At 33.3% G+C, this 42773-nt stretch carries 39 protein-coding genes, 1 pseudogene and 1 other annotated feature; of the genes and pseudogenes, 5 read left to right on the top strand and 35 right to left on the bottom strand.

Annotated features, from left to right (window positions below; translation table 11 throughout):
• Positions 1-1012: 1012 nt before the first annotated feature.
• On the bottom strand, positions 1013-1273 hold the full coding sequence (locus tag HMPREF3046_RS07640) for a hypothetical protein (RefSeq protein WP_070718295.1): 261 nt from the start codon (positions 1271-1273) through the stop codon (positions 1013-1015).
• 145 nt (positions 1274-1418) lie between these two features.
• Here HMPREF3046_RS07640 and HMPREF3046_RS11365 point away from each other — a divergent pair, with 145 nt between their 5' ends.
• Positions 1419-1595, top strand: a complete 177-nt coding sequence (locus HMPREF3046_RS11365) for a hypothetical protein (RefSeq protein WP_160312156.1) — start codon at positions 1419-1421, stop codon at positions 1593-1595.
• A gap of 619 nt (positions 1596-2214) precedes the next feature.
• The gene (locus tag HMPREF3046_RS07645) at positions 2215-2826 is read left to right on the top strand and encodes a CPBP family intramembrane glutamic endopeptidase (protein ID WP_070718297.1); all 612 of its coding nucleotides are present in this window, start codon (positions 2215-2217) and stop codon (positions 2824-2826) included.
• 716 nt (positions 2827-3542) lie between these two features.
• On the opposite strand, the gene HMPREF3046_RS11230 is transcribed toward HMPREF3046_RS07645, so the two are convergent.
• Positions 3543-3728, bottom strand: a complete 186-nt coding sequence (locus HMPREF3046_RS11230) for a hypothetical protein (RefSeq protein ID WP_141755530.1) — start codon at positions 3726-3728, stop codon at positions 3543-3545.
• 81 nt (positions 3729-3809) lie between these two features.
• Here HMPREF3046_RS11230 and HMPREF3046_RS07650 point away from each other — a divergent pair.
• A pseudogene (locus HMPREF3046_RS07650) lies at positions 3810-4025 on the top strand (tyrosine-type recombinase/integrase); the annotation flags it as partial.
• A gap of 96 nt (positions 4026-4121) precedes the next feature.
• On the opposite strand, the gene HMPREF3046_RS07655 reads toward HMPREF3046_RS07650, so the two are convergent.
• From HMPREF3046_RS07655 to HMPREF3046_RS07675, 5 genes are all read right to left on the bottom strand, one after another.
• Positions 4122-5201: a branched-chain amino acid aminotransferase gene (locus tag HMPREF3046_RS07655; RefSeq protein ID WP_070718302.1), complete on the bottom strand. Its 1080-nt coding sequence runs from the start codon at positions 5199-5201 to the stop codon at positions 4122-4124.
• Between the two features lie 174 nt (positions 5202-5375).
• The gene (locus HMPREF3046_RS07660; protein WP_070718308.1) at positions 5376-6332 is read right to left on the bottom strand and encodes an NAD-dependent epimerase/dehydratase family protein; all 957 of its coding nucleotides are present in this window, start codon (positions 6330-6332) and stop codon (positions 5376-5378) included.
• 258 nt (positions 6333-6590) lie between these two features.
• Positions 6591-7544, bottom strand: a complete 954-nt coding sequence (locus HMPREF3046_RS07665; protein WP_070718310.1) for an ornithine cyclodeaminase family protein — start codon at positions 7542-7544, stop codon at positions 6591-6593.
• Between the two features lie 312 nt (positions 7545-7856).
• A complete protein-coding gene (locus HMPREF3046_RS07670) occupies positions 7857-8276 on the bottom strand; it encodes an NUDIX hydrolase (RefSeq protein ID WP_064207444.1) in 420 nt (139 codons plus the stop codon).
• 4 nt (positions 8277-8280) lie between these two features.
• Positions 8281-8793: a GNAT family N-acetyltransferase gene (locus HMPREF3046_RS07675; RefSeq protein WP_064207443.1), complete on the bottom strand. Its 513-nt coding sequence runs from the start codon at positions 8791-8793 to the stop codon at positions 8281-8283.
• A gap of 479 nt (positions 8794-9272) precedes the next feature.
• Between HMPREF3046_RS07675 and HMPREF3046_RS07680 the strand changes: the two genes are divergently transcribed.
• Positions 9273-10439, top strand: a complete 1167-nt coding sequence (locus HMPREF3046_RS07680; RefSeq protein WP_070718313.1) for a M20 family metallopeptidase — start codon at positions 9273-9275, stop codon at positions 10437-10439.
• A gap of 182 nt (positions 10440-10621) precedes the next feature.
• On the opposite strand, the gene tuf is transcribed toward HMPREF3046_RS07680, so the two are convergent.
• The 28 genes from tuf to HMPREF3046_RS07815 form a co-directional block, all read right to left on the bottom strand.
• A complete protein-coding gene (gene tuf / locus HMPREF3046_RS07685) occupies positions 10622-11806 on the bottom strand; it encodes an elongation factor Tu (RefSeq protein WP_017175321.1) in 1185 nt (394 codons plus the stop codon).
• Positions 11807-12015: 209 nt separating this feature from the next.
• Positions 12016-14097 (bottom strand): elongation factor G, encoded by a 2082-nt coding sequence (gene fusA, locus HMPREF3046_RS07690; RefSeq protein ID WP_070718315.1) that lies wholly within the window; start codon positions 14095-14097, stop codon positions 12016-12018.
• A gap of 121 nt (positions 14098-14218) precedes the next feature.
• Positions 14219-14689, bottom strand: coding sequence for a 30S ribosomal protein S7 (rpsG, locus tag HMPREF3046_RS07695; RefSeq protein WP_001137495.1), 471 nt, complete (start codon positions 14687-14689; stop codon positions 14219-14221).
• 69 nt (positions 14690-14758) lie between these two features.
• The gene (rpsL, locus tag HMPREF3046_RS07700; protein ID WP_064207440.1) at positions 14759-15172 is read right to left on the bottom strand and encodes a 30S ribosomal protein S12; all 414 of its coding nucleotides are present in this window, start codon (positions 15170-15172) and stop codon (positions 14759-14761) included.
• 89 nt (positions 15173-15261) lie between these two features.
• Entirely contained in the window at positions 15262-15522 is a 261-nt protein-coding gene (locus HMPREF3046_RS07705; RefSeq protein ID WP_064207439.1) for a ribosomal L7Ae/L30e/S12e/Gadd45 family protein, read from the bottom strand.
• A gap of 147 nt (positions 15523-15669) precedes the next feature.
• Positions 15670-19263 carry a DNA-directed RNA polymerase subunit beta' gene (gene rpoC, locus HMPREF3046_RS07710; protein WP_175936996.1) on the bottom strand — a complete coding sequence of 1198 codons (3594 nt, stop codon included), beginning with the start codon at positions 19261-19263 and terminating at the stop codon, positions 15670-15672.
• Between the two features lie 189 nt (positions 19264-19452).
• Entirely contained in the window at positions 19453-23004 is a 3552-nt protein-coding gene (rpoB, locus tag HMPREF3046_RS07715; RefSeq protein WP_002449020.1) for a DNA-directed RNA polymerase subunit beta, read from the bottom strand.
• A gap of 203 nt (positions 23005-23207) precedes the next feature.
• A complete protein-coding gene (locus HMPREF3046_RS07720) occupies positions 23208-23816 on the bottom strand; it encodes a class I SAM-dependent methyltransferase (protein WP_050215260.1) in 609 nt (202 codons plus the stop codon).
• 173 nt (positions 23817-23989) lie between these two features.
• Positions 23990-24358 carry a 50S ribosomal protein L7/L12 gene (gene rplL, locus HMPREF3046_RS07725; RefSeq protein ID WP_002449041.1) on the bottom strand — a complete coding sequence of 123 codons (369 nt, stop codon included), beginning with the start codon at positions 24356-24358 and terminating at the stop codon, positions 23990-23992.
• A 39-nt stretch (positions 24359-24397) separates the two neighbouring features.
• On the bottom strand, positions 24398-24898 hold the full coding sequence (gene rplJ / locus HMPREF3046_RS07730; protein WP_002449049.1) for a 50S ribosomal protein L10: 501 nt from the start codon (positions 24896-24898) through the stop codon (positions 24398-24400).
• Positions 24899-24928: 30 nt separating this feature from the next.
• Positions 24929-25082: a sequence feature (ribosomal protein L10 leader region), on the bottom strand.
• A 125-nt stretch (positions 25083-25207) separates the two neighbouring features.
• The gene (gene rplA / locus HMPREF3046_RS07735; RefSeq protein WP_017175315.1) at positions 25208-25903 is read right to left on the bottom strand and encodes a 50S ribosomal protein L1; all 696 of its coding nucleotides are present in this window, start codon (positions 25901-25903) and stop codon (positions 25208-25210) included.
• A 206-nt stretch (positions 25904-26109) separates the two neighbouring features.
• Complete coding sequence (gene rplK, locus HMPREF3046_RS07740) at positions 26110-26532, bottom strand: 50S ribosomal protein L11 (RefSeq protein ID WP_064207435.1); 423 nt, start codon at positions 26530-26532, stop codon at positions 26110-26112.
• Between the two features lie 186 nt (positions 26533-26718).
• The gene (nusG, locus tag HMPREF3046_RS07745) at positions 26719-27267 is read right to left on the bottom strand and encodes a transcription termination/antitermination protein NusG (protein ID WP_002449028.1); all 549 of its coding nucleotides are present in this window, start codon (positions 27265-27267) and stop codon (positions 26719-26721) included.
• Positions 27268-27284: 17 nt separating this feature from the next.
• A complete protein-coding gene (secE, locus tag HMPREF3046_RS07750; RefSeq protein ID WP_002449032.1) occupies positions 27285-27485 on the bottom strand; it encodes a preprotein translocase subunit SecE in 201 nt (66 codons plus the stop codon).
• A gap of 43 nt (positions 27486-27528) precedes the next feature.
• A complete protein-coding gene (rpmG, locus tag HMPREF3046_RS11055) occupies positions 27529-27672 on the bottom strand; it encodes a 50S ribosomal protein L33 (protein WP_002449045.1) in 144 nt (47 codons plus the stop codon).
• Positions 27673-27752: 80 nt separating this feature from the next.
• Complete coding sequence (locus HMPREF3046_RS07755) at positions 27753-28343, bottom strand: sigma-70 family RNA polymerase sigma factor (RefSeq protein ID WP_070718318.1); 591 nt, start codon at positions 28341-28343, stop codon at positions 27753-27755.
• A 67-nt stretch (positions 28344-28410) separates the two neighbouring features.
• Positions 28411-28941 carry an NYN domain-containing protein gene (locus HMPREF3046_RS07760; RefSeq protein ID WP_002455753.1) on the bottom strand — a complete coding sequence of 177 codons (531 nt, stop codon included), beginning with the start codon at positions 28939-28941 and terminating at the stop codon, positions 28411-28413.
• Positions 28938-29687: a 23S rRNA (guanosine(2251)-2'-O)-methyltransferase RlmB gene (gene rlmB, locus HMPREF3046_RS07765; RefSeq protein ID WP_070718321.1), complete on the bottom strand. Its 750-nt coding sequence runs from the start codon at positions 29685-29687 to the stop codon at positions 28938-28940. Before rlmB ends, HMPREF3046_RS07760 begins: the two co-directional genes overlap by 4 nt.
• Positions 29688-29695: 8 nt before the next feature.
• Positions 29696-30082, bottom strand: a complete 387-nt coding sequence (locus HMPREF3046_RS07770; RefSeq protein WP_070718323.1) for a Mini-ribonuclease 3 — start codon at positions 30080-30082, stop codon at positions 29696-29698.
• 1 nt (position 30083) lies between these two features.
• Positions 30084-31484 (bottom strand): cysteine--tRNA ligase, encoded by a 1401-nt coding sequence (gene cysS / locus HMPREF3046_RS07775; RefSeq protein ID WP_002488400.1) that lies wholly within the window; start codon positions 31482-31484, stop codon positions 30084-30086.
• Positions 31468-32097 (bottom strand): serine O-acetyltransferase, encoded by a 630-nt coding sequence (gene cysE, locus HMPREF3046_RS07780; RefSeq protein WP_176746080.1) that lies wholly within the window; start codon positions 32095-32097, stop codon positions 31468-31470. The genes cysS and cysE overlap by 17 nt, the downstream gene beginning before the upstream one ends.
• Positions 32098-32480: 383 nt before the next feature.
• Complete coding sequence (gene gltX / locus HMPREF3046_RS07785) at positions 32481-33935, bottom strand: glutamate--tRNA ligase (RefSeq protein ID WP_070718329.1); 1455 nt, start codon at positions 33933-33935, stop codon at positions 32481-32483.
• A 279-nt stretch (positions 33936-34214) separates the two neighbouring features.
• Positions 34215-35285: a PIN/TRAM domain-containing protein gene (locus tag HMPREF3046_RS07790; protein WP_070718331.1), complete on the bottom strand. Its 1071-nt coding sequence runs from the start codon at positions 35283-35285 to the stop codon at positions 34215-34217.
• 22 nt (positions 35286-35307) lie between these two features.
• Positions 35308-36681 carry a DNA repair protein RadA gene (gene radA / locus HMPREF3046_RS07795; RefSeq protein ID WP_064207430.1) on the bottom strand — a complete coding sequence of 458 codons (1374 nt, stop codon included), beginning with the start codon at positions 36679-36681 and terminating at the stop codon, positions 35308-35310.
• A gap of 133 nt (positions 36682-36814) precedes the next feature.
• On the bottom strand, positions 36815-39286 hold the full coding sequence (locus tag HMPREF3046_RS07800) for an ATP-dependent Clp protease ATP-binding subunit (RefSeq protein ID WP_070718334.1): 2472 nt from the start codon (positions 39284-39286) through the stop codon (positions 36815-36817).
• A gap of 15 nt (positions 39287-39301) precedes the next feature.
• Positions 39302-40309 (bottom strand): protein arginine kinase, encoded by a 1008-nt coding sequence (locus HMPREF3046_RS07805; protein ID WP_064207448.1) that lies wholly within the window; start codon positions 40307-40309, stop codon positions 39302-39304.
• Entirely contained in the window at positions 40302-40865 is a 564-nt protein-coding gene (locus HMPREF3046_RS07810) for a UvrB/UvrC motif-containing protein (RefSeq protein ID WP_064207428.1), read from the bottom strand. Before HMPREF3046_RS07810 ends, HMPREF3046_RS07805 begins: the two co-directional genes overlap by 8 nt.
• 31 nt (positions 40866-40896) lie before the next feature.
• Positions 40897-41358 carry a CtsR family transcriptional regulator gene (locus HMPREF3046_RS07815; protein WP_002449017.1) on the bottom strand — a complete coding sequence of 154 codons (462 nt, stop codon included), beginning with the start codon at positions 41356-41358 and terminating at the stop codon, positions 40897-40899.
• A 153-nt stretch (positions 41359-41511) separates the two neighbouring features.
• On the opposite strand from HMPREF3046_RS07815, the gene HMPREF3046_RS07820 reads away from it, so the two are divergent.
• Entirely contained in the window at positions 41512-42726 is a 1215-nt protein-coding gene (locus HMPREF3046_RS07820; protein ID WP_064207427.1) for a NupC/NupG family nucleoside CNT transporter, read from the top strand.
• Positions 42727-42773: the final 47 nt, after the last annotated feature.

A 42773-nucleotide genomic window follows, 5' to 3' on the forward strand; every position in this document is an offset into this window, starting at 1 on the left:
GTTATTTATATTCCGGAACAATAACTCTCCAGTAATAAATATATTTTTTATGTATTTATGACTATTTATAAATATTGTTATATTAGGTTTACTTAGTGTTATCTTTACTTATATTTAGTATATATTTTTAAATAACGTATTCAAAATAAAAAACGCCACTCGTAAGTGACGTTTAAAACATATATTTAACTTGTCCGTGCGCTAACTCTTTAATACTTTTACCTTTATTCCATACATATACTTTTTTCAAACTTATTTAAAGTAAGATAAATATATAGCTACACTAACCATGATTAATGCAATTACTCCATGTAATATTAAATTTATCATTATCATTTTTCTATTCATATTTTCATTGCGGTTCATTCTTCTATAATTCATATTATACAAAAGTGTATTAATCACAGAATACATGAGTATAAACAATATCCCTAATAGAATAGCAACATATATATTCAATATGACTCACCTCAATAGTTTTTTAAGTCCATTTCACTGTATACTGTATTACTTATCTCAACGCAATATAATGCTTCTCTCAGCGTCTTAAAATGTAAAAAACGTCATCTTTAAGTGACGTTTTAAATGGCATATCCACATAGTTTACTCAAAAATCAAACGCTATTAGAATAATTTTAAGCGCTAAGATTAAAAAATGTAGTGACATTTATCAAAATTAAATTACTTTTAATAATTCATTAGATATTTTTGTACATATTATTAATCTATATTTCAGGATATAAACGATTAAAAATTATTACTTAATTACTAGATATGATTTTAATTTAGACTTCTAACTATATACTAACATTCTTTATTCGATTACTTGCACGATTAGTCTGATTTTCTTTATCAGAAAAAATAAATTTATTAAAGCGTCCGGAACATAAAGTTTCTGGATTCATTGTATTTGAGGTAGAAAATATACTTCATTGGACAACAAAGGTTAAGTATATAACTTATTTATATATTAAACATTACTTACCTAATTAAACTACGCAACCATAAGTAACTATTTATTCTCTTTTTTTCTTCTCTTACTTAATTTATATATCAAATAAATAACTACAACCGTAATCGTAAATAAGTCAAAAGACGATAAAAGTGATTTACCAAAAGATTGCTTTATCCAAAAGAAGCGAATTAGAAATAATAAAATTGATTGTATTATTAAAACAAAGAACATATTAATAACTGGTTTATCTTTAATGAAGTTATACACAATATAAGCCATACAAACAATAGTTATGATTAACATTAAAGTTTTTGCCATTGCTAATACTCCTTTTTAACTTTACATTAGCATATCAGTGTATTATTTGTATTTTAATAATTTCACTGCGCACATTTGCGCCACGAGATCACATTAGATAATATATTATAAAATTATAGATAATATTAAAAATTGAGGTGTATAAATGAAATATAGATTAATTGCAGTCGTAATATTCGCTATAATCGTTCTTATTGCTACTTTTTATATTCAACCTATGCTTAATACAGATAATCAATTAATTAACTTATTTTATATTGTATTTTTATTTGTTGTTGGTGCTATTTTAGGATATATAGGGCGTCGTTTAGATAATAAATAGCTGCGTTGCCATTTTGACTACGCAGAGAAGTCCCAAACGGCTTTTCTGAAGCACTAAACTAGTACTTCAGATTAGATAACCAACATGTCTGTTTTCCATTTATATTCTATTGATCGGACATTTTGGCTGTATTCGTCTTAATTTAGAGAACGAATATTTTCTTTTTCTAATGCACTAACTTAGTGCGTCAGCCTTTGTATTAATTAATAGGCTCATATTTGAGCCGATTAAAAGAAACGGTAATTAGTCCAACCGACCCACATTTGGATTGGTTAAACCACTTCCCTATTTTAAGGTACTGGTTATAAGCATACTTTTAAGTCCATTTGTTTTTGTATGAAATGTAAAATTTTGACAATTTATAAATAAAAAGACTGCACCCAAAGGATACAGTCAGTTTATTAAAGGATACTCGATCTGAGTAGTAAGTTTAGTAGCTGCATTTATTATCTTATAAAAGGCTCTAAATGTAAATAGAAAGCGCTTACTTTTGCGTTTTAAAAAATTTATATGTCGTATTTACATTTCTTTTTCATCTCTGTATTATTTCTATATAGTATCAAGACAAGAAGAAACTCGTTTCTCTCGTTTCAAAAAAACAAAAAAGAAAGGTGGAAATATGAAAAAGTTAGAAGATAAATCACAGATTACACTAATAATACAGTCACTAATTACTATCATCTTATTTTTTATCTGTGAAATGCTATTTTTTACATACCTAACTAAACCTATATTTTACCTAATAGCCATAATTTGTTTATTCCTAACTCTTGGATTATGTACTTTTTTTAAGTTTAATTTATTTTCCTTCAAAAGTTTAAAGAAAAAAGAATTAGCTATAATCATAATTAGCTTTCTAATTCTGGAAATATCAACATTTTTAATAACTAGCTTTGCTTCTATACCTGCTAACGAAAGTGGATTAAACGAAGCAGTTAATCATTCAAAATTCTTCATAGCAATAATTACATTAGGGATTTTTGGACCGATAATAGAAGAATGTATTTTTAGAGGAATTTTAATTAAAGTTATGTTTCAAAAAAAACAATGGCTAGGTGTAATAGTATCTATAATTTTATTTACGCTTTCTCATGGTCCAACAAACGTAACAGATTACATAATTTATAGTATCCCAGCAATCATTTATTCAATAAGTTACTATAAAACTCAAAGATTAGAGATACCGATCATAATTCATATATTAAATAATTTATTAGCAACTTTATATTAATATCGCTTTATTCCAATTGCTTTATTGACCTTGAGCCTCCGAACCCTTAACAAACCCAAAACTTGTCGAATGGTCAGCTTAATAGCTCACGCTATGCCGACATTCGTCTGTAAGTTTAGTTAAGGATTCTTCTCAACATCAATAAATTTTCTCGGCATAAATACATATTTTAATTATTAATTATTTCATAAATCAAAAGTAAAATTGACGATATTAAAAGTAATACGCTAGATAAAACCTCTAATTTTTTATCCTTTTTATCACTCACTGTATTTTTTATAAGCGCCACAATTGCAATTAATATTAAAAGCGTACAAAAAATATGAATAACCAAAAAGATGCCTCCCTTTTAGTAAAACTTATCACAAGAACTACTTAAATCTTAAAATACCCTTGTTTGCAATTTTAAGGTACTTTTTAGAGCGTTCAAGGGTATTTTATATATTTTTTTTTATACCCAAAACGATTTAATGGCTCTTAAAACACAAATGAGAGTCAAATTTAAAAATCAGAAAAACAAACCTTTACTCTAGATACTAACAAATTAAATTCTTATTTAATACTTAATATACAAAACGCGTAATTAATCTTTACACATAGTCTATAAGTATTTCTAAACGTCTGATTATAGCTTCACATTTACGTAATATACTTGTTTTACTTATGCTGAAGTAATCGGCTATATCTTTCTAATCGTAACAGTCAATCGTACACACCTAATATCTAAAGCGCATAATCTCTTTAGCTTCATTGTCCGCTTCATCTATTAATTGATTTAAATCATTAACTATATTACACAATCTCTCATACTTATTTTTCATACCTATGCTGTTTGTTTCACTGTTAGTATCATTTAATAATTCAAAGTGAGTAAACTTCATCTCTTTTCGATATTGCTCCATACATTCTATAATATATTTGAATATGCCGTTATGTTAAAAATATACTAAATTGTCTAAAAATAAGAAATAAAAGCAATGGATAAAATATGTAAAAAATATAACTTTAAAAAAATTAAAATTCATGGTTTTAGACATACTCATTGTTCATTATTATTTGAAGCGGGCTTATCTATTCAAGAAGTGCAAGATAGACTCGGACACGGCGATATTAATACAACAATGGATGTTTATGCTCATATTACCGAAAAACCACGCGAAAAAGTTGTTGAGAAGTTTGCTAATTATATTAGTTTTTAACAATAACGTATTCAAAACGTATTCAATTTATAATCACTAAAAAAACAACAAGCTAGAAACCGCATAGTTATAACGTTTCTAGCTTGTTGTTACAAGTTATTTATATTCCGGAACAATAACTCTCCAGCCATGTTTATCTTCTAATTTACCACTTTGGATACCAGTGTATGTGTCATATAATTTTTTAGTGATTTCGCCAGGTTCATTATGATTAATCACAATTTCTCTATCTTCATATTTTAATGTACCTACTGGAGAGATGACCGCTGCCGTACCAGAACCAAATACTTCTGTTAATTCGCCTTTATCGTAAGCTTCGAATAATTCATCAATAGATACTTTACGTTCTTCTACTTCATAGCCTAATTCTTTTGCTAATTCGATAATTGATTTACGTGTAATACCAGGTAAAATACTACCATTTAACGCAGGAGTTACTAATTTGCCATTTTCAACAAAGAAAATGTTCATACTACCTACTTCTTCAACATATTTTTGTTCAACGCCGTCCAACCACAATACTTGATCATATCCTAAGTTATTCGCATTGGTTTGTGCTAATAAACTTGCTGCATAGTTACCTGCTACTTTAGCAAAACCTACACCCCCACGAACTGCACGTACATATTCATCTTCAACATAAATTTTTGTTGATTTTAATGTATCACCACCGTAGTAAGCACCTGATGGAGATAAGATAATTAATAATTTATATTTTTTAGAAGCACGAACACCTAAAATACCTTCTGTAGCGAATACGAATGGACGGATATATAAAGATTGCCCCTCGCCTTCTGGTACCCAATCACGTTCGATATCAACAAGTTGTTTCAAACCATCTAATAATAATTCTTCATCTACTTTAGGCATTTCTAAACGCGCCAATGAATCATTGATACGTTTGAAGTTTTGATCTGGACGGAATAATACGACCTCACCATTATGTTTATATGCTTTTAAACCTTCAAATACAGCTTGACCATAGTGTAAACTTTGTGCTGCTGGAGAAATTTCAAACGGTGCATAAGGAACAATTTTTAATTCTTGCCAACCGCCTTTTTCTTCATCATAATCTACACTTAACATATAGTCAGTGAAATATTGCCCAAATCCAAGATTTCCTTCTGGTTTTTCTTTAAGTGTGCCACGTTGCTCAAATTTAACTTTTTCTGACATGTTGAAGCCTCCTAATATATTTCATGAATAAGATTTAATATAAATTATAGCAATCTCATATAGTCTATTCAATAAATTTTCTAAAAATTCAAACTAAATAAAAAATGAAACCCTTTTCTTTTTTTACACTCTAAAAGAGAGTCAAATTTCGAAGGCACCTTTTTAATTATGAACTTATGTCTTTTCTTTATTTTCTTTAATCGCTTGTATCATTGTTTCTGTCATTTTAGCTAAATGATACTTTGGATTAAAGCCCCATTCTTTTCGAGAATAACTGCTATCAATACTATCTGGCCATGCATCTGCAATCGCTTGTCTTACTGGATCGACATCATAATCTAATGTAAATTCAGGAATATGATTTTGAATTTCTTTCTTAATCATCTCCGGTTCAACACTCATTGCGCTTAAATTATAACCATTGCGTGTTACAAGTGTCTTACTATCCGCTTCCATAAGTTGAATAATCGCATCAATGGCATCGTCCATGTACATCATATCCATATAAGTATGTTTAGCGATATAGCTCGTGTAGTGACCATATCTAACCGCTTCGAAATATATTTCTACTGCATAATCTGTAGTACCTCCCCCTGGCTCTTTGACATGTGAAATGAGTCCTGGAAATCTTACACTACGTGTATCAACACCAAATTTTTTAAAGTAATATTGGCATAATAATTCACCTGCAACTTTATTTATCCCATACATTGTGGTCGGTTGTTGAATCGTATTTTGAGGTGTGTTTTTCTTAGGTGCAGACGCTCCAAATACCCCAATTGAGCTTGGCATAAAGAAATGTAAGTCATACATTCTTGCAGTTTCTAAAGCATTCATTAACCCCCCCATATTTAAATCCCAAGCCTGCAACGGTTCTTTTTCAGCTGTTGCAGAAAGTAATGCAGCCATATGCATAAGTGTATCTGCTCTAAAGTCTTCTACTACAGCCATCATTGCGTCACGATCTGTTACATCAAGTAATTCAAATGGACCATCACTAATCAATGAATGTGGTTCTAGCTCTTTAATATCAGTGGCTAATACATTATTTTTCCCATATAATTTTCTACATTTTAGTACCAATTCAGTTCCTATTTGGCCTAGTGCTCCTGTAATTACAATTCTCTTCATTGTCATTTCTTCTTTCGTCTTATATATCCTAATAGTGTCTTTTTAGAACTCCTCATATTCATAGATTCACTATATTATAACAATGCATACACATATCATTAAATCGTACGTTTTGTTTGTTAATTATTTTTAAAAGGAGGCTAATATGAAGAAATATTTTGTATCACTCTTATTGATTTTCTTTATATAATAAAAATACCGTATCAGTCATGTCTACATTATAACTGATACGGTATCTATGTTTTATACAGTATATGGTTAATTATTTTGTTGAGCTTTTTTATAAAAGTATTGTGCCACTACTATATCTACAATAGCTAAACCTACTGATTTAAATACTGTCACTTCTTCATTATCATCACGTCCAGATATTTTTCCACTTACAATATCTCCTAGTTCACCATGTAGTGATCGCTCAGTAAGGATGCCTTCTTCTAATGGTACTTTTAAATCACCTGTTTCTTCCATTGCTGCTTCTGTAGATTCAACAACGATTTTATTAGCAATCAACATCGTTTCTGAAGGTAATTCTTGCATTTCAGGTTTAAATGAACCTACTGCATTTAAATGAACGCCTGGATGTAATGAATGAGAATACACCGGTTTATTTGAATTTGTAGCTGTCACAATAATATCTGCGTTTTCCATGGCTTGATCTGCTTCATCGAAGACTTTTGTTGGCACATGATACGTTTGTTTTATAAATTCAGCCAAATTTTCAGCTTTAGCTCTTGTACGACTCGAGATATGAAGCATTTCAATATCTCTTACTGCTAATATCGCTGCAATGAGCCCCTCAGCTTGATCTCCAGCGCCAATCACACACAATGTTTTTGCATCTTCACGCGCTAAATATTTTGTAGCTACACCAGAAATGGCGCCCGTACGAATCTTAGTTAAATAACTACCATCAAGTACAGCAAGGGTTTCTCCTGTATCATAATCGCTCAGCAAGACTGACCCAGTAATTGTTTTTTTATCTAGTTTAGGATTATTAGGTGCGAAAGTGACTGTTTTAATACCGACAATATTTAATTCATCTGATAAAGCTGGCATCACTAAATATCTATTTTCTTTATTAAAAGGTAACACATAACGTAATGGCGTTTCAGTTTTTCCTTCTGAAAACACCTGTAACGCATGACCGACTTCCTCAATAACTTCTTTCATATCTAATAAGTTTTGTTGATCTTGTTCATTTAAAACGAGCATTTCATAGACCTCCGCTATTTGGATATTGTTAAATAATAAATTAGAAGTAGCAATCCTTCAATTCAATCATTATATATTCTAATCCACTGACTATTAATATTTTTTATAGATGTTATTAACTTATTATTGTGATGATATAAAATTGATGATATCTTAATATTATAAATAAAAGGTACAATTTATATAGTAAAGTGCCTTGCGATTTCATAACAATATGAAACTATTTATAAACTTTTGACACCCATCACTTTTCTTATGAGAAAAGTGATTTTTTTATATCTTCCTATAAATGATTGCTATAATATCTGTGTTTCAATCTATAACACCTTCATTATAATAGGTCGCTTTATTATCTAAAAATACTTTTAAACTGTGATTATAGTATGTAAGATTTTGGTCTGCTTCTTCGATGGTCATCCATTTTGTTTCTGAAATTTCATCTTTCATTTGTATATCTATGACTTCATTTTTAATTGTAGCTTTAAACATAATAAATAATGTGTGTACATTCATTTGAGTGGATTTACCTTCATTAATACTTACGATATCTCCAATCTTAGCATTAAGACCTGTTTCTTCCATTACTTCACGTTTCAAAGCTTCAATTAACGTTTCTCCCTTTTCTACCTTTCCTCCTGGTAATGACCATCCCCCGCCATCTGTATTATTAACAAGTAATACTTTTCTTTCTTGATTTTGTATAAGCGCATATACGACTTTTAAATCTTTCACAGTTTCACCTTCCATCATTTGGAATTTCAAATCGACTTACTGGCTGGCCGTTTTTTTTAATATACGAATTAATTTCATATCCTCCATGTTTTTTTATTACTTTTTGTGAAGCATCATTATAAGGATGACATGTCATCAATACTTTATGTATCCCCATTTTATTTAGCCTTTTTAGTGCTTCTTCTAACATGCTTGAAGCATAACCATTTCCTCTGTATGGTTTGGCAACGCCATAGCCTACATGTCCTCCAATGTTTTTTAATTTATCATTAAGTTCATGACGAATATTTACTGCACCAACAATCTCATTATTTTTAAAATAAAATAATGTTGTAGAAGGAACGGTATCTATATTTATGGGTGGATGATGCAATTGTTCTACCATTTGTTCAAAAGATTGATAATGTGCTACATCGACATTAGATGGAATAATGTTCTCATTGTTATCATACCAATATTGTAAATATCGAATTAAACTTTCTTTGTCTTTATATTCTAGTTTTCTTAATTCAAGCATGCCTACCCCTCTTTTTTACAATTAGTGTACCACTAAAAATGAAAAACAATCCATTTATACAATCAAACTAATAGATTACTCAAATTAATTAAATGCTTATTTAATAATATTTAACCCTTTTCCAATTTTTTGATACTTTAAGTGCATGATCTAACATTTTTAATGCGTGCTACATAATCACCTACGACACCGATAGCTTTAGAGAATGTACCAATTTAGAAATTACTTTTATCTTGTAAGCCTAAATGTTTACTATTCCTACATCTTATCTATTACAACTGAACCATGTGCATCATCTTTTCTCTTTTGTTATTGATTCATCATCATTTATTATCATCATAATCATTTTATGTTATAAGACAATTCATTCATTTAATATCTGTTAGTCTGTCTTTTATTAAAATTATAATGAGTGACTACTGAGTTTTAGTAGAATTTGTTATACTAAAACTCATAATAATTAGGAAGAAGTGGTCAATGTGTTTGATTGGTTTCAATTAGCCAGTGAAAAAGAAAATAGAATGATTCAAATGCGTCGTTATATGCATCAATATCCAGAGCCTTCATTTGAAGAAACGTGGACACATAACTACATTCTCAATCAGTTAAGTCATTTAGACTGTGAGATTGTGTCACCTGTAGGACGAAATGGTATCAAAGCAACTTTTAAAGGAAAAGAAAATGGTCCAACTATTGCATTTCGTGCAGACTTCGATGCATTACCAGTCCAAGAATTAAACGAAGTTCCATATAAATCTAAAAACGATGGTTTTATGCATGCATGTGGTCACGATGGTCATACCGCTATTTTATTAGGTGTTGCTGAAATTGTTCACGAACATCGTCACTTATTAAAAGGAAATGTTGTATTTATTTTTCAATATGGTGAAGAGATTATGCCAGGTGGCTCTCAAGAAATGATTGATGATGGCTGTTTAAAAGATGTTGATAAAATTTATGGTACTCATCTTTGGAGTGGTTATCCTACTGGTACAATTTATTCAAGACCAGGTGCAATCATGGCTTCTCCAGATGAATTCTCGATTACTATTAAAGGTAAAGGAGGACATGGTGCTAAACCTCATGAAACAATTGATCCAATTGTCATTATGGCTGAGTTTATACTAAGTGCTCAAAAAATCGTTTCTCGTACCATTGATCCTGTAAAAGAAGCAGTATTAACCTTTGGTATGGTACAAGCAGGTTCTTCTGATAGTGTTATTCCAGATTCGGCATTTTGCAAAGGGACCGTACGTACATTTGATACAGAACTACAAGCTCATATTCAAGAGAAAATGGAAAAGTTATTACAAGGTCTTGCATTAGCGAATGATATCACTTATGACATGGAATATATTAGAGGGTATTTACCAGTTCATAATCATGAAGAAGCTTATGAAACAGTTAAACAAGCGGCAAATGATTTACATTTACGTTTTAATAAATCAGAATTGATGATGATTGGTGAAGACTTTTCACACTATCTAAAAGTCCGACCTGGCGCATTTTTCTTAACCGGATGTGGTAATACTGACAAAGGTATTACAGCCCCACATCACAATCCACATTTTGATATTGATGAATCATCATTTAAATATGCTGCAAGTGAATTTCTTAAAATCTTAGAACTTGAAAGAGTTTTTTAATTTATTGTTAAATATGTATCGTAAATCTTAGAATATAAACGATTGAAACAGCTCATAGATAGTATTTATCTATGAGCTGTTTTATTAATATTTTTTACTAAATGAAAGCACAGTAAACTTATGTCTTATTTTCAAATAAAAAAAGACTCCCAATAAGGGAGCCTTTCATATCAAATAATAAATTATTCGAAGATTTCAGTTACAACGCCTGATCCTACAGTACGTCCACCTTCACGGATTGAGAAACGAGTACCGTCTTCAATCGCGATAGGAGCGATTAATTCTACTGTCATTTCAACGTTGTCGCCAGGCATTACCATTTCAGTACCTTCTGGTAAGTTAACAACACCAGTTACGTCAGTAGTACGGAAATAGAATTGTGGACGATAGTTAGTGAAGAATGGAGTATGACGTCCACCTTCATCTTTTGATAAAACATATACGTCTGCTTTGAATTTTGTGTGAGGTGTAATTGAACCTGGAGCAGCTAATACTTGACCACGTTGTACATCTTCACGAGCAACACCACGTAATAAAGCACCGATGTTGTCACCAGCTTCAGCGTAGTCTAATAATTTACGGAACATTTCTACACCAGTAACAGTTGTTTTAGAAGTTTCTTTGATACCAATAATTTCAACTTCTTCACCAACTTTGATTTGACCACGTTCAACACGGCCTGTAGCAACAGTACCACGACCAGTGATTGAGAATACGTCCTCAACTGGCATCATGAATGGTTTATCAGAGTCACGTTCTGGAGTTGGAATATAATCGTCAACTGCTTGCATTAATTCTAAGATTTTTTCTTCGTATTGAGCATCGCCTTCTAAAGCTTTTAAAGCTGAACCAGCGATTACAGGTACGTCGTCACCTGGGAAGTCGTATTCAGATAATAAGTCACGTACTTCCATTTCAACTAATTCTAATAATTCTTCATCGTCAACCATGTCAACTTTGTTTAAGAATACTACTAATGCTGGTACACCAACGTTACGTGATAAAAGAATGTGTTCACGAGTTTGTGGCATTGGACCATCAGCAGCAGATACTACTAAGATACCGCCGTCCATTTGAGCAGCACCAGTGATCATGTTTTTAACATAGTCAGCGTGTCCTGGGCAGTCAACGTGAGCATAGTGACGTTTGTCAGTTTGATATTCGATGTGTGCAGTATTGATTGTAATACCACGTTCTTTTTCTTCTGGAGCGTTATCAATCATATCATATGATTGTGCTACAGTATCACCATTTTTAGCTAATACAGTTGCGATAGCAGCTGTTAAAGTAGTTTTACCATGGTCAACGTGACCGATAGTACCAATATTGGCATGTTCTTTTGAGCGATCAAATTTTTCTTTTGCCATTATTAAATCTCTCCTATTCTAGTTAAGTTATTTCAATATTATCTCTCATGATAGTTACTCACTATCATGAGACATAATGATTGTTCTAAAAAGAATTCATAGTTCTTTTATAATGCATTTTGGATAAAAAATCAATTCATAAAGATGAATGCTTAATTAATAAGCTCAAGCTGTATTTTACCTAGATTTTTTAGTTAAAACAAGTTATATTATTCACCTTTATTTTTTTTGATAATTTCTTCGGCAATTGATTTTGGAACTTCTGCATAATGATCAAAGTACATAGTGTAAGTACCGCGACCTTGAGTGTTAGAACGTAATGAAGTTGCATAACCAAACATTTCTGAAAGTGGTACATAAGCGTTAACAACTTGTGCATTACCACGTGGTTCCATACCATCAACACGTCCACGACGAGCTGTTACGTCACCCATGATATCACCCATATATTCTTCAGGCATTTCGATTGTAACTTTCATCATTGGTTCTAAGATAACTGGATCACATTTTTTAGCAGCTTCTTTAAGTGCTAATGATGCAGCAATTTTGAAGGCCATTTCTGATGAATCGACATCATGGTATGAACCATCAAATAATTTAGCTTTAACATCAATTAATGGATAACCAGCTAATACACCGTTTTCCATAGCATCTTTAAGACCAGATTCAACTGATGGAATGTATTCACGAGGAACTACACCACCAACGATAGCGTTTTCGAATTCGAAACCTGCGCCAGTTTCATTTGGAGTGAATTCAATATGAACATCACCATATTGTCCACGACCACCTGATTGACGAGAGAATTTACCTTGAACTTGAGCAGATTGTTTAAATGTTTCACGATATGAAACCATTGGTGCACCTACGTTACATTCAACGTTGAATTCTTTTTTCATACGGTCTACTAAGATATCTAAGTGTAACTCACCCATACCGCCGATGATAACTTGTCCAGTTTCTTCATCAGTATGTGCATGGAAAGTAGGGTCTTCTTCTTGTAATTTAACTAAAGCTTGAGTCATTTTATCTTGGTCAGCTTTAGACTTAGGTTCTACTGATAAGTGAATAACTGGTTCTGGGAATTCCATTGATTCCAAGATAATGTCATTTTTCTCACCACATAAAGTGTCACCAGTACCTGTTTCTTTAAGACCTACAGCTGCAGCGATATCTCCTGAGTAAACAGTATCAATTTCTTGACGAGAGTTCGCATGCATTTGTAATAAACGACCTACACGTTCACGTTTGTTTTTTGTTGAGTTTTTAACGTATGAACCAGATGTTAACATACCTGAATATACACGGAAGAAAGTTAATTTACCAACATAAGGGTCAGTCATAACTTTGAATGCTAATGCTGCGAATTCGCCATTATCGTCAGCTTTTGCAATGACTTCTTCATCAGGATTTTCAGCACGATGACCTACGATAGGTTTAACATCTAATGGTGATGGTAAGTAATCAATTACTGCATTAAGCATTAATTGAACACCTTTGTTTTTGAATGCTGTACCACAAAGTACTGGGTAGAATTCTACGTCAGTAGTTGCTTGACGGATAGCATTTTTTAATTCAGCTACTGAAATTTCTTCGTCACCAAGATATTTTTCCATTAATTCGTCGCTAGTTTCTGCAACTGCTTCGATTAAGTTAGAACGAGCTTCTTCTGCTCTTTCTTTGTGATCGTCAGGAATTTCAATTTCTTCAATTTCTGTACCTAAGTCATTTGTATATTTGAAGCATTTCATTTCAACTAAGTCGATGATTGCTTCAAATTCATCTTCGGCACCAATTGGTAATTGGATAGGTGCTGCATTTGCTTGTAAGCGATCATGTAATGTGCTTACTGAATACTCAAAGTTTGCACCAAGTTTATCCATTTTGTTAACGAATACAATACGAGGAACACCATAAGTAGTAGCTTGACGCCAAACAGTTTCAGTTTGAGGTTCTACACCTGATTGAGCATCAAGTACAGTAACCGCACCATCAAGTACACGTAGTGAACGTTCAACTTCTACAGTGAAGTCTACGTGTCCTGGTGTATCGATAATGTTAACACGGTGGCCTTGCCAAGAAGCTGTTGTTGCAGCTGATGTGATTGTAATACCACGATCTTGTTCTTGTTCCATCCAGTCCATTTGTGAAGCACCTTCATGTGTTTCACCAATTTTGTGGATACGACCTGTATAATAAAGAATACGTTCAGTCGTTGTAGTTTTACCAGCATCGATGTGAGCCATGATACCGATATTACGAGTGTTTTTCAAAGAAAATTCTCTAGCCATTGTTTTTCTCCTTCCAGTTATTACTGAATAAGTACTATAGAATATGGCGATGCCCTAAGCATGAACCATTTTACTTGGTAAACCAATATGACGGAACACACTCAGGGTTAAAGCTTTAATCTTACCAACGATAGTGAGCGAATGCTTTGTTCGCTTCAGCCATTTTGTGAGTGTCCTCACGTTTTTTGACTGCACCACCTGTATTATTAGCAGCATCTAAGATTTCGTTAGCTAAACGATCTTCCATAGTTTTTTCACCACGAAGACGAGCATAGTTTACTAACCAACGTAATCCTAAAGTCGTACGACGTTCTGGGCGCACCTCAACAGGTACTTGGTAGTTTGAACCACCTACACGACGCGCTTTTACTTCTAATACTGGCATAATGTTGTTAATAGCTTCTTCGAATACTTCTAAAGCATCACGACCACTGCGTTGTTCTACAAGGTCAAATGCAGAATAAAGAATTCTTTGTGCTGTTCCGCGTTTACCATCTAACATAATTTTGTTAATTAATTTTGTAACTAACTTAGAGTTATGAATTGGATCTGGTAATACGTCTCTTTTAGGTACTGATCCTTTACGAGGCATTATAAAGTCCTCCCTTCCTATTATAGTATATTCTTAAAAATTAATAGTAAAATTTACACAATCTTAAACTTAATTTTTAGGTTTTTTAGTTCCGTATAATGAACGTCCTTGTCTACGTCCATCTACACCTGAAGTATCAAGTGCACCACGTACAATATGGTAACGCACACCAGGTAAGTCTTTTACACGTCCACCACGTACAAGTACAACACTGTGTTCTTGTAAGTTATGGCCGATACCAGGAATGTAAGCGTTGACTTCAATGTTGTTTGATAAACGCACACGAGCGTATTTACGTAATGCTGAGTTAGGTTTTTTAGGTGTCATTGTGCCTACACGAGTACAAACACCACGTTTTTGAGGTGAGTTTAAGTTAGTAAATTGTTTCTTTTTACTATTGAAACCTCTGTTTAACGCTGGTGAATCTGATTTTTTAGATTTACTTTGTCTAGGTTTACGTACTAATTGGTTAATAGTTGGCATTGAATGTCCTCCTCTCTTCATTTTTTAATTCCACACATCCAGGTGGTTCATTTTTAGGTTAAATAAAATTTAGTAAGTGTAAAAACTTACTAATTCTCATTCAATAACGCAACAATTGTCGCATTAACATTAATACCTACTGCTTTTCCTAAAGCCGATTTGCTTTCGAAATAAGTAATCGGTATGTTTTTATGACTGATTTGGCTAAATACTTGAGATAATAAATATATCTCAACATCTTTAGCAATAATCAATGATGCCACTTGATCTTTTTTCAACGCTTTTAACGTTTGTTTAAGACCAACTACAAAATGTTGTTTGTTAAAGCGTGCAACTTTTTCATTAGACATTAAATATCCTCCAAAGTTCTGCTTGCATCAACCTTTACAATAATAACACTTTATATAATAATTAGTCAACATTTTTTATCATTTTCTGTAAATATTAAAAGAAAAGAACTTGGAACAAATTAAAGTTCCAAGTTACTTTCACATTAATTACTCAGTCACTTCTGCTTCGTCATCTTCAGCAACTGGAGTACCCACTTTATCGTATTTAACGTCACTATAACGTCTCATACCTGTACCAGCTGGGATAAGTTTACCAATAATTACATTTTCTTTAAGTCCAAGTAAGTCATCGCGTTTACCTTTAATAGCAGCATCAGTAAGTACACGAGTAGTTTCTTGGAATGAAGCTGCAGATAAGAAGCTTTCTGTTTCAAGAGATGCTTTAGTAATACCAAGTAATACTGGTTTTGCAGTAGCTGGGCGTTTACGTTCTTTAAACGCTTCTCTATTAGCATCAGTAAAGTTATGAATATCTACTAATGAACCTGGTAGAAGTTTAGTGTCACCAGCTTCAATAATTCTTACTTTACGTAACATTTGTCTAACCATTACTTCAACGTGTTTATCATCAATTTCTACACCTTGCATACGATAAACTTTTTGCACTTCTTTAAGTAAGTAGCTTTCAGTCGCGTTTAAACCAGCAACTGCTAAGAAGTTCTTAGGTTCAATAGAACCTTCAGTTAACACTTCTCCACGTTCTACTGATTGACCAATTTCTACTTTAATTCTTGAAGTACCTGAAGCAAGATAAGATCTTGTTTCATTAGCGCCTTTAATCACAATTTCTTGTTGACGATCTTTTGCTAATTTAATATCTTCAACGACACCTTCGATTTCAGTAATTACCGCTTGGCCTTTAGGGTTACGTGCTTCAAAGATCTCTTGGATACGAGGAAGACCTTGAGTGATATCACTTCCTGCTACCCCACCTGTATGGAAGGTACGCATTGTAAGTTGAGTACCAGGCTCACCAATTGATTGAGCGGCAATAGTACCAACTGCTTCACCTACTTCAACTTTTTCACCTGTAGCAAGGTTTTTACCGTAACATTTTTCACATACACCATGACGCGTATTACATGTAAATGCTGAACGGATATACATTTTTTCAATACCTGCATCTGTAATTTTCTTAGCAATTTCAGGTGTGATTAATTCATCAGGACGAATAATGACTTCATCCGTTTCAGGATGACGAATTGTTTCTTTAGAATAACGTCCTTCAATACGTTCGATAAATGGTTCAATCATTTCTGTACCTTCTTTAATATCAGAAACTAATAAACCACGATCCGTACCACAATCTTCTTCACGAACGATAACATCTTGTGCAACATCAACAAGACGACGAGTAAGATAACCTGAATCGGCTGTTTTAAGTGCTGTATCGGCAAGACCTTTACGCGCACCATGAGTTGAGATGAAGTATTCTAATACTGTTAAACCTTCACGGAATGATGAAGTAATTGGTAACTCAATAATTTTACCTGATGGCGCAGCCATTAATCCACGCATACCGGCTAATTGTGTGAAGTTAGATGCGTTACCACGGGCACCTGAGTCACTCATCATAAAGATTGGGTTTGTTTTTTCAAGTGATTGCATTAATTCGCCTTGAATTTGATCTTTAGCATCTGTCCAAATTTCAACAACTGCGTTGTAACGTTCATCTTCAGTGATTAAACCACGATTAAATTGTTTAGATACACGTTCTACTAATTTTTCGTGTTCATCTAAAATTTGTTGTTTATCTGGAAGTACTACGATATCAGATACACCAACTGTAATGCCGGCTTTAGATGAGAACTTGAATCCTAAGTCTTTCATGCGGTCAAGCATCATTGATGTATCTGTGATGCTAAATCTGTTAAATACTTCAGCAATAATATTACCTAGGAATTTTTTGTTGAAAGGTGCAGTAAGTTCTTGCTCTTCGAAGTAAGCTTTAAGACCACCTTCACCTAATTGTGTTGGATCAACAAAATATTTATCAGGTGTTTTATCTTCTAAGTTTTCTTGAGTAGGTTCATTAATATATGCAAATGAATCTGGAATGATTTCATTAAAGATTACTTTACCTACAGAAGTAGCTAAAATTTTATTATTTTGTTCTTCAGTAAATGTAGGATTATTAAGTGAACGCGCATGTAAACCTATACGAGTGTGTAGATGAACATAACCATTTGCATATGCTTTAAGTACTTCATTTGTATCATTAAAGATTATACCAGTATTTACGGCATCTTTACGTTCTAAAGTTAAGTAATAGTTACCTAATACCATATCTTGTGATGGTGTAACAACTGGCTTACCATCTTTAGGGTTCAAGATATTTTGTGCCGCTAACATTAGCATACGTGCTTCAGCTTGTGCTTCTTTAGATAATGGTACGTGTACTGCCATTTGGTCACCATCAAAGTCAGCGTTATAAGCTGTTGTTACAAGTGGATGTAAACGGATTGCACGTCCTTCTACTAAAGTAGGTTCGAAAGCTTGAATACCTAATCTGTGAAGCGTTGGCGCACGGTTAAGTAATACTGGGTGTTCTTTAATCACATCTTCTAATACATCCCACACTTCATCATCCATGCGTTCAATTTTACTTTTCGCATTTTTAATATTTGTTGCGATTTCACGTTGCACTAATTCTTTCATTACGAAAGGTTTAAATAATTCAAGTGCCATTTCTTTTGGAAGACCACATTGATACATTTTTAAGTTTGGTCCTACCGCGATAACTGAACGACCTGAGTAGTCAACACGTTTACCAAGTAAGTTTTGACGGAAACGACCTTGTTTACCTTTTAACATATGTGATAAAGATTTCAATGGTCTATTACCTGGACCAGTTACTGGACGACCACGACGACCATTATCGATTAATGCATCCACTGCTTCTTGTAACATACGTTTTTCGTTTTGAACGATGATACCAGGAGCACCAAGATCTAATAAACGTTTCAAACGATTATTACGGTTAATAACACGACGATATAAATCATTTAAATCACTTGTTGCAAAACGTCCACCATCTAATTGAACCATGGGACGAATTTCTGGTGGAATAATTGGTAGTACATCTAAAATCATCCATGAAGGATTGTTTCCAGAATTTCTAAATGATTCCACAACTTCTAAACGTTTAATTGCACGTGTTAATCTTTGTCCAGTTGCTGATTCTAATTCATCACGTAATGCTTTTAATTCTTCATCTAAGTCAATTTCTTCTAATAGGTCTTTAATACCTTCTGCACCCATTTTTGCCACAAATTGACCTGGGTATTTATCATAATATTCTCTGAATTCAGCTTCAGATAATAATGATTTTTTTTCTAATCCAGTTGGACCTGGGTCTACAACCACATAAGAAGCGAAATAAATAACTTCTTCTAATGATCTTGGAGACATGTCTAATAAAAGACCCATGCGACTTGGGATACCTTTAAAGTACCAGATGTGAGAAACAGGTGCTGCTAATTCAATATGACCCATTCTTTCACGACGAACTTTAGATTTTGTGACTTCTACACCACAACGGTCACAAACCATGCCTTTGTAGCGTACACGTTTGTACTTACCACAACTACACTCCCAGTCTTTTGTAGGTCCAAAAATTCTTTCACAGAAAAGACCATCTTTCTCAGGTTTCAAAGTACGATAGTTAATTGTTTCTGGTTTTTTCACTTCACCATATGACCAAGAACGGATTTTTTCAGGTGAGGCTAAACCGATTTTCATATAATGGAAATTATTTACATCAATCAAGGAGCCTACCTCCTTCAATTTAGATTAGCTGTGCTATTTGATTGATTTACATTTACTGAAACTGACATCAGATCCATAAGATGCACATCAGTGCGCAATCTAAATCTTAATGAGATTAAAATTACGCAACTCATGTTTATTCATCTTAAATTTATATTTTTATTATTCGTTAGTTTCTTTTTGAGTTTCTGGAACATCTTTTTGTTGTAAATCTACTTTGCGCTCAGTTGCATCTTCATCATCAACATCGGCCATTTCGATTTCATTATCATGTTCATCCATAACTTTTACATCTAAACCTAAACTTTGTAATTCTTTCATCAATACTCGGAATGATTCAGGAACACTTGGTCTTGAAATGTTTTCACCTTTAACGATAGATTCGTATGTTTTAACACGACCTACAGTATCGTCAGATTTATAAGTTAAGATTTCTTGTAATGTGTATGCTGCACCATAAGCTTCAAGTGCCCATACCTCCATCTCACCGAAACGTTGTCCACCGAATTGTGCTTTACCACCAAGTGGTTGTTGTGTAACAAGTGAGTAAGGTCCAGTTGAACGTGCATGCAATTTATCGTCAACCATGTGAGCAAGTTTAAGCATATACATTACTCCAACAGAAATACGGTTATCAAATGGTTCACCAGTACGTCCATCATATAATACTGTTTTACCATCACGTGCCATACCAGCCTCTTCGATTGTAGACCATACATCATCGTCGTTTGCACCATCGAATACTGGAGAAGCAACATGAATACCTAAGTTTTTAGCAGCCATACCTAAATGTAACTCTAAAACTTGTCCAATGTTCATACGTGATGGTACACCTAGTGGGTTTAACATGATATCGATTGGACGTCCATCTGGTAAGTAAGGCATATCTTCTTCAGGAACAATCTTAGAGATAACCCCTTTGTTACCATGACGACCACACATTTTGTCCCCAACATGGATTTTACGTTTTTGAACGATATATACACGAACAAGTTGGTTCACACCTGGTGATAAAGTATCATCGCCTTCTTCACGATTAAATACTTTAACGTCTAGAACGATACCACCTGCACCATGTGGCACACGTAATGACGTATCACGAACTTCTCTTGCTTTTTCACCAAAGATGGCGTGTAATAATCTTTCTTCTGCAGTTAATTCTGTGACACCTTTTGGCGTTACTTTACCAACTAAAATATCTCCATCTTTAACTTCTGCACCAACGTATATAATACCACGATCGTCTAAGTTTTTAAGTGCATTTTCAGAAACGTTAGGAATATCACGTGTGATTTCTTCAGGTCCTAATTTAGTATCACGTGCTTCAGATTCGTATTCTTCAATATGAATTGAAGTATATACATCATCTTTAACTAATCGTTCACTCATGATAACGGCATCCTCGTAGTTATATCCGTCCCAAGTCATGAAACCTACAACGACGTTACGACCTAATGCCATTTCTCCTAATTCCATTGAAGGACCATCAGCTAAAATTTCATTATATTCTACAACGTCACCTACAGAAACGATTGGACGTTGGTTATAACAAGTACCAGAGTTTGAACGTTTAAATTTAGCTAATGGGTAACGATCTAATTCGCCTTCATGTTCAGTTCCATTTTCCTCAACTAAACGACGAACTAGGATTTCATTAGACTCAACATGTTCAACACGACCTCTATGTTTTGCAGTAATTGCTGCACCAGAGTCACGAGCTGCCACATGTTCCATACCTGTACCCACAAATGGAGCTTCAGGATTCATCAATGGTACTGCTTGACGTTGCATGTTCGCACCCATTAATGCACGGTTAGAGTCATCGTTTTCAAGGAATGGAATACAAGCTGTCGCTGCTGATACTACTTGTTTAGGAGATACATCCATGTAGTCCATTTTTTCTTTTGCCATAACAGTGTTGTTACCACGGAAACGACATACCACTTCATCATCTAGGAAACGACCATTTTCATCTAAACGAGAATTGGCTTGTGCAACTACATAGCTATCTTCTTCATCAGCAGTTAAATAATCAATTTGATCAGTAATTGAATTGGTATCAATATCTACTTTACGATATGGTGTTTCGATAAAACCAAATTCATTTACACGTGCATAACTAGATAATGAGTTAATTAAACCAATGTTTGGTCCCTCTGGTGTTTCAATTGGACACATACGACCATAGTGAGAGTAGTGTACGTCACGAACTTCCATTTGTGCACGTTCACGTGTTAAACCACCAGGTCCTAAAGCAGAAAGACGACGTTTATGTGTTAACTCTGCTAATGGGTTAGCTTGGTCCATGAATTGAGACAATTGAGAACTACCAAAGAATTCTTTAATTGAAGCAATTACAGGTCTAATATTAATTAATTGTTGTGGTGTAATTGAATCAGTATCTTGAATAGACATTCTTTCGCGAACGACACGTTCCATTCTAGATAAACCAATTCGGAATTGATTTTGTAACAGTTCACCTACTGAACGTAAACGACGATTACCTAAATGGTCAATATCATCTGTATAACCAATACCATTCAATAAGTTAAAGAAATAACTCATTGAGGCAATAATATCCGCTGGTGTAATACATTTCACTTCTGAATCAGGTAATGCATTACCAATCACTGTTGTAGTGCGTTCTTCTTCATCGTTTGGAACATACACTTTAATTGATTGAATTTCTACAGGTTCATCAATAACGCTACCTTCTAACTCGAACACTTCACTGTTTGCATTTGACTCTAAAACATTCATAATTTCGTCTAATTTACGACGATCTAAAACTGTTCCTTCTTCAGCAACAATTTCCCCTGTTTCGCTGTCAACGATTGGTTCAGCTAATTTTTGGTTAAATAAACGATGTTTTAGATGTAACTTTTTATTTGTTTTATAGCGACCAACACTTGCTAAATCATAGCGTTTAGGGTCGAAGAAACGTGAATATAATAAGCTTTTTGCGTTTTCAACTGTTGGTGGTTCACCAGGACGTAAACGTTCATAGATTTCTAATAAAGCTTGTTCAGTATTTTCAGTACTATCTTTTTCAAGCGTATTACGTAAGTATTCACTGTCTCCTAGTAAATCGATAATTTCTTGATCACTAGAGAATCCTAAAGCACGTAATAATACTGTTAAAGGTAATTTACGTGTTCTATCAATTCGAACGTAAACGATGTCTTTAGCATCTGTTTCATATTCTAACCACGCACCACGGTTTGGAATAATCGTTGCGTCGTAATTTTCACGTCCATTTTTATCTATTTTTTCATTAAAATATACTGATGGTGAACGTACTAATTGTGAAACGATAACACGTTCTGCACCATTAATTACGAACGTACCAGTATCTGTCATCAATGGGAAGTCACCCATGAAAACTTCTTGTTCTTTAACTTCACCAGTTTCTTTGATAATGAGACGTACTTTAACACGAAGAGGTGCAGCATAAGTAGCGTCACGGTTTTTTGATTCTTCTAAATCATATTTTGGTTCACCTAATCTATAATCCACAAATTCTAAAGATAGGTTTCCAGTGAAATCTTCAATTGGTGAAATATCACGGAACATTTCTAATAAACCTTCTTTTAAGAACCAGTCATAAGATTTAGTTTGAATTTCTATTAAGTTAGGTAATTCTAATACTTCTGAAATTCTCGCATAATTTCTACGTTTACGATGTCTTCCATATTGGACAACTTGACCTGCCAAACAGATTCACCCCTCAAATATTGTGTTGAACTTATGCACAAAATTTCACATAACAAGACAAAAAGAAAACGGCAACACAATTGATGACACCATTTTCGATTCTTTTCTTATTCTTGTTTATCGTGCTCATTTTGCGTAAAAGTACACACTTGTTGAACATAAATTTTTACATTTTATAACTATATCAGAATACCATTTTGAAATCAACCTTTTTGGCTCTTCAGTATATAGTACCCTTTACTTTTGTTCACAGTTTCTACATTATTAAATATTTCTTCCATTTTCTTTTTAGCAGAAGGCATACCTTGCTTTTTCTGAATGACAACATAGAGTTCACCTTGATTTTTTAGCTTTTGATATGCTTCTTCAAAGATTCGATGAACAACATTTTTCCCAGCTCTAATCGGCGGATTTGTTAATACAAAGTCAAAGTATTCATTCTCAACTTGTGACAGACCATCACTTTCTGTAATGATAACATTATCAATTTGATTTTGCTTTTTGTTCTTTTCAGCTAAATGTAAAGCTCGATGGTTCACATCCACCATAGTAATTTGATGGTGTGGTGACACTTTAGCAATCATTAAACCAATAGGACCATAACCACAGCCAACATCAATGATACGTTTACTTGGACCTGGTGGATGTTCATTTAAAAACGTTTGTACTAATAAATCTGACCCAAAGTCTACTTTTCCTTTTGAAAAAACGCCCGCATCTGTCGTTAGTTTTAACTGAGATTTATGATAAAAGTATTGAATTGTTTTTTCATCACTTTGTACTTCAGGATTTTCATCATAATAGTGACTCATGATTTCACCTCTTTATTTGTTCATCTATTTTATTAGAAAATGAATTAAAACCCCGTTATCAACAATAACGGGGTTTTAATTTCTCAAAGAATGCAAGTAATCATTAACGCTTTCACTCTATAAAGTGACTAAGTTAAAATGATTTACTTATATATTAAGTTAAGATACTAGAATTATTTTAATTCTACAGTAGCTCCAACTTCTTCTAATTGTTCTTTAAGTTTTTCAGCATCTTCTTTAGCAACAGCTTCTTTGATTACTTTAGGAGCGTTGTCTACTAATTCTTTAGCATCTTTTAAGCCTAAGCCAGTTGCTTCTTTAACTGCTTTAACAACTTTGATTTTTGAAGATCCAGCTGAAGTTAATTCAACGTCAAATTCAGTTTTTTCTGCGGCAGCATCTCCGCCACCAGCTGCACCAGCTGCTGCTACAGGAGCTGCTGCTGTTACACCAAATTCTTCTTCAATTGCTTTTACTAAATCGTTTAATTCTAATACTGACATTTCTTTAATTGCTTCAATGATTTGTTCTTGATTAGCCATTTTATTATTCCTCCATTTATTTTAAAATTTTATGCGCAATTATTCAGCGCTTTCTTCTTTTTGTTCTCCAACAGCTTTAACCGCATAAGCGAAGTTGCGTACTGGAGCTTGTAATACTGATAAAAGCATAGATACAAGACCATCGTGTGAAGGTAATGAACCAACAGTTTTAACTTCTTCTGCTGAGATAACGTTACCTTCCATAACGCCTGTTTTAATTTCTAAAGCTTCATGTTCTTTAGCAAATCCTGAGATCACTTTCGCTGGAGCAACTACATCATCAGTAGTTGTAGCGATAGCTGTAGGACCAGTTAAGAATTCATCTAAGCCTTCGATACCTGCTTTTTCAGCTGCACGACGAACTAATGTGTTTTTGTATACTTTATACTCAACACCAGCTTCACGTAATTGAGCACGTAAATCAGTTACTTCCGCAACAGTTAAACCACGGTAGTCAACGATAACAGTTGAAACTGAATTTTTAAGTTGTTCAGCGATAACGTCAACTTGTTGTTTTTTAGCTTCAATAATAGCAGACATTCAGACACCTCCATTTTTATTTTTGGTGCTTTTTTAATAAAAAAAGCACTTTCTACCCACGGCAAAAAGTGCTTGAAAGATCATTATAATAATCATCACGTTCAAGTCAATTTTAGCCTCGGTAGGATATCGTTTTAAGTTAAAAATTAACTCCTACTGTCTTAGGTAAAATAATCACAATAAATAATATAACTTGTTTATTGTAATATGTCAATTGTTTTTTTAAAAAAGACTGGCAGAAAATGATCTTATTTTTTCAAAATAAGCAATGATTATCTACCAGTCTATAATCTATTAATAAATTTGAAATTAAAGTTTAAATGCTGAAGTATCTACTTTAACTCCAGGACCCATTGTTGTAGTTACAGCAACAGATTTGAAGTAAGTACCTTTAGCAGATGCTGGTTTAGCTTTAGCTAAAACATCTTGTAAAGCATTAAAGTTTTCAACTAATTTTTCTTCGTCGAAAGATACTTTACCAATCGTAGCATGTACAATACCTGCTTTTTCAGCACGATATTCAACTTTACCAGCTTTAATTTCTTCTACAGCTTTTTTAACGTCCATAGTTACTGTACCAGTTTTAGGGTTTGGCATTAAACCTTTAGGTCCTAATACACGACCTAATTTACCAACTTCACCCATCATGTCAGGTGTAGCTACTACTACGTCAAAGTCGAACCAACCTTGTTGGATTTTTTGAGCATATTCAGATTCACCTACGTAATCTGCGCCTGCTTCTTCTGCTTCTGTAATTTTATCACCTTTAGCGAAAACTAATACACGTTGTGATTTACCAGTACCGTTTGGTAGCACTACTGCACCACGGATTTGTTGGTCATTTTTACGTGTATCAATACCTAAACGGAATGCTACTTCAACTGATGCATCAAAGTTAGCGATACTAGTTTCTTTAGCTAATTTAATTGCTTCTTCAACACTATAGTATTTAGTACGGTCAACTTTATTAGCTGCTTCTTGATACTTTTTACCTTTTTTAGCCATTTATTGTTCCTCCTTTAGTGGTTTTAGCGGAATTTCCTCCCACGCTTACTTGTGTGATTTACACAAGTTAAGAGCAGATAACAGATGATGTCAATAATAAATACTAATTTACTAAAGACTAATCATAGACAATATATGTTGTCGTTTCTGTTACCTGCTATCGTCTATCAGTTTATTTCAAATTCAAACTAATTTTCATTTAATAATTATTGTACAGTGATACCCATACTACGTGCAGTACCTTCGATAATACGCATAGCTGCTTCTTCGTCTGCAGCGTTTAAGTCTTGCATTTTTGTTTGAGCAATTTCACGTACTTGATCTTTAGTTACTGTAGCAACTTTAGATTTGTTTGGTTCACCAGAACCTTTTTCAACGCCAGCTGCTTTTTTAAGTAGTACTGGAGCCGGTGGAGTTTTAGTAATGAATGTAAATGAACGATCTTCATATACACTGATTTCTACCGGAATGATTAAACCTGCTTGTTCTTGTGTACGTGCATTGAATTCTTTACAGAATCCCATGATGTTCACACCTGCTTGACCTAATGCTGGACCAACTGGTGGTGCTGGGTTCGCTTTACCTGCAGGAATTTGTAATTTAACTACTTTTTCTACTTTTTTAGCCACGATGTGCACCTCCTTGATATCGTGATGTGGTCACAGGGCTCAGTTTTGCCCTCCCACTCATAAACATTTCGTGACGAAATGAGCGTTCTAAAAACGCGACCACATTATTTTAACATTAAACTTAATTAAAAATCAATAGTAAAATTTCATCTTTTTAAGCAATTCATACTTTATAACTTAAACTGATCATAATTTTTCGATTTGATCGAATTCTACTTCAACTGGTGTTTCTCTACCAAACATATCGACTAATACAGTTAATTTAAATTTATCTGCTTCGATTTCTTGAACTTCACCAACTTGATTTGCAAATGGTCCTGATTTGATGCGGACTTGTTCACCTACATCTAATTCTACATCAATTGTTTTTTCTTTAAGTCCCATTTGTTTTAAGATGAATCTCATTTCTTCAGGAAGTAATGGATTAGGTTTTGAACCTGCACCTGCTGAACCAACAAATCCTGTAACACCTGGTGTATTACGTACAACATACCATGATTCATCTGTCATAATAAGCTCTACTAAAACATATCCAGGGAATGTCTTTTTAACTTGTTTTTTTGCTTTCCCATCTTTAACTTGTGTTTCTTCCTCTTCAGGTATGACAACTCTAAAAATTTGCTCTGTCATATTCATTGATTCTACTCTTTTTTCTAAATTCTTTTTAACTTTATTTTCATATCCAGAATACGTATGCACTGCGTACCAACGCTTAGCCCCAACTTCTTCAGACATGTTGTCACTCCTTACTCTTATCTAAATAATTGAATTAAATTACCAATACCTACGTCTAATACCCAGAAAAAGACCATAAAGAAAATTACTGTAGCTACTACAATGACAGTATATTTAAAAAGTTCTTCTTTCGTAGGCCAACTTGTTTTTTCCATTTCGCTTTTAACGCCTTGGAAGAAACTTTCTTTATTCTTACTTGCGTCTTTATCTTTAGCCATAACCTTACCTCCGTGCTCTTCAAAGTATATACCTATAAGCTAATTACTTTGATTCTTTATGCATCGTGTGTTCATTACATCTAGAACAATATTTCTTCAGTTGTAATCTCTTAGCTGATGTTTCTTTTTTAGGTACATTATAATTTCTGCTACCACAAATCTCACAAACTAAAGGTACTTTTCTCACATCAATTCACCTTTGCTCATACTAATACCAGTATACTATACATAAACTTATAATAAACTGTCAAACTCGTACTAAAATACTTAACGTTTATATTTTAACAAATATTGTTTCATTTTTATTTTACAACGTTGAATACTATTGTAAACTACTTTATCTTTTACATTTAGTTTTTTTGCTATTTCTGATGGGGAATAATCAAGTAGAAGTAAATTTGCCACTTCTCTTTCAAACATACTTAACTTCTTAAAACTATCTATCAATTCTTCTTTACTTAATCTAGTTAAATATAGTGCTTCCGTCCTTTTTATCATTTGATTCAAACGATATTCTATTACACACTCATTGATTAACAATTGTTGAAGTTGATTAAACGTATAACGTTTTCTCCAAAAATCTTTTTTTACAGAATAAACGAGACGATTTAAATAATGTTCGAATGGAACATTCGTATTAAAATTAAATGTGTGTAAAGCTAAATATATCTTTAACGAGGTATCTTGAATTAAATCTTCTAGTTCTTGATGATCTATACCTAGCCTTCTAAACTTCATCATAAGTTTAGGACGTATCACATTCATTATATTTGCGAATAACTGTTCTTTCTCCAATGTATTTTGGCTATATTGAAAAGCTTTAAATATATCTTCTAGTTGTCGAAAATGATAAGTCATATACAAAACCTTTCTTTATAAGTTAGGCACATTGTATAAGACGCATCTTTTAAATGGCAAGACTGTATTATTTATGTTTTTTACCATAGCCTCGTCGTATTTTTTCAAATTCTGCAAGTACATCTTTTGATAACGAAATTCGAGTTCTTGGTTTACGTTCATTAAAATCATCTACTGATTTACTAACCGTCATTGCATTCTCTTTTAAATCTCGCCACATTTCTCTAGATGAAACACGATATGCACCTGCTCCAAAAATAGCATGTTGCTCGCTCATATCACTGGTCACTACTGTAATATGTGTCGTATGTTTATTGTATAAATTATATACATAACGCTCAATATAGCTATCTGCAGTTTCTTTTTCTTTCGTAAAAACTGTTTTAACGCCATGATAAATGTATTCTCTTTCTATACCAGATTGTTCATATGCATCAAATACACATACAATCTCATCAGCGACAACTGCATTGTAATTGGCAATCACATCTAAGAGTTGTTCACGTGCTTCCTCTAAACTTTCTCTTGCTACTTTACTCAATTCCCTTGATTGACCAATCATATTGTAACCATCAATAATTAGATATCTATCTTTCATTGGGTGTCTCCAATTTGATGTCGTTTACGATATACTTCATACATCATTAAACTAGCAGCTACAGAAGCATTTAAGCTATTAACATGGCCTACCATAGGAATTTTAATATAGAAATCACATTTATCTTTAACCAATCTACTCATACCTTGCCCTTCACTACCAATTACGATAGCCAATGGCATATCAGCAGCCATATTGCGATAATCTGTAGCATTATCCGCTTCAGCGCCTGCTACCCAATATCCATTATCTTTCAACTCATCAATTGTTTTTGATAAATTTGTAACACGCATCACTGGGACATGTTGAATCGCACCTGTTGACGCTTTTGCAACAGTTTGTGTGAGCGCAACAGAACGTCTCTTAGGGATAACAACTCCATCTACTCCGCTTGCATCTGCCGTTCTAATGATCGAACCAAGATTATGTGGATCTTCTAACCCATCTAAAATAATTATTGTAGAAAGGCCTTCTTTTTCTTTTTGAGATTGAATAAACTGATCAAAATCTGCATATTCGTATGGTGCAATAAGTGCAGCTACACCTTGATGCGGTGCATTTGCTAAATTATCTAATTTGGATTTTGGAACAGTTTGTATAATCAATTTCTGTGCTTTAGCATTTTTTAAAATATCATTAATTTGCTGCTTTCTTATTCCTTCTTGTATCCAAATTTTATTTATTGTATGACCAAACACAATTGCTTCTTTAACAGCGTGTCTACCGACAATAACGATATCTTCCACTATGTTCACTACCTTTCATCAACAATTTGTACAATCATATCAAGTAACGCATCTAATCGTTCATTTCGATGGTCTAAATAAAGAAATCCTATAATAGCTTCTAAACCTGAACTTTTACGATACGTTTGTATATCTGTATTTTTAGCTTTCGTATAACTTTTAGCGTTACGCCCTCTTCTAACAATATCTCGTTCTTCTTCAGTAAACCATTCTTTTGTGATTAATACCTCGAGCGTTTGTGCCTGGCTTTTTGCAGACACATATTGTTTCGATACTTGGTGTAAGCGATTTGGTTTACTCTGTAATTTAAGCACAATATATTCGCGTACATGCTGGTCTAATACAGCATCTCCCATATAAGCTAACGTTAATGGGTTCAATAGCTTTGCATCCATATTAACCTCTTCTAAATCTTACACCTTGAGGCGTATCTTCAAGAATAATATTTTGTTCTTTTAGCGTATCTCTAATTTCGTCAGCTCGAGCAAAATCTTTATTTTTACGTGCTTCATTACGTTCTTCGATAAGTTTTTCTATGTCTTCATCAAGTAATACATCATTTTCTTTTCCTTCTAATGGCACACCTAATACATCACTAAAAATTTGATATACTTCTTTAAAGCGCTGAATCACTTGAGTAGATGTTGTATTTTCCAACACATATTTATTAGCTAATTTCGATAAATCATACCATGCAGTTACAGCGTTTGCTGTATTAAAATCATCATCCATTACAGCTTCAAATTGTTTTAAAATATCATTAATTTGATCAATATAGTCTGTCTGTGTTTCTAAATCAGTTGCGATTGCTTCTCTTTCTTTAATTAATTGATAACTATTGCGTATACGCTCTAATCCACTTTTAGCAGCATTCACTAATTCAAGGTTATAGTTGATTGGACTTCTATAGTGAACACTAATCATAAAGAAACGTAATACATCTGGATCAATTTCTTTAATAATATCGTGTACTAAAATAAAGTTACCTAATGATTTACTCATTTTTTCATTATCTATATTAATAAAACCATTATGCATCCAATAATTAGCAAAAGGTGCATGATTGTGTGCTTCAGATTGCGCTATTTCATTTTCATGATGTGGAAATTGTAAGTCTGATCCTCCTGCATGGATGTCAATTGTTTTTCCCAATTCATGATAAGCCATTACAGAGCATTCAATATGCCATCCTGGACGTCCTTGTCCAAATGGGCTCTCCCAACTAATTTCTCCAGGTTTTGCTTTTTTCCATAGCGTAAAATCCAATGCATCCTCTTTTTGTTCACCTGCTTCTATACGAGCGCCAACTTTTAAATCATCAATAGACTGATGACTTAATTTACCATATCCATCAAATTGACGGGTTCTAAAATACACATCTCCATTACTTTCATATGCATAACCGTCATCTACAAGTTGTTTAATGAAGTCAATGATTTCATCCATATGATTCATTACTCGTGGATTAGATGTCGCTCTTTTAACATTAAGTGCCCCTACATCTTCATAGAATGCCTTGATATATCGATCAGCAATTTCTGGCACACTTTCATTTAATTCTTTAGAACGATTAATGAGTTTATCATCTACATCAGTAAAATTAGATACGTAATCAACCGTATAGCCTTTATATTCAAAATATCGACGTACGACGTCATAATTAATTGCTGGACGGGCATTACCGATATGAATGTAATTATACACTGTAGGTCCACATACATACATTTTCACCTTACCAGGTTCAATGGGCTTAAACGCCTCTTTTTGACGTGTTAAAGTATTATATAATGTAATCATCTTTAATCTCTCCATTCTTAGCTTTTTCCAATTGTCGTTCTAGTTGCTTAATTTGTTCAAATAAAGGATCAGGCAAATTACGATGATCAAATGTTTTCCCAATTCGTTTTCCTTCTTGTTTAACAATATGACCTGGAATACCTACAACTGTTGTATAACTTGGCACAGATTGTAAGACTACTGAATTCGCACCAATATTAACATTAGAATCAATTTGGATATTTCCTAAAACCTTTGATCCTGCTGCAATTAAAACATTATCTCCAATATCTGGATGACGCTTTCCTTTTTGTTTACCTGTACCTCCAAGTGTCACGCCTTGATAAATCGTTACGTTATCTCCAATCGTACATGTTTCACCAATAACTACACCCATACCATGATCAATAAATAGACGTTTTCCAATTTTCGCTCCAGGATGAATTTCAATTCCTGTAAAAAAGCGAGATACTTGTGAAATCATTCTCGCCAAAACGTAGTGTTTTTTATTATATAATTTATGTGCAATTAAGTGACTCCATACCGCATGCAAGCCTGCATAAGTTGTGATTACTTCAAATGTTGTACGTGCTGCAGGGTCTTGTTCAAATACCATTTTTACATCCTCTTTCATTCTTTTTATCAAGACGCTCGCCTCCCCATTTTCTATATATTATGAATATCTTACAGTCCATGTATCATTCAAATATTTAAAAAAAGCGCCCCTAACATTAACTGCTAGAGGCGCTATTGCACGGTTCCACTCTTCATTTTAGATAAAGTAAGTTGATGAACATACTAGTCTACCTTATCATACTCATTTCTATATTTAATTGAACATTCAAAGGTGCATTCGATATAGATAATGATATGCTCACAGCAACCGCATACTCTCTAACAACATTATCGTATATTTACTAATCCTTTAACTAACATATGTTTAATCTTATCATAAGAAGTTTTTTATAAAATTTCAAGTTTAAACATGTGTGTCTGACTTATTATATTAACATTGTTTTAAACATATTTTTTTAAACGAGATAGTACTTTTTCTTTTCCTAATACTTCAATTGTATTCGGTAATTCAGGACCATGCATTTGACCAGTCACTGCTACACGAATAGGCATAAATAATTGTTTACCTTTAATACCAGTTTCTTTTTGTACTTCTTTAATCGTTTTTTTAATTTCAGCAGCTTCAAATGGTTCAAGCGCTTCTAATTTACCATATAAATGAGACATTAATTCAGGAACTTGTTCGCCATTTAATACCTCTTGTTCTTCTTCACCTAATTCAGGCATATCATGGAAGAACATTTCTGATAACGGAACAATTTCTCCTGCATAACTCATTTCTTTTTGATAAAGACCAATTAATTTGCGTCCCCATTCTTTATCTTCTTCACTTGGATTTTCAGGAATTAAATTTGCTTTGATTAAGTGTGGTAAAGCAAGCTCAAATACTGTTTCTGTATCTTTTGTTTTCATATATTGGTTGTTAACCCAAGCTAATTTTTGTCTATCAAACATTGCTGGAGATTTAGAAAGACGTTGTTCATCAAAAATCTTAATAAATTCTTCTTTAGAAAAGATTTCATCTTCACCTTCAGGAGACCAACCGAGTAAAGCAATAAAATTGAATAACGCTTCAGGTAAATAACCTAAATCACGATATTGCTCGATAAATTGTAAAATTTGGCCATCTCGTTTACTTAATTTTTTACGTTGTTCATTTACAATTAATGACATATGCGCAAAACGTGGTGGTTCCCAACCAAATGCTTCATAAATCATTAATTGCTTAGGTGTATTTGATACATGATCATCTCCACGAATAACATCAGAAATTTCCATGTAGTGATCATCTACTGCTACCGCGAAATTATACGTAGGGACGCCATCTTTTTTCACGATAACCCAATCTCCAATATTATTAGAGTCAAAAGAAATTTCTCCTTTAACTATATCATCAAATGTATATGTTTTATCTTTTGGAACACGGAAACGAATAGCGGGTTTGCGTCCTTCAGCTTCAAATTGTTGACGTTGTTCTTCGGTGAGATGTGCATGTTTACCGCCATATCGTGGCATTTCTCCACGAGCAATTTGAGCTTCACGTTCTTCTTCTAATTCTTCTTCAGTCATGTAGCATTTGTATGCTTTATCTTCATCTAATAATTGTTGAATAAGTGGATTATAGATGTCTGCACGTTCAGATTGACGATAAGGACCATGACCTTTGTCTTTATCGATAGATTCATCCCAATCTAATCCTAACCATTTTAAGTTATCAAATTGTGAAGATTCTCCATCTTCAAGATTTCTTTTACTATCTGTATCTTCAATACGTACTACAAAATCTCCATCATAATGTTTAGCAAATAAATAATTAAATAATGCAGTTCTTGCATTTCCGATGTGTAAATATCCAGTTGGACTTGGCGCATATCTTACTCTTACGCGTTCACTCATTCGTTTCACTCCTAATTTTGTTATTCATTCTTTATAGCGAATGATTTCTTTCATTAGAAAAAAGTTATCCCAAACAATCTTTAAAGAGTCGTTTTTGAATAACTTTAACTTCTAATCTATACTTAGATCAACTTCGCATTTCCTTATTATTGTAGCATTAATTGGCTGGTTTGATAAGTCTATTGCTGTTGTTGTTACGTTACTCATCAATAGCTCATAACAAAAAATGTTATACGATCATTCATCAATGACTACGTTTCACATGAAACCCTTTTCCTATTAACTTAAGGACTCCTCTATAGTCTTAGCAAATATAATACGACCAGAGGATGTTTGTAATAAACTAATAACTTCTAATTCAACCTGTTTACCTATAAGAGATTTAGCATGATCTACAACAACCATTGTTCCATCATCTAAATATCCTACCCCTTGGCCAGGTTCTTTACCCATTTTAGTTAATAAAATATTAAGTCGGTCACCTTGATGAACATTGGGTTTAATTGCTTCTGACAAATCATTAACATTTAATGCAGTAATCCCTTGAACATGACATACCTTATTTAGGTTGAAATCGGTTGTAATGACATGAGCATGATAGACTTGAGCTAATTCAACTAACAGTTTGTCAATATCACTATGAGATTTTTGAGGGTGAATCACACGAGTTGGATAGTCTAAATCATAAAGTTGATTTAAAATATCTAATCCACGTTGTCCTTTTTCACGTTTAATACTATCATTAGCATCTGCAACTACTTGCAATTCATTTATAACTCCTTGAGGAATAAGAATTTCTCCATCTATAAATCCACATTTAATAATATCTAAAATTCTTCCATCAATAATTGCACTTGTATCTAACAGTTTAGGTATGGCGCTTATATTGTTTTTAGACATTGAACGTGCTATATTTTCTGGCAAAAACATAAGCATTTCATCACGCTTTTTCAAACCAAACTGGAATCCTAAATAACATAATAATAATGTAATAATAATAGGCACAAGGTGATTTAATATAGAATTTCCTATCATTTCTAAAATAAATGAAGCCATTACTGAAATAAATAAACCAACGACTAATCCTAGTGTAGCAAACAAAATTTCAACTGCACTACGTTGCATAATCCACATTTCAGCTTTTTTAAGTAATCGTGTTATTTTATTAATAAATAAGCCAAATATTAGAAAAAATACCGTCATCCCTATTAAACCATCAACATAATGATTAGTATAAATGGGATGGTGGTTAATACCTAAATCATTTAAAATTTCTGGAATTAACATAATTCCAAATGATGCACCAAGAATGATGTAGATTATAATAATAATTCCTTTTAATACCTTCATACGTTATCACCCCTTTACATGCCTATGATGAGCGATTACTAAACGCATATTTCAAAGCATCATGTACCGTTGTCACGCCAATGACCTGAACACCTTCTGGGAATGTCCATCCCCCTATATTCGTTTGGGGAATAATCACTCTCTTAAATCCTAGTTTTGCCGCTTCTTGTACACGTTGCTCGATACGCGATACTCGTCTTACTTCACCAGTTAATCCCACTTCACCAATATAACAATCCAAACCATCTACGGCTTTATCTTTAAAACTTGAAGCAGTCGCTACAATAATACTTAAGTCCACAGCTGGTTCAGTCAGTCTCACTCCACCTGCTACTTTAATGTAAGCATCTTGTTGTTGTAAAAGATAATTTTCTTTTTTCTCTAAAACAGCCATCAGCAAGCTAAGTCGATTGTGATCGATGCCTGTGGCCATTCGTCTTGGATTATTAAATGTAGTAGGTGTTACGAGAGATTGCACCTCAATCAATAGTGGTCGTGTACCTTCCATAGTAGCCACAATTGTTGACCCTGGAACATTTGTCGAGCGTTCTTCTAAAAACATTTCTGAAGGATTGTGTACACCTTTCAAACCACTTTGTTTCATTTCAAAAATACCCATTTCATTCGTTGAACCAAAACGATTTTTAACTGCTCTTAGAATTCGATAAGCATGATGTTCATCACCTTCGAAGTATAAAACTGTATCTACCATATGTTCCAATAGTCTTGGACCAGCAATTTGTCCTTCTTTTGTTACATGACCTACTATAAAAGTTGCGATATTCATTTGTTTTGCAATATTCATTAAACTTTGTGTACTTTCTCGGACTTGTGATACTGAGCCGGGTGCTGAACTAATCTCAGGATGATAAATAGTTTGAATTGAATCGACAACAAGTATATCTGGGCGCTCTTGTGCCACGGTTTGATGAATAACTTCTAGATCTGTTTCAGCTAGTACATTTAAATTACTAGAGTCTTCCTCTAGACGGTCTGCCCGCAATTTCGTTTGATTTAGTGATTCTTCACCCGTGATATAAAGTACATTGAGTTTTTGTGATAACGATGCACAAATCTGTAATAATAATGTAGATTTCCCAATACCAGGGTCGCCGCCAATCAGTACGAGTGATCCACTAACAATTCCGCCACCAAGTACACGATTAAATTCTTTAGATTCCGTTTGAACTCTCGGTGTTGCCTCATGCTTAATACTATTTAATTTCTGTACTTTTGCTTGTGTTTCTTTTGCCTTTACGCCATGCTTTGGGTTGGAAGTCTTTTCAATAATTTCCTCCATTTGATTCCAAGCACCACAATTCGGACATTTTCCCATCCATTTAGGAGACTGATATCCACAAGCCATACATTCGAAAATTACTTTTTTCTTGGCCAAAACTGCACCTCCGATTTTTTTGAACACATCTATTTTATATGTATCCAATTATAATGACAAATGTAAATATATATATGAATGAAAAGAAGAGCCTAGGATTTAATGACTCCTAGACTCTGAATTTAAGTTCATTTTATTCTTCTGTTGCTGGTTCTTTTGTATCTTCTATATTATTTTCTTGTTTATCATGAATATCATATTTGAATTCATTACCATCATGATCAATTGTGACTTCTTTTCCTTCAATTTGATTACCATCGAGTATCAATTCACTTAAATTATCTTCAACCGTTTTTTGAATTGCTCTAATTAATGGACGAGCACCGTATTCTGGATCATAGCCTTCTTCAGCAATTTTTTCTTTAGCTTTATCAGTAACTACAATATTAATATCTTGTTCTGATAAACGTTTTGTTAATTTATTTACCATCATAGTCACAATTTCTTTAAGTTCATCTTTTGTTAATTTATGGAAAACAATAATATCATCTACACGGTTTAAGAACTCAGGACGGAATGAATTTTTAAGTTCTTTCATCATAGTTTTACGAATTGTTTCATAATCTTGTCCTTCAGATGCGCCGCCGAATCCAGCGAAACGTTGATCTTGTAGTTCTTGTGCTCCTACATTTGATGTCATAATAATAACAGTATTACGGAAATCAACTTGACGTCCTTTTGTATCAGTTAGATGTCCATCATCAAGTACTTGTAATAAGATATTAAACACGTCTGGATGTGCTTTTTCAATTTCATCAAATAAGATAACAGAATATGGCTTACGTCTAACTTTTTCAGTTAATTGACCGCCATCATCATGGCCTACATAACCAGGAGGCGCTCCAACTAAACGACTCACAGCATGTTTCTCCATAAATTCACTCATATCAACACGTATCATTGCGTCTTCTTCACCAAACATTGATTCAGCTAATGCACGTGCAAGTTCTGTTTTACCTACACCAGTTGGTCCTAAGAAAATGAAACTACCGATTGGACGTTTAGGGTCTTTTAGGCCTGCACGTGCACGACGAACTGCTTTACTAATAGAAGTTACTGCATCGTTTTGTCCAATTACTCGATCATGCAATGTTTCTTCTAAATTAAGCAAACGATCTGACTCTGTTTCATTAATTCTAGTTAATGGAATACCTGTCCATCCTGCAATAACTTCAGCAATATCTTCTTTAGATAATGACGTTGATTGTCCGCCTTGAGATGTCTTCCATTCGTTTTTAGCATCTTCATATTGTTTTTCAAGTTTTGATTGTTTATCTCTTAAGTTAGCTGCATTTTCAAATTCTTGTGCATGGACAGCAGCATCTTTTTCATTTTTAACTTTTTCAATTTCTTGTTCAATCTCTTTTAAATTACTTGGAGTTGTGTGACTTTTTAGTCTTACTTTTGAACTTGCTTCATCAATTAAATCAATTGCTTTATCTGGTAGGAAACGATCAGATACATAACGGTTACTTAATTTAGCAGCCGCTTCCAGTGCTTCATCAGAAATATTAATACGATGGTGAGCTTCGTAGCGATCACGTAAACCTTTTAGAATAGCAACAGTATCTTCTACAGAAGGTTCATCAACTTGAATAGGTTGGAAACGACGTTCTAATGCAGCATCTTTTTCGATGTTTTTACGATATTCATCTAATGTTGTTGCACCAATGCATTGTAATTCACCACGTGCTAACGCTGGTTTTAAAATATTAGATGCATCAATTGCACCTTCTGCACCACCAGCACCAACTAGTGTATGCAATTCATCAATGAATAAAATTACATTACCTGCATGATGGATTTCATCCATAACTTTTTTCAAACGTTCTTCGAATTCACCACGATATTTAGTACCTGCCACGACTGTTCCCATATCTAATGACATTACACGTTTATTTTTTAGCGTTTCTGGCACTTCATTATTTACAATAGCTTGTGCAAGTCCTTCAGCAATGGCTGTTTTACCTACACCTGGTTCACCAATAAGTACAGGGTTATTTTTAGTTCTTCGACTTAATACTTCAATAACACGTGTAATTTCTTTATCTCTACCTACAACTGGATCTAAAGTACCGTCTTTAGCAATAACTGTTAAGTCTCGTGCTAGCCCATCCAATGTAGGAGTGTTGTTTGATTTATTTGCAGTTGCATTTTTGGTATTCATTTCAGGACTACCTAATGCTTTCACTACTTGTGCACGTGCTTTAGTAATATTCAAATCTAAGTTAGCAAATACACGTGCTGCTACTCCTTCATTTTCACGAATTAAACCTAATAAAATATGTTCTGTCCCTACAAAATTATGATGCAATTTTCTTGCCTCATCCATTGATAATTCAATGACTTTTTTAGCTCTTGGTGTATAGTGCAATGTCCCTGAAAGTTCTTGACCATGACCGATTAATTTTTCAACTTCTTCAATAACTTTATCTTCAGTAATATTAAAACTTTCAAGTACTTTAGCAGCAATACCTTCTGGTTCTTTCATTAATCCAAGTAGTAAGTGCTCAGTACCAATGTTCGAATGATTTAAACGAATTGCTTCTTCTTGTGCATGTGCTAATACACGTTGTGCGCGTTCAGTTAATCTACCAAATAACATATCGTTTACAACCTCCTAATTTGTATGTTTTCTTAATATATTTGCTCGTTTTTCATTTACAGATACGTTTTCATCTTCATCATTATATAAAAACGCAGATTGGATACTTACCATTAATTCATTAAACTTAAAGTTATTTAAATTTAAATATCCTAAATCTATGCCTAACTTAATTTCACTTAATCTATATGACGCTTCTTCCATTGATATCATACGGCTATTTTGTAATATTCCTAATGAACGATAAATACGGTCAAGCGTCTCTAATTCACTATATTGTGTTAAACGTTCACGAAGTTGCATTTCTTCATTAATAATTTGTTGAACTACTTCTGTCAGCTGGTCGATAATATCTTCTTCTGTCTTACCTAATGTAAGTTGATTTGAAATTTGATAAATATGACCATAAACTTGTGAACCCTCTCCATATATACCTCGAATCGTAAATCCAAAACGATTAATTGTTTGTGCAATACGATTCATACGTTTCATTATAGATAATCCAGGTAAATGAAGCATCACACTTGCTCGCATTCCAGTCCCAATATTTGTAGGACAAGTCGTTAAATAACCTAAATCCTCATCGAAACTAATTTCTAATTGTTCATCAAGAATATCATCAATGTCTGAAGCCTTTTGATATAAATCTATCAGAGATAAATCATTACCCATTGCTTGAATTCGTACATGATCTTCTTCATTGATCATAATACTCAAAGATTCATCTTCATTTAATAACACCGCTGAAGCGGGTTGTTTAATCAATTCTTTACTAATTAGATGTTTAGCCACTAACTTCATCTTACTTTGTTGGTCCATGGTATCTAAACGCATTAAAGATAAATTAGGTAGTACATCTTGTACTTCATTGATTACTCTAAAACCTGCTTGTTCAGATGGAAACATTAAAGGATGAACATGATTTTCTAAGTTACGTGCTAAACGAATACGCGAAGACATTACAATGGGAGATTCATCTGTTTCTTTCATCCACTCACTAATATGTGCATCCATATCATTCATCATGCTCCATCTCACTTTCATGTTTCAAGGCTTTAATTTCATCTCTAATGATAGCTGCTTCTTCAAATTTTTGCTTTTCAATTAATATATTTAAGTAATTCGTTTTTTCTTCAATTTGTTTTTTTATTGCCAGTTTATGATGTGAAGATCGAGGCATCTTGCCTACGTGTTCAAATTGTCCACCTTGTACTCGTCTTACAATATCAACAATATCCTCTTTAAATACTGCATAGCAATTTGCACATCCAAATTTACCAACATGAGCTATATCTTTCAATGTCATTTTACATGTAGGACATCGTTTTTCTTCTTGAAATGCTACTTCATGAAAATTTAATCCGTGTTTAGTTGCTAAATGTTGTAAGATTTGTTTGACTACAAAGGCTTCTTCAATATCATCTTGGAACTCTGAATGTGACGCATCATGTTCTTGTTGGTTCCAAGGATGCTCTCCTTGAGCACATTCTGAACACACCCACTTTTCAGAAGGACCATCTTTACTTTTTACTGTGAGTTTAACCTCTGCTTCATTTAAATGACAATTTTCGCAAAGCACACATAGACACCTCGCTTTTCTTTATTATTTATTAATAGTAATTAATGATAGGTAATAATCGTTTGAGAATATTTGCTCTAATAATATCTCTAGAAACAACATCCATTGATAGTGTTTCACGATCAATAATCACTTGAATCATTCTTGCTTCTCTATCACTAATTAATCCTTTATCTAACAAACCATCAATTATATAATATGCTTGTTGTTGAGATATAGAAGGGCCAATTAATTGTAATAGATGATTAATATAACCCGTTGCATCTTTATTTTCAATTTTCGTGATTCGGATATATCCTCCTCCACCACGTTTACTTTCTATTTCATAACCATGTTCATTTGTAAATCTCGTTTTAATAACATAGTTGAGTTGAGAAGGCACACAATCGAAACGTTGAGCAATATTAGCTCTTTGAATTTCTACCATATCTTCATTACTTTCTTCAAATAATTGTTTAATGTATTGTTCTATGATGTCAGACATGTTGTGCATGTTTTACCACCTCTTTTGACCTTCTTTGACTATATTATATGACCAACTTTGACCTTTTTCAACTAATTTGTTTTTTTATTTAAAAATATTAATGTTACTTCTATTATTTTATTGTATTATATAAGATAAAGAGAATTTTAAAGGAGTAGAATTATGCATATTCTTATTGGGATTATTGGGATTATTGTCTTTTTAGCGCTAGCATTTTTATTTAGTTCAGATAAAAAGAATGTTCGTTGGCACTATGTTGGCTTATTATTAATTATTCAACTTATATTCGCATTTATTCTTTTGAGAACGACTGCTGGTATTACAATTATCGGTGGTATTTCAAATGGATTTAACTATTTGTTACAAAAAGCTGCTGAAGGGGTTAATTTTGTTTTTGGAGGATTTAAATTTGTAGATCCAAAAAATCCACCATTCTTCTTTAGTGTCTTATTACCAATCGTATTTATTTCGGCATTAATTGGTATTTTACAATATACTAGAATTCTTCCATGGATTATTAATGTGTTAGGGTTCTTAATTTCTAAAATTAATGGTATGGGGCGTTTAGAATCATATAATGCAGTAGCAGCTGCGATTCTTGGACAATCTGAAGTATTTATTTCATTAAAACAACAATTACCATATATACCTAAACAACGTTTATATACTTTAACTGCTTCTGCAATGTCTACTGTATCTGCATCTATTATCGGTGCATATTTTACATTGATTGAACCTAAATACGTTGTTACAGCGGTTGTATTAAACTTATTTGGTGGCTTCATTATTGCTTCTATTATTAACCCTTATAAAGTTAATGAAGAAGATGATAAATTACTAGTGGATGAATCAGAAACTAAAAAACAATCATTTTTTGAAATGTTAGGTGAATATATTTTAGATGGTTTCAAAGTAGCAGTTATCGTTGGTGCAATGTTAATTGGCTATATTGCAATCATTGCTTTATTAAATGGCCTTGTCAGTGGTATTTTCAGTTTAGTTTCTGGCGGAGCAATCAAATGGGATTTCCAAACGTTAATTGGTTTTGTATTTGCGCCATTTGCTTTCTTAGCAGGTGTTCCTTGGCAAGATGCAGTTAAATCAGGTTCTGTGATGGCAACAAAATTATTATCTAATGAATTTGTTGCTATGCAATCACTTGGAAGCTTAAAGGGGATTTCTGAGCATGCAAAAGGTATTACGTCTGTATTTCTAGTTTCATTTGCTAACTTTAGTTCTATTGGTATTATTTCCGGTGCGATTAAATCACTTAACTCTGAAAAAGGTGATATCGTAGCACGTTTTGGCATTAAGTTATTATTTGGTGCAACACTTGTATCGTTTATTTCAGCTGCTATCGCTGGATTCTTCATTTAATAAAAAAAAGAGTCTGGGACATAAAGTATCTGGATAAGTGAAAAAAG

Origin of the sequence: Staphylococcus sp. HMSC070D05 (genome assembly GCF_001815595.1) — a bacterium.
In the GTDB taxonomy this organism is placed as follows: Bacteria; Bacillota; Bacilli; order Staphylococcales; family Staphylococcaceae; genus Staphylococcus; species Staphylococcus hominis.

What these genes read in the sequence shown, in the direction of transcription:
- HMPREF3046_RS07640 (WP_070718295.1), bottom strand. Translation starts at nt 1,273, where the DNA reads ATGGCAAAAACTTTAATGTTAATCATAACTATTGTTTGTATGGCTTAT.
- gltX (WP_070718329.1), bottom strand. Translation starts at nt 33,935, where the DNA reads ATGAGTGAACGCGTAAGAGTAAGATATGCGCCAAGTCCAACTGGATAT.
- rplJ (WP_002449049.1), bottom strand. Translation starts at nt 24,898, where the DNA reads ATGTCTGCTATTATTGAAGCTAAAAAACAACAAGTTGACGTTATCGCT.
- HMPREF3046_RS07665 (WP_070718310.1), bottom strand. Translation starts at nt 7,544, where the DNA reads ATGCTCGTTTTAAATGAACAAGATCAACAAAACTTATTAGATATGAAA.
- cysS (WP_002488400.1), bottom strand. Translation starts at nt 31,484, where the DNA reads ATGATTACATTATATAATACTTTAACACGTCAAAAAGAGGCGTTTAAG.
- rpsG (WP_001137495.1), bottom strand. Translation starts at nt 14,689, where the DNA reads ATGCCTCGTAAAGGATCAGTACCTAAAAGAGACGTATTACCAGATCCA.
- fusA (WP_070718315.1), bottom strand. Translation starts at nt 14,097, where the DNA reads ATGGCTAGAGAATTTTCTTTGAAAAACACTCGTAATATCGGTATCATG.
- rplA (WP_017175315.1), bottom strand. Translation starts at nt 25,903, where the DNA reads ATGGCTAAAAAAGGTAAAAAGTATCAAGAAGCAGCTAATAAAGTTGAC.
- rplL (WP_002449041.1), bottom strand. Translation starts at nt 24,358, where the DNA reads ATGGCTAATCAAGAACAAATCATTGAAGCAATTAAAGAAATGTCAGTA.
- HMPREF3046_RS07705 (WP_064207439.1), bottom strand. Translation starts at nt 15,522, where the DNA reads ATGTCTAATGAAAAAGTTGCACGCTTTAACAAACAACATTTTGTAGTT.
- HMPREF3046_RS07660 (WP_070718308.1), bottom strand. Translation starts at nt 6,332, where the DNA reads ATGAAGAGAATTGTAATTACAGGAGCACTAGGCCAAATAGGAACTGAA.
- cysE (WP_176746080.1), bottom strand. Translation starts at nt 32,097, where the DNA reads ATGAAAGAGGATGTAAAAATGGTATTTGAACAAGACCCTGCAGCACGT.
- HMPREF3046_RS07755 (WP_070718318.1), bottom strand. Translation starts at nt 28,343, where the DNA reads ATGACTTATCATTTTCGACAACTAGAAGATATATTTAAAGCTTTTCAA.
- secE (WP_002449032.1), bottom strand. Translation starts at nt 27,485, where the DNA reads ATGGCTAAAGATAAAGACGCAAGTAAGAATAAAGAAAGTTTCTTCCAA.
- HMPREF3046_RS07675 (WP_064207443.1), bottom strand. Translation starts at nt 8,793, where the DNA reads ATGCTTGAATTAAGAAAACTAGAATATAAAGACAAAGAAAGTTTAATT.
- HMPREF3046_RS07655 (WP_070718302.1), bottom strand. Translation starts at nt 5,201, where the DNA reads ATGTCAGAAAAAGTTAAATTTGAGCAACGTGGCACACTTAAAGAAAAA.
- HMPREF3046_RS07790 (WP_070718331.1), bottom strand. Translation starts at nt 35,285, where the DNA reads ATGAAGGTATTAAAAGGAATTATTATTATAATCTACATCATTCTTGGT.
- tuf (WP_017175321.1), bottom strand. Translation starts at nt 11,806, where the DNA reads ATGGCAAAAGAAAAATTTGATCGCTCAAAAGAACATGCCAATATTGGT.
- rpsL (WP_064207440.1), bottom strand. Translation starts at nt 15,172, where the DNA reads ATGCCAACTATTAACCAATTAGTACGTAAACCTAGACAAAGTAAATCT.
- HMPREF3046_RS07770 (WP_070718323.1), bottom strand. Translation starts at nt 30,082, where the DNA reads ATGGATGCAAAGCTATTGAACCCATTAACGTTAGCTTATATGGGAGAT.
- HMPREF3046_RS07720 (WP_050215260.1), bottom strand. Translation starts at nt 23,816, where the DNA reads ATGAGTCACTATTATGATGAAAATCCTGAAGTACAAAGTGATGAAAAA.
- HMPREF3046_RS11230 (WP_141755530.1), bottom strand. Translation starts at nt 3,728, where the DNA reads ATGGAGCAATATCGAAAAGAGATGAAGTTTACTCACTTTGAATTATTA.
- HMPREF3046_RS07760 (WP_002455753.1), bottom strand. Translation starts at nt 28,941, where the DNA reads ATGAAAGATAGATATCTAATTATTGATGGTTACAATATGATTGGTCAA.
- HMPREF3046_RS07645 (WP_070718297.1), top strand. Translation starts at nt 2,215, where the DNA reads ATGAAAAAGTTAGAAGATAAATCACAGATTACACTAATAATACAGTCA.
- HMPREF3046_RS07805 (WP_064207448.1), bottom strand. Translation starts at nt 40,309, where the DNA reads ATGAATGATATGGATGCACATATTAGTGAGTGGATGAAAGAAACAGAT.
- HMPREF3046_RS07820 (WP_064207427.1), top strand. Translation starts at nt 41,512, where the DNA reads ATGCATATTCTTATTGGGATTATTGGGATTATTGTCTTTTTAGCGCTA.
- rpoC (WP_175936996.1), bottom strand. Translation starts at nt 19,263, where the DNA reads ATGAAAATCGGTTTAGCCTCACCTGAAAAAATCCGTTCTTGGTCATAT.
- HMPREF3046_RS07815 (WP_002449017.1), bottom strand. Translation starts at nt 41,358, where the DNA reads ATGCACAACATGTCTGACATCATAGAACAATACATTAAACAATTATTT.
- nusG (WP_002449028.1), bottom strand. Translation starts at nt 27,267, where the DNA reads ATGTCTGAAGAAGTTGGGGCTAAGCGTTGGTACGCAGTGCATACGTAT.
- HMPREF3046_RS07800 (WP_070718334.1), bottom strand. Translation starts at nt 39,286, where the DNA reads ATGTTATTTGGTAGATTAACTGAACGCGCACAACGTGTATTAGCACAT.
- HMPREF3046_RS11365 (WP_160312156.1), top strand. Translation starts at nt 1,419, where the DNA reads ATGAAATATAGATTAATTGCAGTCGTAATATTCGCTATAATCGTTCTT.